Raw genomic sequence first — 57,671 nt, forward strand, 5'->3', positions numbered from 1 at the left:
TAATCGGTCGAGGGCTTATCCAAATATGCAAGTGATAATTCGCATGTTTCGTTTCGAATCTAGTTTTCAGAGAACAACAACTCTGAAATGTAAGCACAGCTATGCGTTTGGTGGCGATGGCGGAGGGGTTCCACACGTACCCATCCCGAACACGACCGTTAAGCCCTCTAGCGCCGATGGTACTTGGACCGCAGGGTCCTGGGAGAGTAGGACGCCGCCAAGCAATAGGAAGACACACTTGAATGATTTCGAGTGTGTCTTTTTTTTATTTTAATGTAATTAATAGTCCCGATTTGACTTGTTATATACATAAAATACTGGCGTTCCAATCCTTAAAGCTGTGATACAATAGGTGAGGTCTATATAGAAAACGGAAACACGCATAAGTACGAGGAGGAAAAGTGAACACGATGAAATCAGCCCCGTTTATTGCCGTGGAAGGTCCGATTGGAGCGGGGAAAACAACGCTGGCAACGATGCTTTCCCATGAATTGAATCTTCCGTTAGTTAAAGAAATCGTAGAAGAGAATCCATTTCTGGCTTCCTTTTATCAGGATATCGACGAGTGGAGTTTCCAATTGGAAATGTTTTTTCTGTGTAATCGGTTTAAACAACTGGAAGACACGGGCGCTCATTATGTAGAGCAGAATACCCCAGTCATTTCAGACTATCATATCTATAAAAATATGATTTTTGCCGATCGTACCTTAAAGGGAACGAAACGGGATAAGTATCGTCAAATCTATCATCTGTTAACAGATGATCTGCCAAAGCCCAATCTGGTGCTCTATATTGAAGCTGAACTCGATACGTTGATGTACCGCATTAACAAGCGTGGACGCTCATTTGAGCAGGACATGGACCCGGCATATATGGAACAACTGATCGCCGATTACAAAACAGGCATGGACTATCTGGCAAATAGCTCAAATCCACCAGTAATCATTAAGGTCAATGCAGAGCAACTCGACTTTGTGGAACATCCTGAGCACTTCAGGCAGATTGTTAATCAGGTAAAGGAGTATATCATATGAATAACTATGGCATTCCATCGAATGCATTAATTACGGTAGCAGGTACGGTTGGGGTGGGCAAATCCACGTTAACGGCTGCACTTGCGCAGCGTTTGAATTTCAAGACCTCTTTGGAGCAAGTCGATCACAATCCTTATTTGGAGAAGTTCTATCATGACTTCGAGCGTTGGAGCTTCCATCTGCAGATTTATTTCCTGGCAGAGCGCTTCAAGGAACAGAAGAAGATTTTTGAACTAGGTGGGGGATTCGTTCAGGATCGTTCCATCTATGAAGATACGGGCATTTTTGCACAAATGCATGCAGATCAAGGAACCATGTCTGCTACAGATTTCGAGACATACAGCAGTTTGTTTGAAGCGATGGTAATGACACCGTATTTCCCACATCCAGATGTGCTGATTTATCTGGAAGGCAGTCTGCCTTCGATTTTAAACCGAATTACGGAACGTGGACGCGAGATGGAAATCCAAACGGATCGTTCATACTGGGAGCACATGCATGAGCGCTATTCCGTGTGGATTGATCAGTTTACGGCTTGCCCTGTGCTACGTCTGAACATTGATGAGTATGATGTGCATGATCCGGCATCGGTGGATGCCATTTTGGCACAGATTGCAGCTGTCATTCAGCCTTCCAAGGAAGTACAAAGGTAAGATAGATAGAGCTTTTCAATGTAGTTTTCTCGGTTACATTGGTTATATCTATGATACAGATATGGACAACATCCCTTCTACGGCAATTATGCTGTTGGAGGGGTGTTTTTTATGTGCCAAGGGAATGATTATGAGATGTTTGTGGATAAAACTAAAATGATATATTCGAGCGAATAAGGAAATAGATGCTTAATATATCTTTTCTATTATATAAATACATGGTCACCAAAAGTAGAAAAATGTTGAATAATAGGTCTTTTTGTGGTTTCATAGGAAAGGTGAATTCTGGAAAAGAAGCATATGCATGACTCAGGAGGGAAAGACAACGTGGAAGAGAAACAAGGAGTTAAAATCGGTATGCCGATCATTGGTGGTTTAATTGCAGCCATTCTGGGAGGCATCGTATGGGCAGCTATTGCTGCAATGACCGAGTATGAGGTGGGACTAATTGCGATTTTGATTGGAGCTCTCACGGGCTACGCAGTTGTGTTGTTCTCCAATAAACAAATTGCGACGGTACATAAGATTATTGCCGTACTGTTTGCGCTTGTTGGCATTTTGTTGGGGAAATATCTGACGGTCGTATATTTTACTTCCGAACTGTTTGGTGATGTAAGTGTGATGGAACTTGTGTTTGATAGCGAGATGATCAGTGCGTTTGTGGAAACCTTTCAGGAGTACTTCAGTCAACCGATTGATTTGTTATTCATCGTGCTTGCGATTGTGTCTGCATGGCAGATTCCTGGCCGGATGGCGAGAACCAGTCTAGCTACGGATGCATCTTCATCGGATCACGCACCAAGAGCTTAATGAGATAGACGGTGGACGCTGGTAGCAAAATGAAGAACGTTTGACAGAAGAAACTTAATATCATCTTCCTAAGCATCTGGTGAAACGGTTATATCGAAGGACTAGGAGCAGAAGAAAAATGTAGTAAAGAGCAATCTACGTTAATTCATAAAGTACTCAGAGTGAGCAGCAGTTAGGCATGTTCACATTGCGGCTGAGTTACTTGGATATACAAAAGGGACGATACGCCTTAGGGCGTACGTCCCTTTTGTATATCCACTGGGTAGTGAGTGGGATACGACTCATAACTTTTGCAACAACTCGGATCGATTTAAATTACTTACCACATAACCCTAGTATATATCCAACATGTTCATAAGGTTAATTACAAGAAAGATGTGGTCACCCCAGGAGGTAGGTTCAAATATCCCAAGGGTCATTTACTGCGAATAAAGCTGATGACGAGAATATTTTACCTTTTCAGGACAGGGGGTAACTTCCAGACTATCGTTTACAGTGCACATCTGACAGCAATGAGAGTTGAATAATACTGAATGTGATCGAAGACAGGGCTATATTATTTGTTTTGGTCAGCAAATACAGCCATAGCATCTCTCATAAATACTGCCAAACCATCGCCAAACTGATCAATATTACGCGTGAAGCGTTCATCGTCCACGTACATCTGACCAAGTCCTCTGAAGGCTTCAGGCGAGTAGTTTCCCATTTGGTTTAGCCAAGTGTACCACTCTTTGATGCCAGACTGTGCCTCGGCAGAAGCTGGTTCTGTGTGACGAAGTGAAGCCAGATGTTTGTAGATCTTGTTCATTTGATCTGATAGAGCCTTCTGATCTGTGGTTGATTTACTGTGCAGCTTCTGATTTGCGTGATCGACGGCATGGTCTCCCCAACGTTCCCGCGCTTCTTGTTCATACGGATTCTCGCTAAAGTCAAATCCTTCGAATTGTTCTTTGGCTGTCATTTTAATTTCTCCTTTCACGTGTAAAACCGTTCTATCAATGGTAGCAATCATCTGGTCCAAGCGTCGGCGCTTCTCCAGCAGTATAAGTCGATGCATATTAAGTGCTTCTTCTGGATTGAAGGAGGGGTTGTTTATAATGTTTTTGATCTCCTTCAGAGAGAAGTCGAGTTCCTTGAAAAACAAAATCTGCTGTAACCGTTCCAGGTCGGCATCTGAATATAATCGATACCCGGCAGAAGTCACTTCGTCGGGGGTTAATAGTCCGATCTCATCATAGTGATGCAGTGTGCGCACACTGATCGAGGCAAGTTCGGCAACTTCTTTTACCTTCATGGCCATGTGTGAAACCTCCTTACAACATCGATTGTACAGTGTCACGTTACGTGAGAGTCAACCGTTGAAAATGAAAAAACAAGATGCAAGCATGGAGGCTGCATCTTGATCATGGATTGGTGAATAGATGTGACTGAATTATTGTATCATCCAGTCACTGGAGGGGAGCGGATGCGCTTCTAAGTCGAAGACATAGACTGCCGCACCGCAGGGGGAGGCTCCTCTGTTATGGAGAGGAGAGCGAGCGGTTATGGGCCGCACCATGTATTCGGTGCAGCCCATGGGGCTGGCAGTGCAGGGATAGCAGGGCTACGCCTGCATCCCGCGCACTGCCGCAGCGAACTGTGCAGCCGCTGCGCGCACATCGGCCGCGCCCGCGATGGCGGAGATGACGGCTACGCCGTCGGCTCCAGCCGCCATCACGGCGGCCGTGGTATCGGGCGTAACGCCGCCGATACCTACAATCGGAACTGCGATGCCTGCGGCGCGCAGTTCCGCCACCCCTGCGGGGCCCAGCACAGCGTGGGCGTCCGCTTTGGAGCGCGTCGGGTACATGGGCCCGACGCCAAGGTAGTCGGCGCCCGCCTGCACGGCACGGCGCGCCTCATCCACAGAGTGGGCGGATACGCCAAGCATCCGCCCATCTCCAATACGGGCGCGTACCAGCGCCGCGTCCGCATCTTCCTGGCCGACATGCACGCCGTCGGCCTCCACCGCTACAGCCAGCTCCACATCATCGTTCACGATGAACGGGACTCCGTGCTGGCTGCACACCTCGCGAAGCCGCATCGCAAGCGTGATGCTAGCTTCGCCGACCAAGGCGCCAGTTCCCTTTTCACGGAACTGGAACAGCGTGATGCCGCCAGCAATGGCCTGGCGCAGCACTTCCACAGGGTCTTGCGTTGTATTGACGCTGCCCATCACCAAATACACCTTCATCGCGCGTTGTACCGCTTCTGCATCCCAAGGGCGCATCACTGCTCACCCCGCTGTCTGCGCTGATATGCAAAATGATTTGTCGGCCCATGTCCGGCCCCAATCCCCAGCTCATCTTCGATGGCTGCCTGAATGAATGCTCGCGCGGTCGTAACGGCAGCCAGAACAGGTGAACCCTTGGCTAACTCTGCGGTAATGGCCGCAGAGTACGTGCATCCTGTTCCGTGTGTATGACGTGTTACTACACGAACATTCTCCAGATAATGAAAAGACTGCCCATCGTAGAGCACATCAACGATCATGCCACTTCCTTCATCATGACCACCTTTGACCAAAGCATACGTTGAGCCCATCTCTACAATCCTTCTCGCGGCTTCTTCCCGCTGACTTAGATTCGTGATGGACATTCCGGTAAGCAGTTCGGCTTCCGGAATATTAGGTGTTGTGATCAAGGAATGGGGCAGCAGCTCCGTAACCAGCGCTTGGACAGCTTCCTGCTGGAGCAGGGGAGCGCCGCCTTTGGCGACCATCACAGGGTCGATGACCAGATTAGACCAACGGTAATGCTGCCATTTCTCAGCCACTAGACGAATAATTTCGGCACTATATAACATGCCGGTCTTCGTTGCGGTTGGTTGAAAGTCTTCACCCGTCGAGTCCAATTGCTGGGCAATGCCATCGTAAGGGATGGGAAAAACGCCCTGCACACCTGTGGTATTTTGGGCAGCAATAGCAGTGATAACAGTCATGCCGTATGCGCCAAGCTCCTGGAATGTTTTCAAATCAGCCTGAATTCCTGCACCTCCCCCGTTATCAGAACCTGCAATGGTTAGCGCTTGAGCAATGCTCATATTGCACCTCCACGGATCTGACGGATTTGTGCGCGTTCTGCCAAGAGGTCTGGTGTTACTTGTGCCAGTTGATTCAACAATTCAATCTGGAAGCTGCCCGGCCCCTGATGAGCTGTCCGCTCTGCCGCCAGTTCAGCCGCTACACCATAAAACGCGAGCGCTTCAACAACACTGCCTAGAAGATCGGCTCCGGATTCCGCTATGGCTGTAAAAGCACCAATCACCGAACTGAGCAGACAGCCAGCACCTGTGACCTGAGTGAGCAGGGCATGACCATTACTCGTAAGGAATGTGGATTGTCCATCAGTAATGATATCTTCTTTTCCGGTAATGACCACAACACAGCCAAGTTTATGAGCTGCCCGCTCCGCAATTCCAATCCGGTCACCTTCACCTGATCCTGCGTCCACACCTTTAATACTCCAGCTCTCACCGATGACATTGGCGACTTCCGCCACATTGCCGCGCAGCACCGTGAGGCGAAGCTCACGAACGAGCATCTGCACGGTTTCTGTACGATAGGTGGTCGCACCAGCTCCAACCGGATCAAGCACCACAGGCACGTGATACGCATTAGCCGATTGGCCTGCCAGACGGATCGCCTGAACGACTTTGTCATCGAGTGTACCGATGTTGAGTACCACGGCTCCTGACATCTTGGCGACATCAGCGACCTCTTCATGAGCATAGGCCATAAAAGGGGACGCACCTAGTGCAAGCAGACCATTGGCTGTGAAGGGAGCCACGACAAGGTTGGTGATATTTTGTACCAGCGGATTTTGCGTACGAACACGTTCCAGATAAGACATATAATTTCCTCCTTGTTATGAAGTAACCCCATCGGCGGAAGTCCGATATCTGGAGTCACTCAGCAGAATAATAGAATATGAGTCTCCTTGTTGAGTTGGGGCGCAGAGTCTAACAACAGCCAGATGCATTAATGCGAGAAAAGCAGAAACGTAAAATCCAAATTAATTTCATAACTCACTAAAAAGGGTTTTTTTGTAACAGGATATAGACAAATTGAATCATTCTGATCGATATCTAGCCTTGATTGAAATAGCTAAAAGGTAGATTCATATAAAATGTAAATTCGCAGATAGACAACCGTACAGCTACGAAACAGTACAAAACGAAACGATACAAAATACAGAAAGTGAACCCGGGTCTTTCTCCAAACTCAGGCAAGAGATAGTGTGATGGATGTTAGCGTCTAACCAGTGTCTTGAAGTCCAGGCTGGTCGATACCCAACTGATTGGGGCACGACTGGTCAGACGGTGTTTCTAAAGAACCCAGGACATCTTATTTGGCTGTCAAATCCTACTTTTGAAATCTAAGGAACGTCAGACACGTTATTTCCCAGAATCTCCTGACCAAAACGCTGCAAACAGCTATTTATTCTGATATAACATGTTTCAGGTTCTTTAGATTTCTGCAACCGCTACAAATCCCTGAATAGGACGCCTCAGATTCGTTAGCGCTCGCTGCATGCTCTACTCCAAGCACATTAAGGAGCTAGCTCCCGGAAGGTTTGAAGATATGCGCTAATGTTCATACCAAATTCATACCAACAAGCCACCAAAACGCATATCAAGCTGCTCTGATGCACATCAAATCACTTTGGCTTGTTAAAAATTCTGATTCTCAGATGCTTGCTTCAGGGCAATTCCATTTCGCAAAACTTCCTGCATCCGATCCTAACGTTTCTTGCTAACTTTGCTTTTGATGACATTGCTTTCATTCCCTTGCGTTCAGTCACTTTTCCTTTATTCACGTTGCTCTCCTTTATTTACTCTCCTTGCAGATTAATAAAAGCATCCTCGGCTTTCACCGATTCAGGAATCAGATCCTGTTCAACGAGCCAAGCACGTACATTCTCCCATGATTCCATTTCCTGCCGACCAAACGGTTGGCCTTCTTCATTCATAAGTGGCAGTAGAATAGTAAGGCTTTTGGTTTCGACATCCGGGTCAAGCGGAGACGTTTGATTCTCATGAGCGAGCAGAATATTCAAGGCTTCTTCTGGATGCTCAGTCACATATTTTTGTCCTTCCTGGACCGCTTTGACGAACCGGGTAAGCTGTTCTTTTTTTGCTTGAATGCCAGCTTCACTCGCAGTCAGGACCAGTTCATAATAATCAGGTACGCCATAATCGACGGGGTTAATTGATTTCATGGAGTGTCCTTCTTTCTCCAAAATCAATTGTTCATGGTTAATAAAACCACCCATAATCGCATCCGCCTGTCCGGAAGCCAGTGAAGGAATCAGATCGAATCCAACGTCGACCAGATTCATGTTATCTGGGTTGCCACCATCGTGGCTGATCATCGTACGAACCATCGCTTCATACAGCGGAATTGAAGAATACCCGACAGTTTTTCCGTCAAGATCTTTGGGTGAACTCACGTTGCCATTGGCTTCGGTCAATAGATGAACAAGCGGGTGCCGAACAACAGCAGCAATAGATCGTACAGGAATGGTCTCGCCACGCGCGAGCAAGATTTGGGGCTGGTAGCTTAAGGCCAGATCAATTTTACCGGCAGCAACAAGTTTGAGTGAATCATTGGTATCCGCAGGCATCTGAATTTCGACATCCAGACCTTGGTCTGCGAAGTACCCTTTTTCCTGAGCCACATAGATGAAGGAGTGTACTGCATTCGGGTACCAGTCGAGCATGATGGACAGTTTATCTTTGGCGTCTGATGCTGGTTCGGTTGCAGACTTGTCTGTTTGTTGTGCATTGGTTGCAGAGTCTGTTGTTGGCGTGTTACTGCTGGTATTCGTGGTGCTGCATCCACTGACTATCAGCAAAAGGCTAATGAGCATGATGGGAAGCAGGGAGTGTATGCCTTTATTATTCATAATGGAAGTTCCTCATTTCATTGTTTAAGGTTTGTAGGAGAAGAACAGCAGGATGTTAACGGACAACGTGATGATTGAAACATAACTGATGATATGTGAAAAAAGTGTTTGGAAATCATACTTCCTATCATTAAATCGGATTCACTCTCCAAGATTATCCGTTCTTTCTTTTGCCTCCATGACGGCGTGTGTTAAACCGTTTCTCCAGCCAGGCAATCAATATAAACAAAACGATCCCAAGCAGGGATAACAGCACAATAGCGGCAAACATCGCGTCCGTGTTCATGTTGCTGGACATACGGCGGCTGAAGTATCCGAGACCTTTGCTGCCACCGAGCCATTCGCCAATCGTTGCACCAACCACGCAGTACACCACAGACATCTTTAGCCCCGAGAAAAAAGAGGGAAGGGCAAGTGGAACCTGGAGTTTGCAAAAAATATCCCACTTGCTGGCGCCCATGGTGAGCAGCAGTTCACGCTGTTCTGGATCGCCTTGGCGAAGTCCATCGTAGGTGCTGACCACAATGGGGAAGAAGGCGATCAGGAACACCACGGCGACTTTGCTCCACAAGGTATAACCAAACCACAGGATGAATACAGGGGACAGGGCAATCAGTGGTATGGTTTGACTGATCACGATGAAGGGATACAAGGCCTTTTCAATCGATCGGTTCATATGCATTCCTGTCGCTAGCGTAATTCCAGTCACTATGGACAAGCCAAAACCAACAATAACCTCCATCAAGGTAGCAGGCAGATGTGTAGCCAGCAGGAGGTAGCGATGCTCATACAGGGAGCTGGCAATCGCCGTTGGGGCTGGAATGATGAAGGAGGGCACCCATCCCATACGCACAATCCACTCCCAGAAGACAAGCAACAAGAGCAGGAGCCAAAGAAACAGACCATAACGGGCAAGCCAACGCCTTACGCTATCCTTCATGCAGTCTCCCAAGTTACCTTCTCGCATGCAATTGTTCCTCCAGTCGTCGTCTCATCTGAACGAGCGCCGGTTCATAGATCATGTCCGAATGTCTTGGACGTGGCAAAGGTACCGTCAAATCCTGTAGCTGTTGGCCTTGGCGCCCCGGAGTTAACAGGATAATCCGATCACTGAGCAGCAGCGCCTCTTCAATGTCATGCGTAATGAACAACACGGTTTTGCCAAAGCCCTCCCACAGTTCCAACAACCAGCGATGCATCTCCCGTTTGGTTAAGGCATCGAGTGCGCCGAATGGTTCATCCAGCAGCATGAGTTGGCCACCTGTCAGCAAAGTACGAAGCAGCGCGACACGCTGGCGCATGCCACCCGATAGCTCGTCTGGGTAAGCATGCGCGTAGCCGGATAGGCCAAATCTGTCGAGCCCAGCCAGAATGTCCGCGCGAATTCTCCCCTTATCCTGCCGCTCTGGAGCAAGTTCAGCGGGGAGCATGCAATTCTCCATGACGGTTCGCCAGGATAACAGGAGGTCCTTTTGTGGCATATAGGCCACCTGCCCCAGTCGCTTTCCTTCAGGGACCCAAGGAATTTCTATGGTTCCATGGGTTGGCTCAAGCAGGCCTGCCAGCAGCTTGAAAAGGGTGCTTTTACCGGAGCCGCTGGAGCCGATAAGCGAGACGAATTCGCCGTTGGCTACACGCATCGACACATTGGAGAGCACGGGGGAATCCCTTTTTTCCGGGAAAGCGTAGCTCATGTTGTGAATGGTTATGTTATTATCCATCTCGTTTTGTCCCCCCTTGTTATTCCAAATTCAACTTCAAACTACGGGATCTTTAATTACACCTTCTGATCTGCCCGCAGAACGCGAAAAAGACCCACCCATTTCCGGAGAAATGAGTGGGTCTGTAAGTTCAATTCACATTAAATTTCATCATCAACATGAAAAAATCCGCTTACTGAAAGGCCGCTCCACTTCCCTCCGCTGGTATGATCCAGATCAGGTTCAAAGGGTCCGAATCATTCGATTCGTCTCAGCCGTAAGGCTCCCCTAGTGCAATGTTCAAGATATGCAGTTGTGTGTTCAGCATATATCACATGCAAGTGGAATGTAAAGGGGGCGCTCGGAAAGAATGTGAGTACTGATCTTGGCTTTCCGCGGATTCATAATACGCTTCGTTTATTTAATCAGATAGATACGGTACAATATCTATTAAATTTCTATATGCTGCTTTCGGGATGTATTAAATGGAAAGGGGAGTGTATATGAAAACGATTGGCCTTATTGGTGGAATGAGCTGGGAGTCATCGTTAGAGTATTATCGAATTATTAATGAAGAAGTGAAAAATAAATTGGGAGGATTGCATTCAGCCAAATGCATCTTATATAGCGTGGATTTTGAAGAAATCGAGCGTTATCAGGCTGAAGGTAATTGGGAAAGTGCTGGTGAATTATTAGGGAATGCTGCTCAGTCTCTGGAAAAGGCAGGAGCAGAAATGATTGTAATTTGTACAAATACGATGCATAAAGTGATTAAACATATTGAAGAAAAAGTGCGTTTACCCATTGTACATATTGCTGATTCAACAGCAAATCAAATTCATAAGTCCAAAATAAGTACGGTTGGTTTACTTGGCACTAAATATACGATGGAACAAGACTTTTATAAAAAACGAATTGAATTGAATGGTATTAAGGTTTTGATACCGAATGAAGAGGATAGAAAAGTTATCAATAAAATAATATATGAGGAATTATGTTTAGGGAAAATTGAGCCCTTATCAAGGGATTATTATAAAAAGGTGATCCAAAGGCTAGTTGATGATGGAGCTGAGGGGATCATATTAGGTTGCACCGAAATTGGATTATTAGTAAAAGTAGAGGATTCAGAAGTTCCATTATTTGATACAACACGTATTCATGCGATTGAATCTGTTCATTTGGCACTAGCCAAATCATTTTGACACAACCAGATAAACCAGTTCTCTGATTTACCTTGGCTCATGAACCCGATATAATAGGGATGGCCCGTATAGGCCGGATCACAAAATGCAGGTGGGATTGTTCTCCCTCCTAGGCAGAATGGGGACCCGAGTTGAAAACGTTCAAAAAAGTATATATTGAGATCACGAGTATCTGCAATCTGGCTTGCAGCTTCTGTCCACAGACGCAGCGTGCCAAAGGATTCATTGACCCTGAAGTCTTCAACAATATACTGGAACAAGTTAAACCACACACCAATCATATTTATCTACATGTCAAAGGTGAACCCTTGTTGCATCCCAAAATAGATCTGTTGCTCGATTCCGCACATGAGAAGGGACTCAAGGTGAACATTACAACGAATGGTACACTATTGCCCAAGACTCAGCATAAATTGCTTGGCAAACCGGCGCTGCGGCAGATGAATTTCTCCCTGCACAGCTTCGATGGGCATGAAGGTTCGACCGACCGTGACGGATACCTGAGCAACATTCTGTCTTTTGTTCACGAAGCGGTGAAGCACAATGTCATCATCTCATTCCGGTTGTGGAATCTGACGCAGGATAACTTCACAAATGCTCAGATGAATCGAAATCGGGAGACCCTTGAAGTATTGGAACGTGAGTTCAATCTGGACTTCCGAATTGAGGAAAAAGTAGTTCCAGGCAGCGGGGTCAAAATTGCCCCGAATGTATACCTGAATCAGGACCATGAGTTCCAGTGGCCGAGTCTGGATGCACCTGAAGATGACGGCAAAGGCTTCTGCCATGCATTGCGTGGTCAGGCAGCTGTGCTTGTAGATGGAACGGTGGTTCCATGCTGTCTTGATGGTGAGGGTGTCATTAACCTTGGTAATGTGCACGAGAAGTCATTCTCGGAGATTATTGAGGGTGAGCGAGCGAACAATCTGGTATATGGCTTCTCCAGGCGCGAAGCTGTGGAAGAGTTGTGTCGAAAGTGCGGTTATCGTCAGAGATTCGGAGCCTGATATCTTATATCAGCAAGCCGGAAGCCATTCAAGATCACACATTTGGAGACAAATGTAGTGGTCTTTCTTTGTTATCGGGGATTCAAGTGAGGGTGCATACGTTACAAATGAGCATACCAGAGGTTGATATGAGCATATTGCTTGAGAGACCTGGCATGCAAAAAACGAGGATATGACAGGGATTGTGCGATGTCATAATATATCTGATCTAATGATTATTCTAGTTACCTTCCTTATTTGGTAGGATTAGGTTGTGGGTCGGACAGAGGTGCACCTCTGACGATCTTCCAGGACAAGCTCAGGCTTGTACACTATCAAATAACGAGAGAATAAGGGAGGAATAAAGTTATGAAAAAAATGTTGACGTTGTTGCTGTCCGCTGGTTTGGTTGCTTCTATATTTGGTGCCGTTCCGGCTGCGGCTGCACCTACCGTTGTAAATTCAACCATTGTGGTTCCAAAGGGCACGACCTATGACGGCCAAGGTAAAACATTTGTAGCCAATCCTTCCACACTGGGCGACGGATCTCAAGCAGAAAATCAGAAGCCAGTCTTTCGTCTGGAGGCAGGGGCCACGCTCAAAAACGTAAACATTGGATCACCAGCTGCTGATGGTGTTCATTGTTATGGCAACTGTAATATATCGAATGTGGTCTGGCAGGACGTGGGCGAGGATGCACTGACATTGAAGTCTGCCGGAACGGTTAACATTACCGGTGGGGCAGCTTATAAGGCTTATGATAAAGTGTTCCAGATGAATGCAGCTGGAACAATTAACATCAAAAATTTCCGTGCAGATGATATTGGCAAACTGGTTCGCCAAAATGGTGGAACTTCCTTCGCAGTTAACATGACGCTGGATAACTCCAACATTTCTAATGTAAAAGATTCGATTATGCGTACAGACAGCAGCACATCACAAGGGAAAATTACGAATACCCGTTATTCCAAAGTACCAACGTTGTTCAAGGGGTTTGCTTCAGGGAAAACGAGCCAGTCAGGGAACACGCAATATTAAGAACAAGGATACCTTGGAATACGCATTGAAGGCTTGTAACGGATAAGGTAGCTATTTCACATCGTGAAGTATGTCCAAAAGGCATCCAGGGGGATGCCTTTTCCTATGCCAACATTGATTTTTGTAGAGACCATTGCCACAAATACCCATCTGATGTACATTAGAAGCAATGAAATAAGTGAACCGGGAGCTCAATGAAGTTGGGCTGAGAGAGTGGCCTTGTGCCGCTGACCGTACATCTGATCTGGGTAATGCCAGCGTAGAGAACATGGATTTGCGATATGTAAGGGTGAATTGTGAGAATGAACGTGGATGAACAACAGAACTCTTTGAACTGTGGTGGTGTATCTGCCATGACGGAGTGGCGCTGGTTGATATTCCGTATTTTTGACATCCACCCAATACATCATTGTGAGGATTGTACACTGTACGTAAGGCCTGCCCGGAACCGGGGAGGCTTTTTCGTTTATTTTTAGAGGTTGTTCAACCAGTCTTTTTGAACACACACTTTTACAACCCCCACAGGGAACAAAGGAAGGACGTAGAGAACATGGCAATAACAGCAGGCAACAAGCGATTGAAACTAACGGATATTCTGGTAACCATCGTGATCGCAGTAGTGTTTGGGGTGATCTACAAGATATGGGGACCTACATATGACTTGATGAAACCCTTTGGTGTTCATGCGGAGCAGATGATCTACGGCATGTGGTTTATGGCGGGCACGTTTGCTTTTGTTATCATTCGTAAACCTGGCGTGGCTATTCTAGCCGAGGTTGCGGCTTCAACGGTAAGTGCTTTTCTGGGCAGTGAATGGGGCATGTCCACACTTGTATACGGTCTGTTGCAAGGATTGGGAGCCGAGATATTCTTCGCCGCATTTTTGTATCGTAAAACCAACCTGTTTGTCACCTGTCTTGCAGCCATAGGAGCCGCAGCGGCTTCGCTTTTGCTGGATTATCAGTACGGGTATATTGATTCACTCTCGGCCTGGAATTATACGTTATTTATCGGATTCCGCTTCATCGGAAGCATCTTGATTGCAGGAGTGTTTGCTTATTATCTCGCCAAAGCATTGGAACTGACCGGTGTAACACGCTCACTCAGACCAGTATCCAAACAAGATTATGAGGCGCTGGATTAGATGAGCGTAGAGGGGAATTCGCAAGCGGTAAGTGTGACAAATCTAAGATGCAAGTTCCCGGGAGAGAAAGCCTTGGTATTTCAAGGCTTGTCTCTTTCTGTGCGTCAAGGGGAGAAAGTGCTGTTGCTTGGCCCAAGCGGCTCCGGTAAATCGACGTTATTGCAAATTCTGAGCGGTTTAATTCCACGTTCAGTTGAAATTCCGATGAAATGTGATGATATTCAGGTTCCCGCCAGAGCAGGAGTAGTCTTTCAGGATCCGGATACCCAGTTCTGCATGTCCTTTACGGATGAAGAGATCGCATTTGTTCTGGAAAACCGAAATATTCCGCGTGAAAAGATGCCAGGGCTGATTGAATATTATCTGAAACAAGTGGGGTTATCCTTTGAACAGAATCGTGTATTGATCCAGTCCATGTCTCAGGGGATGAAGCAGCGTCTCGCGATTGCTTCAATGCTTGCCATGGACCCGGAGGTATTGTTTTTGGATGAACCCACTGCACTGCTGGATGATGAGGGTACTTCCCAAGTGTGGGATACCGTTAAACGGATCGCCAGTGACAAAACGATCATCATCGTTGAACACAAAATAAACGAGATTGTGGATATGGTCGACCGCATCATTGTCTTATCACCTGAAGGAAAGATTGTGGCGGATGGGCCAGCACAGCAGGTATTCACGGATGAACGGAGCAAGTTGAGGGATTATGGAATCTGGTATCCAGGCGTGTGGGAAGAGCATGAGCAGGAGAGGGCAACAAAAGAAGAAAAGGGAAGTGCTTCTGGAGAGCTTCAATTGTGTGTGGACCAAGGCATCTCAAGTTTGGAAGCACAGCAATCGTCTGGTTTATCCGATACACCGGGTATATCCCCCATATCTCACGTCTCATCCATATTACCTGTATCACCCGCCTATCAGCCTGCACTGGACTTGCAGCAGTTCACCGGATGGCGTGGGAAAACACCCTTCATTCAGGTGGAACAGGCCAAGGTATGGCACGGGGATTGGATTGGTATTGTCGGAGCCAATGGAGCTGGCAAGAGTTCATTGTTGTTATCTCTGATGAATATTCTGAAAACAACAGGTCATTATGAGGTGCACGGTCAGCCTTCTGGCAAAACGGAACAGCTTGCAGATCAGATTGCGTTTGTCTTTCAGAACCCGGAGTTTCAATTTGTGACGAACACCGTCGCGGAAGAAGTGGAATTCTCATTGCTGGGGGGCAGGCTTACAACGGCAGAAAGACATGCCAGGACTCATCATATGCTGAATCAATTTGGACTAATCGACCTGTCCGAGCGCCATCCTTACCAATTATCGATGGGGCAGAAACGACGTTTAAGCGTTGCCTCTGCACTGGTGAGAGAGCAGCGAATACTGCTGTTGGATGAACCTACTTTTGGACAGGATGCCCGCAATACGTTTGCCATGTTAGCACAGCTGGAGCAATTGCGGAGAGAGGGAACAGCCATTGTTATGGTTACCCATGATCGTGAAATTGTAAAAAGATATTGCACCCGAATCTGGACGGTGAATGAGGGGAGGTTATCTGATGCAACTGTCGTTTCCTCACCGTGAAACCTGGCTTCATAACGTCAATCCGGGATTAAAGATGATCATTCTGACGATGATGTTTGTCATCGTTATCCTCATTCACAATCTGAATGTAATGGCCAATGTTGCGGTGGCGATGATGTTATTACTGTGCTGGACAGGTCATCCGTGGTACAGATTGATACTGTATGCATCACCATTTATTCTGGTTTTTATCTCCACGTCTACAGGCATGATGTTGTTTGGCAAGGGCGAGACCACATGGTATAAGTGGGGACTGATCCACATAACCGAAGAGAGCTTCTATCGCGGTCTACACTTGGGTTTTCGATCGCTGACTATGGCTGCGGCTGGGTTACTCTTTGGTCTTACGACCAAGCCTGTGAGACTGTTTTATTCCCTGATGCAGCAGTGGTGGCTTCCGGCGAAATACGCCTATAGCTTTCTGGCCGCGATGCGCATGATCCCGATTTTGCTGGATGAATTCCAGACGCTCCGTTACGCTATTCGTATTCGTGGAACACAGCAACGTGGCTCTCGCTGGAACGTGTATGGTACACTCAAGCGTTACGCTATTCCGCTGCTGGCACAGAGCATTCGCCGTGCACAGCGAATGGCGGTAGCGATGGAAGCGAAAGGATTTACGGATGGAGCGAGCCGAACGTATTACATTCAGATTGGCTATTCGCGGGCTGATCTGTGGTTTGTATTTTATTATATGCTCACCTTAACAGCTGCTTATTACATCGGGGTTACCTTTCCTTATCATGCTACGATGGTGGATGTAAGGTAATATTGGGAGATAGATAGAAATATATTGAGGTAAACGGTAACTTTTTCCTTTTTACTGCGTCTCTATTGGAAATAACTTCTAATGGATGGGGATGAACGAGAGTGAAGACGGGTCCTGACTGTCAGAGAACGGGGTACAAATGGATTACCATGACTGGATTATCAGCTGTGCTGTTGACGGGCTGGATGCTGCTGGATTCCAAGATGGTTGTGCTTGGAGGACAAGCTTTGGCTACAACGCCACAAGCCTTGGGTGCAAGTTCTCAAGTCTTATCAACACAGTTGGCCTACAAACAAGGAGAACCCGTTACGCTCATGAATGACATACCTTTGTTCAAAAACAGAAGGGACGGCAGTGTGGCTGCTGACCAGCTGGGGATTGAATATTATACAACAAAAAACGAAAAGTATACGTTAGCCTCGGTTCGAGGCGAGTGGGTGCAGCTTAAGTCAACCGATCATGGAGACTTTTGGCTGCCAAGTTGGTATGCCCTGAAGGAGAGCAGAAGCATGACGGAAACAGCTCCCCAAAACTTCACGCTCCGATCAGGCAGTAAGCTGTATCTGGCTCCGGATAGTTCTACAACTTGGTCTAGTGAGAAAGCGCTAACAGATAAGGCTGTTATTGTTGCAAAGTGGAAAGGCTGGTATGGGGTCTCCATTGCCCCACGAGTCTGGAATAAAGAATCCTTCACGTATCGGCCAGGACTCTTCTGGATCAAGGCACAGGCTCTAGAGCAGAGGAAGAATGTGGCGGATGGTTGGTTCCAACAGAATACATCGCTACCGACTTCGTTTATTCGTCATTTGACGGATATTAAGCTGAACAAGGCAACCACCTCCAAACAAGTGGCTGGGTGGTTAGGCGAGCCGGATTGGAAAGAGAGTTCAAGCAATCTAAATTTCACGGGTTATTCAATGAGTATTGGACAGACCTGGAGATATGAGCGGGAAGATGCGCAATTTATGGTCACATTCAACAAGAATGGCAGACTGGTCAGAACACGCTGGAATTTAGCACAGGATAATCGAAATGCTGTTGTTTCCGATTGGAACATCAGTCGGGCGGATGAATATGGGTTCACAACAAAAATCTATGGCACAACACTGCCAACGACAATCCCTTGGAAACCGGTCTGGACTAACCAGGGGGATATTAACTACACTTTTTTACAAGCAGCCACGGATGATGTACTCCTGATGAAGGGGGATGACGGTGGATTTAGCGGGGGCTACTACGAAGGTTCCATATATGCCCTTGACCGTCATACGGGCCAGAAATTATGGAGGATTAATGGGGGTTTTGGAAGACAGCAGGCTGAGGTGGATACAGCACGCCAATACGTTACAATCTACAATGATTATGACCCTGACAAGAAAAAATACGTGGATCGTATTCGTCATCTGAACTTGAAGAGCGGGAAGGTCACATGGACGTACACCCCTAAGCAAAATTTTAGACTAAATGGCATCACCGCTGCGAAAAACGTTGTGGTCGTGGATAGCCCGGTTGTTGAGAGCTCAAGCAACAGTTGGTTGACGGTACTGGATAGTGCAAACGGAAAAACATTGTGGACGCGAAAACTCGCGAAAGGTTATGAATTATTGAACAAGAGTGCAGATGACCCTTATGTGTTGTATTGGGAAAAGAATAAGCTGATTGCAGCCGATCCGCAATCAGGGCGAACCGTATGGAGCTTGAAGGCCAAGCGATCTACTATAGAACAACTTGGGAATGATCCATATTTTGATGGAATCGAACGTCTGGATCCCTTTGCAACCAGGAATGCTGAAAGATGGCTATCGTTAGATAATCAGTGGCTGCTGCTTGATCTGAACACGGGGAAAAAGCTTGCACAATTTCCTGCTCGGGTAGGCCAGAGATTGGAGGAGCTGAATGATGGCATGTTGTTGATCCGTGAGAACAAAAACGGCGATCATTACGGAGAATATGAAGATTTTACAACTACCCTGTACGATGCCAAGACAGGCAAAACACGGTGGACGCTCAGGGGCAAGATTGAACGAGGACTGGTGGAAGATGATCAGTTATATGTAATTAAAAATGGGTACTCCGCGGCTTTGAATTATGATACGGGGGAGACGCGTTGGAATGCCAAAGATACGATTGCCACTCTTAGGTATCCCACGAATCAGGGGAGCTATCTGGTCATTGATGATCAGTTGCTGCTGCCCATGGATGAGAATTGGTTGGTATTGAATAAAAACAATGGAGCCTTGTTAGGTCGTGTACATGACGTGGCGATGGGAAACCCGGAGCATCGCGACCGGGATGCGAAGAACGGAACGATCAACCGGATCGGCAATGAAGTGTATGTGGGTTCGTCCAACGGACGTTTTCGCGTGTATGAAGCCAGCCGCCTTCAGGAGGCAATCTCACCTTAAAAGCTTGTCTCATCAGGGATGTTGATTTATTATAAATGAACAGGATTGCTCGCGCTCCGGTTATCGGCTGTGCGGGCTTTCTTCATGTGTTCTTGAAGAACCATGCATGATCAATCACGGGAGGACTCTCCATGATCTCATTATATGGTGTAAGCAAACGTTATAACGAGCGCGGTTCCCGTGCAGATCAGGGATTCGAAGCGTTAAGCTCGGTGTCGCTCGAAGTGGGACAAGGCGAAATTCACGGCATCATAGGTTCGAGTGGCGCAGGCAAATCCACGCTTCTGCGGATGCTCAATGGTCTGGAAAAGCCGGATGAGGGTGAGGTTGTTGTGAATGGGCAGCACCTGACCCAGATGAATGAGCGCACTTTGCGTCTGGCACGAAGGTCCATTGGCATGATCTTTCAGCACTTCAATCTGGTCAGTAATCGGACGGTGAGTGGCAATGTCTGTATGCCGCTGGAACTGGCCGGGATGTCCCGTACACAGCGAGTCGAGCGTGGACTTGAGGTGCTTAGGTTTGTTGGACTGGAAGACAAGGCAGATCAATATCCTGCTCAGCTTAGCGGAGGACAGAAGCAACGTGTGGCGATTGCACGCGCACTCGCCAGTCGTCCGGATGTGCTTCTCTGTGATGAACCTACCTCTTCGCTTGATCCACAGACTACGAATGGCATACTGGATGTGCTACGTCATATCAATGAAACGCTGGGCGTGACCATTGTCATCGTGACGCATGAGATGGAAGTGGCTCGCAGACTATGTCACAGGGTATCCGTCATGAAGGATGGGCGACTCGTACGAACATTGACTGAAGCGGAAGTGAGCAGTATTCCCGCTCCGCAGCCGGATCTGCTGACCTCCTTGCTTGCGGGTGATGAATATGGGATGGCAGGTTCGTCTTTGTTCCGTCAGACAGAACAGGGGGACAAGTCATGAGGTTACCTGAATCTGTACTGAAGTATCAGCATGAGATATGGCAAGCGATCGGAGAGACTTTTGTCATGGTAGGTATTTCCATTGCAGCAGCTGTTCTGATCGGGTTACCTCTGGGTACACTTCTGTACTTATTCCAGAGAGGACAACGGTATCAGAATCAAACGTTGTCTTTTGTACTCGGCAGTATCGTCAACATCATTCGTTCGTTTCCGTTCTTACTGCTGGTTGTCTTCATGATTCCATTCACACGAATCGTCGTTGGAACGTCCATCGGTACACTGGCGGCAACCGTTCCACTCTCGGTCATTGCGATTGCCTACTATGCCAGGCTTGTGGAACAAGCGTTGTTGGATGTACCGAAGGGCGTGGTTGAAGCTGCATCATCCATGGGGGCATCGACGATGCAGCTCGTGGTGAAATTCCTGTATGTGGAGGCGCGATCTGGCCTTGTACTGGGACTCACCACAGCTACGATTAGCTTTATCTCCTACTCGACGGTGATGGGTATTGTAGGTGGCGGCGGGGTTGGTGATTTCGCCATTCGCTACGGTTATCAGCGCTTCGAAACGGAGATTATGGTATTTACGATCATCATTATGATTATCCTGGTACAGATGATCCAATTCACAGGTAGCAGACTGTCCCACTGGCTGGATCGCAGATCCTGAACGGTCGGACCGTGCATTATTACGAATAACCAATACAGATTATACGATGAGGGGTAGACATGAAATGAAAGTAAAGATGATGCTTATGTTGCTTGCAGTAATGCTGGTTGTAGCTGCTTGTGGCAAAAAAGAAGAAACACCTGCGGCTGAAGGAACAAAGGAAGACACACAAGCTGCACAAGAAGTTACGTTGAAAGTAGCTACGTTGATTCCACCGATGACAGATGTGCTGGATATTGTTAAACCGCTTTTGAAGGAAGATGGCGTCAACTTGGAAGTTGTTGTGTTATCAGATAACGTTCAACCAAATACGGCACTCGCGAATAAGGAAGTGGATGCAAATTTCTTCCAACATGTGCCTTACATGACCCAGTATAATGAAGCGAACAATGCCAATCTGGTGGCTGTACAGCCTATCTATAATGCCATCTATGGCGGCTACTCCAAAAAGTACAAAACGATTGAGGAATTGCCAGAAGGTGCAACGATTGCAATTGCAAACGATCCTTCCAACATTGGTCGCTCTCTTGTGATGCTGGAGCAGAACGGATTGATTAAGCTGAAAGAGGGCGTAGGTTTTAACGCCACACAGGCAGACATCACCGAGAATACAAAGAACTTCAAGTTTGAGGAAGTGGACTTGTTGATGCTGGCTCGTATGATGGATGATGCTGATCTGGTAGCCATGACACCGGCATATGCCAGTCCGCTCGGTCTTACACCGAAAAAGGATGCATTGTTAACCGAGAAGGATGATTCCCATTTTGCGATCACCATGGTTGCTCGTGAGGATAATAAGGACTCCGAAGCGATCCAGAAGCTGGCTAAACGTATGGCGGGTCCAGAGGTCAAAGCCTTCTTCGAAGAGAAATATGCAGATATTGCGATCCCGGCATTTGAATAGAGAATACGTTGGTCCAATGTAAATAACCTTTAGATCTGAGCGATAACGCTTGGATCTTTTTTTTGTCATCTGCATGCTTATTAATAAGTATTTAGAAAGTTAACAATTTGGTCATATCCCCGGAACACTTTATTTAATAGTTTTTTCGTATAATTTGTTTGAAAATAGTTCTTTTGGATTATAAATGAAGAGATTTATTCGAGTTTTTTAGTGTAAAGAGTGTTTTTCACAAGAAGTGAGACCTAGTTTTTTGAAAAGATGGTTTACAATCTATGAGAGCTTTACAAGAGCTAAATAAGTTGTATGAATCATTCAGCGATTGGCAGGTTGTTCTGCATCGGAGTGGCAAGTGTAAATAATCACTAGTTCAACTTATAAGTAGATCAAGTAAAACTAAAATTAATCTGGAAGAGGTAGAGAAATTTGTCCCAAAAAAATAGCAAACCGACCTGGTTCAACAAGATGCATAAGAACTTTAAGACCAAGCTGGTGGTGTCCTTTATTGCTTTCCTGGCCATTCCTTCGTTAAGTATTGGAGTTTTATCGTATAACAGTGCAAAAGATGAAGTGGAGAAGCAAATTTTACATAGTGCGATGGAAAATGTGAACCTTGCCAGTGCAACGATAGATCTTTCAGTCAATACCAAGCGGAATCACATTGAATATTATGCGAATACACTTGCAGAGCAATTACGTCAAGATGATGCCGAGGTTCGGGTTGTGAACGAATTGAAGGGGTATGCTGCGCAGAACACAGATATCATCACCATAGGTGTAGGCACAGAGGCAGGTGTGTATCTGATGTCCTCTGATGCAGAGATGCCCAAGGATTACGATCCCCGAGTAAGACCATGGTATACCGAAGCAATGGGAAATCCAGAGCAGGTCATTGTTACAGACCCTTATATTTCTGCCGAGACAAAAGAGATCACCATTACGATTGCCAAGGCACTGGAAGACCAATCTGGTGTGGTCCAATTAGATCTCAATCTGGCGGACATTAGTCAATTGGTTAGCGGAATTAAAGTAGGAGAAAAGGGGCATCTGATTCTGCTGGATGCCAGCGAAAAGTATATCTATCATCCGACGATGCAACCTGGAACAGATGCAACAGAAGACTTTTGGACTCAAGTGTATACGAATGAATCCGGTAACTTCAACTATACCTTTGATCAGGTTGATAAGGTCATGTATTACGCCACGAATGCATCCACGGGATGGAAGGTCGCAGGCACCATGTTTTCTTCTGAAGTAGAGGATGCCGCTGCGCCTATTCTGAATCGAACGCTTATGGTCATCGTTTCTTTTCTTGTCATCGGAATTTTGATCATCTGGCTGGTGATGCGATCAATTGTTAAACCGATTCGTCAGTTGAAGGTTCAGGCGATTCAGGTGAGCGAAGGGGATCTAACCCAGACCATTACAAGCACAAGTAATGATGAAATAGGTGAACTGAGTGAGGCTTTTGGCAAAATGCAGAGCAATCTGCGTGTGTTGATTCAAAATGTGGAGAACAGCGCCAGTCAGGTAGTCATCTCATCGGATGAAATGACTCAGAGTGCGGAATCAACCAGTGCAGCCAGTGAGCAGGTAGCGCGAGCCATTCAGGAAATTGCGAATGGTGCGGAGAAGCAGACCCAGGGTATTGAACATAACCATCAGGCCATGAATGAAATTACGATTGGTATTACAAGAATCGCCGAACGTTCCATACATGTCGCTGATTTGGCGAAACATACAACCGTACAAGCAGAAGAAGGCGGCAACACCGTCAAGCAGACGGTGAGTCAGATGCAATCGATTCAAGAGACGGTAGAACAGACAAACCAATTGATTCAGGCGTTATATGAACGATCACACCAAATTTCAGCGATCACGGAGTTAATCGGAAATATAGCCAAACAGACAAACCTGCTCGCGCTGAACGCATCCATTGAAGCTGCTCGTGCAGGTACACATGGCAATGGATTCGCTGTTGTAGCAGCAGAGGTTCGCAAGTTGGCAGAGCAATCCGGGCAGTCCGTCAATGAAATCACCGTGCTGACTACGGCGGTACAGGAAGATATGGCTGCTTCCGTTCGCATGATGGAGAAGGTGACTTCAGAGGTTGGAGAGGGCATGGACATCTCTACAGAAGCGATTCGGAAGTTTGAACGTATTCTGGAGAGCATGAGGGAAACGACACCTCAGATTGAAGAGATTGCTGCCACGTCGCAAGAGATCACAGCAGGTGTACAGGAAGTATCTGCTGTATCCAATGAGTTGGCAGGCATTGCGTCTGGCAACGCCGCAACTTCCGAAGAAGTGGCCGCTTCCTCAGAGGAGCAACTGGCAGCGATGGAGCAGATTTCTTCATCGGCTCGTGGCTTGTCTTCCCTGGCTGAAGAGCTGCAGCGCCTGATTAGACAGTTTAAGTATTAAACGGGATCGTAGAAGAGAGTATCACACAGGGACAGCATCACATCATGTTTCATTAGAGGGAGTGGACAACCATGCAACTGGAACTCAAAGCCTTCTTACTGCTAACGGATGCGGTCATGATTACAGATGAGGAGGGTGTGATTCTGGATGTGAATTCCGTTTATGTAACCAAAACAGGATTCTCACGGGAGAGCACCATAGGTCAGCCTGCCCGATTGCTAATGGATACCCACTGGAGAGGAAATCAGACCTGGTCCGGCATAGCCAAACTGATGAAGGCCGATCAGGAAGTATGGGAAGCCCAAGTTACGATTACATCGGTTCATTTGGATGATTCTCTTTTTTATATCAGCATATTTAATGATGAATTTTCATGAAAAAAAATTGTTGTTTGGTGATAAGGGTATGTTAGCTGAAAGTAGTAATTATTTTCAAAAAAATGGTCAATATCTTCAATTGAATAAGGGAGTCCGGCATACTATGATTTGTGTACTGGGGAACTGCGACCATGAATCTGACAACATTCATTGAATGCATGAAATCCTGAAGTCGTAATGTGGACGGTGACCATTTGCTACGCGATCTTGTATTAAATTTCACGCTAATTTTGATCTTTGTTTTCCTAATTCATCACTATCTGAACCATACAAATGCTACCCGTTCAACATCCATCACGACTCGGATCATTATTGGTATTACGCTGAGCATGCTGGGCACGGCGCTCTATTATTTCTCTATTGTGCTTGAGGATGGTACATTGTTGAATTTCCGGGCCAGTGTGTATCTGCTTGCTGCTTATTTTGGTGGGAGTGGATCTGCTTTCGTTACTTTTGCATTCATGTGGATTTTTCGGATTAATATGGGGCGTAATCCCTTGTTGGAGAACTGGCAGTATGCGTTGACAGAGTTGTTATTTGTTGTAGCCATATGTCTGATCTTTAAGTATATCAGGGGATTTATGCAGAAGTGGTTGTCCGGAGCGTTGCTGCTGATTACTGTGTATGAACTTTCTGTACTAAAGACCTATTCTCCTTCTCTGCTAATGATGGGGCAGATTCTCTTTTTTCAATGTATCTGCCTGCTGTCCGTTATATTATTCCTGTATTATCTGAACCAAAATCATCGATATAGGAGATTGGTCATTCAGAGGGATCAGGAAATGCTGGAGATGCTTCGTATGCAGCCGGGTTTTACTTTTAAAATCCGAAAACAGAACGGAAAATTCGAGTATCTTGTGCTTGAGGGAGAGATGCTCTCTCGTCTGGGCTTGGATATGAGTAATCTGAAGCAAGATTACAAACTGGGTGCATTGAATATTTTACCTCAGGAGAAGGTAGAGTTTCTGCGAAAGCAGTTTAACCGGGCCTGGGAAGGGGAATCTTTTTTTTACGAGATTGAGCATGAAGGTTACTATTCGCTGGTGAAAATTCGTCCTCTGCTAGAAGAGGGTGTGGTGAAATATGTCGTGGGCTATGGATTGGATATCACGGAACACAGAGCAGTTAAACGTAGGATTCAAGAAAGCGAAGAGCGATATCGAACACTTGAGCGAGTGTCGGCAGACTGGTTTGTCGGTTTGGATAACAACAGATGTATAGTGTCGGTTAATCAGAAATTTCTGGATGTGCTCGGTCTCGGCAGGCAGGAAGTGATTGGGCGTCAGATTGAAGAATTGTTGTTCATTGAGCAGCTGGAGAACTGGTTGTTCGTTTTCCAAAAAGCCTTACATCACAATATAGCACAGGATACGGAACTGAGTTTCATTATTGGAGAAGGTCATGAGCAGCATGTTCGGGTTCACCTATACCCTGTTAGAGTATTAAACTCGAGTGAGAAAATTAAGGCAGTCATTCATGACATTTCGGATCACTATAGACGTGTTAAGGCTGACAAAGCAAGCCAGGCGAAGAGTGAGTTTCTCGCATTCATGAGCCATGAGATTCGTACCCCACTGAGCGGCATTATCAACTTTTCTTTGTTGCTTCAACGAACAGATCTATCTCCACAACAAAAGGATTATTTGAGTAAAATCAATGCGTCCTCCCAAACCTTGCTTGCCCTCGTAAATGATATTCTTGATTTTTCAAAAATAGAGGCAGGCAAGCTGATGTTGGAGAAGGTCTCTTTTTCACCAGAGGAAGTGATCAAACGTGTGGCAGATCAGATCGGTGTGGCTATTGGGCACAAAGATATCGAAGTGATCTTTACAACCGATCCCGATCTGCCATTAACGGTAATTGGTGATCCGTTCCGACTTGAACAGGTGATATTGAATCTGCTCAGTAATGCGATTAAATTTACAGAGCATGGATATGTAACGCTTCAGGCAGAGGTACTTTCATTGGAGGCGGAGCGAGTTCATGTCCGTTTTGAGGTAGAGGACACGGGAATCGGAATGTCACCCGAACAATTGGAACGACTTTTTGTCCCGTTTACTCAAGCGGAACCCTCGACGTATCGAACATATGGTGGCTCTGGTCTTGGGCTGGTCATCTGTTACCTTCTGGTCACCTCTTTGGGAGGAAGCTTGCGGGTGGATAGTGTGCTGGGAGAGTACAGTCTGTTTTCATTCGACTTGATATTTGAACTTGCAGATTCGGAAGAAGAAGAGAGTTTTTCCCTGCAGACACACCCTCTCCTATATGGTGCGAATGATGTGGTTATCATTGAAGATGATGAACGGATGGGCGCAAATCTGAAGCAGCTGCTCTATTCATTCGGTATGAATCCGAAGCTGTATACTTCCTTGAACCATATGATGGAGAGTGATTGGTATACTCCTGAAGCCGAAGGGACAAGTTCGATGTTGATCATGTTGGATATGGATATAGAAGACACAGTTAACAGTTCGTTATGGGACAGTTTCATGAAGCGAATGAATCGAACCAAATTTCAAATGGTGGGTTATACCCATGCTTTTAGTGAAAATGCCCTGTGGAGTGAGGAGAGATCCTTTCGCCCGGATCTCATGATGATCAAACCGATTACACGTCTGGGATTATTCGAAGTATTACTTGCACTTCAGGGTGAAGGGCCATTGGAGAAAAAGCGGATGATAGAATACGATGAATCTTATTTGCTTAAATCCAAAGGGCACATTCTGATCGCTGAAGATCATGAAATCAATCAACTGGTCATTCGGGCCATGCTGGAACATACCGGATTCAAGGTGACGCTGGCAGATAGTGGCACAGAGGTTTTGAAGAAATTGGATGAACAAACATGGGAACTGATTCTGATGGATCTCTATATGCCAGATATGAACGGAATTGATGCAGCAAGGCACATTCGCAAGATGAGGAAATATGATCGTACCCCTATTATTGCGCTTACAGCGAGTAGTTTAAAAAGTCACCATGAATTATATCTTGAAGCAGGCATGAATGCCATACTGACTAAACCCATACATGAACAACAGCTCGCAGACATTTTGGAAATATGGATTGATCTAAAAGGCATAAGAGATATCAATGGAATTGATGCAGATAAGGCGATCAGACAGATGGACGGCAAGCCACATATTCTGCAATATGCGCTCACGAAATTTAGGACGGAGTATGACTCGTTTCAGAATAAACTGGCGATTCAACATCAGCAACAGCAGATTGCTGATGTCATTCGTAGTGTTCATTCTCTTCGAGGCGTAGCTGCGAATCTACATGCGGTGGACCTGATGTGTGTGGTTCTCCAATTGGAATCGCTCCTGTCCCGTCCGTTAATCAAAGATGAGGAACTGCGTTCGGAATTGGAGAAGGTACAACAGGAAATTGATAAAATTACCGAGTCCCTACCTTGGTGATCGGAATGAAGCTGTGTTGTTTTAAGGTGTGAATTTATATCCTACCCCCCAGATGGTTTGAATGTATTGGGGGTTTTTTGGATTGTCCTCAATTTTTTTGCGAAGCTTGGTAATGTGCACATCGATGGTGCGATCATTAATGTAGGCATCAATACCACGAATGGCTTCAATCAGGGCATACCGACTGTAGACCTTGCCAGGATTGAGGATAAACAGCTTCATGATCTCAAATTCGGAAAATGTCATCTCCACGCGCTGGTTATTCAACAGAACGGTTCTTCGGGCCAGATCGAGAGATATTCCGGTTTCCTGTTCAGTGACAACAGAGCTGTTCAATATGGAGTAGCGGCGCAATACGGCCTCAATACGTGCCTTCAGCTCCTGCATGCTGAAAGGCTTACATACATAGTCATCAGCCCCATCTGTTAATGATCGAATCCGCTCAGAAACCTCGGTTAACGAAGAGATGACAATGATGGGGATTGCTGTATGCTGGCGCATGAGAGAACTAGGATTCTTATTACCCGAATCAGGGAGCATCAAGTCAAGAAGCAGGATATCAGGCCGCGCTTGAAGCTGTAGAAGACCATCTCTTGCGTTATCGACACGGATAACATCATACCCTTCACCTTGCAAATACAAGGATAATGTATCGCCTAACATGTTGTCGTCCTCTATGATAAGCACTTTCGTCATGATATTCCTTTCTGAACCCCCTTCTTGTAGAAGGACTAAGATCCATGGATTACTTCATATACCTGATATTTAAAACATGCAACATGAGGATGTCAAGGCTCTAACATGACGCCGAGAAGGAGAGAGACTCCGATTTAATGCTTGCCAAGATGTGGATCAGCTTCACGCTCGATCAGACGCATCAGTTTGCGCTCGGTAGCGCTCTCTGGCGCAGGGGTATAGACACTGCAACGCAGATCGGAACTACCCTGAACCTGCAATGAAGTCAGATCAAACAACATTTTGCCTGCTTTGGAATGCCTGAATTCGATTAAAACGTCCGGGGCACTGCTGACGCTGCTTTGTTTCCAAAGGGTATGAAAATCGGGATGTCTGTTCATCATGTCATCCAGAAATAAATTATACCATTCATCATCAACGTACTGGCCATAGTAAGCACGAAAAATCGCCAGAAATCCGCTAACAAAATCCTCCCAGTTCACCGCGAGCCTGCGAAATTCTTTTCGATCAAATAAAAGACTGATCATATTCCGCTGTTCGGGGGCAATCTGTTCAAAATCCATAAAAACATGCCGGGCTGCATCATTCCAGCCGACAATGTAACAACGCCGATCCGAGATCACGGTAGGGCAGTGATGAAGTTCTTGCAGAATTTTCTGCAAGGAAGGGTGAAGTTGAACCGGTTCTTCTTCCAGCATGGGCAGCTCTGAGTGATGCTCCATGGCGAGCGAAAACAGATACTTTCGTTCATCTGCAGTAAGCCTTAGTGCTGAAGCAATGTTATCCAACACGGAATGGGATACCTGAATATCCCGACCTTGTTCAAGCCAGGTATACCATGTTGTACTCACTCCTGCCAGTTGGGAAACCTCTTCTCTCCTCAGCCCAGGCGTTCTTCTCCGACTTCCAGTGGGTAAACCGACCGATTCGGGAGAAATTTTGGAACGCTGTGTTTTCAGAAAAGTGGACAATGCCTGTAACCTGACATCGTAGTTCAATCCATCACCTTCAATCCTCGTTATCATGGTAGTCATTATACTATTATAATTGACAACTTGTAATAGGATATTCAAAAGTGCACTATTAGTGGCAGAGCGTAAGGGCAAGGTAGACAACAGCGCTGAAGGAGGATGGATATGGAACGAGTCGTAATTACAGGTATGGGAGTCATCTCTCCTTTGGGAAATGATGTACATACATTCTGGAATGGATTAATTGAGGGTAGATCAGGTGTGTCACCTATAGAACATTTTGACACAGTTTCGTATAAAACCAGAATCGCTGGCGTGGTCCGTGATTTTGATGGTGAAGAGCGTTTTGGACGCAAGGAAGAAAGGCGTATGGATCGATTCGTTCAATTTGCTGTTGCTGCTGCGGATCAGGCTGTATCACAATCGGGTCTTGTGATGGATGAACTGGACCGTGAACGGGTAGGTGTATATATTGGTTCAGGCATAGGCGGCATCCAGACATTGATGGAACAAGGCAAGGTCCTGTCAGATCGGGGACCTGCGCGAGTCAGCCCAACACTGGTACCCATGATGATCTCCAATATGGCTGCGGCTATGGTCAGTATGAGGTTTGGTTGCTGGGGACCGACATTATCGCCAGTAACAGCTTGTTCCATTGGCAATACAGCCATTGGAGAGGCTTTCCGGTTAATTCGTCATGGCGGAGCCGATGTCATTATTGCTGGGGGGACAGAAGCGGCTGTAACGGAAGTGTCACTGGCAAGCTTCGGTAATGCGACAGCGTTGTCTACACGAAATGAAGCGTTCCAAGCAGCCAGCCGTCCATTTGATGCAGGGAGAGACGGTTTTGTCATGGCGGAGGGTGCTGGAATTCTGGTTGTGGAATCACTGTCTCATGCTCTAGCAAGAGGGGCGAATATTCTTGCCGAAGTGATTGGATATGGTGCCAGTTCGGATGCGTATCATATGGTAGCTACCCATCCGGAAGGACGGGGTGCATATCTGGCGATGAAAGCATCACTGAAAGAGGCTCAGATTGGACCTGAGGACATTGATGTGATTAACGCTCATGCCACCAGTACGGAGGCAGGTGATCTGTCTGAGACAAGAGCGATTAAGCAACTTTTCGGGACAGGTGCCTATGATATTCCGGTCACAGCGAATAAGTCCATGACAGGACATATGCTTGGTGCAGCAGGCGGTGCGGAGGCGATATCACTTATTCAAAGTCTGCGGCATGGCATCATTCCGCCAACTATCAATCAAGAGCAGAGAGATCCCGAATGTGATCTGGATTATGTACCAAACGAGGCAAGAAGAGCAGAGTTGCGGATTGGGATGTCTAATTCCTTTGGTTTTGGCGGTCATAATGCGGTTATTGTTCTTCAAAAATATTCATCTTAAGTAGAAAGGCAGCCGTAACCAAAGGAACAGCGCTGCCTGATGGGGCAACGCTGTTTCTTTGGTTACTTATGGATCACTCGTAAACACTGTATCTTGGTTAACGGCCGAGTGGTTGTACGCCTCAGGAAGAGAGGGATGTCGAATCGGCCATGCCTTTGTTACCTCGACTCAGCCAGCTTACACGCCAGCGGGATTGCATGAAGAGAACCAGGAACAGGGAAGCTGCTGCAATCAGGCTAAGAATGACAAAACCTGGCGTGTAGGATTGATAGCTACTGTACAGTTGGCCCAGAATCAGCGGCAGTGCATACCCGCCCAATCCGCCAGCGGCACCTACAATACCTGTCATCAGGCCAATCTCATTGCCGAAGCGTTGGGGAACCAGTTGGAACACCGAACCATTTCCGGCTCCCAGACACATCATACCGAGGAACAACATGACTACCACAACAGGAAGTGGTGGCATGAAGGATACTCCGATTAACATGACACAAGCCCCTGTGTACAGGAATGTTAGCATGCGGGTTCCACCAATTTTGTCCGCCAGGTAACCCCCAACAGGCCGGAAAAAACTGCCTGCGATTACACAGAAGGTGGTAATGTCTGCGGCACGAACAGGAGAGAGCCCATACTGGGTGTTGAAGAAGATGGTGAGATAGTTACATAATCCAACGAAGCCACCAAAGGTCACACAATAGAAGGCACAGAATACCCAAGCATCTTTTTGTTTAAGCAGACTCCCGTATTGGGACAATTTCTTGGGTTCAGGCCGGTTCGGGCTATTTTTGGCAAAGATAGAAAAGAGGATGAATACAATAGCGATCGGTATAATAGCAAGTCCGAACACAACTTCCCAGCTGCCAAAATGCGTAGCCAAGCGATTGGCAAACAACGTTGCGAGTACGGTTCCGCTGTTACCCGCCCCGGCAATACCCATCGCCAGACCCTGATGCTCTTTGCCATACCATTGGCCTGCCAGAGGTAGCGCAGCAGCAAAGGAGGCGCCTGCGACACCGAGCAAGAGTGCCACCACGTACAGTTGGCTTAAAGAGTCGACCCATAACCAGCCGAGTAATAAAGGAACTAAGGTGACGAGCATCCCGATCTGTGCGGTCAGTTTCGGACCAATATAATCAGACATGAACCCAAGCACAAGGCGCAGGATGGAGCCGCCGAGAATAGGCAATGCGACCAGATTGGCCTTTTCCAGCGGAGTCATCGGATAATCCAATGCAATGACAACTGCGAGTGGACCCAGCATTCCCCATATCATAAAACTGATGTCAAAATACATAAACGCCCCGAAAAGGGTGGGCTTATGCCCGCTTTTCCAAAAACTTTTGCTCTCCATCATCCATCATCGCTCCTCATCCAATTGAGATCTTCGTGATTTGTCTATGTGCTTGTTAAGGCAGAAAAAGGCCGCAATTCGTCCAGATCTGAACGATTTGCGGCCCCGTTGCCGACAGGCGGTACACGTCATTGTGTTTCCGCATCTGAGTTGATCACAGCACTGTGATTTTGATTCAAATTATAATCAAGAGAAAATATATATGTCAACAAAAATTACATGTAATTTTAGATAATTCGTTTTTTAATCGTTATTCGCATTTTTGTGTTAATTTAGTTGACATTAGATTCAGATTCCCTTAATCTGAATCTAATATGAATCTACACAAAGGCGTGTGGATTCCGGAGGCAACGGTGCCCTTTTCCGAATCATGGAGAAGGGATTTTTCTGTTTATTTTCAGGTGAGATAGATAGGGGGCAGCCCATGAGTAGAAGCAAACTGGTGATTATCGGGAATGGCATGGCTGGAATGAAGTGTGTCGAAGAGATTATCGCACTGGAGCCTGATACGTATGAGATTGTAATCTACGGTAATGAACCCCGTCCCAACTACAATCGGATCATGTTATCGAAAGTATTGCAGGGTGAGCATTCGTTACAGGATATCATTATCAATGATTGGAGCTGGTATGCCGAGCATCAAATCCGGCTATGCGCAGGTGAAACGGTGCACCGCATTGATACCCGTAGAAAATATATAGAGACTGAATCCGGATTAAAAGAAACCTATGATGTCCTGATTCTGGCGACAGGGTCTTCACCTTTTATCCCACCGATTCCGGGGATTGATAAAGAGAGGGTCATGTCCTTCCGAACGATTGATGATTGTACGCGCATGTCTGATTATTCCAAAACATATCGCAAGGCCGCAGTCATTGGTGGTGGATTGCTTGGGCTGGAGGCTGCACGCGGGTTGCTGCATCTGGGCATGGAAGCTGTGGTGGTCCATAACGCGCATTACATTATGAACCGGCAGTTGGATGAGAAGGCTGCCGCGATGCTTCAACAGGAACTTGAAGGGCAGGGTATGTCCTTTCTTTTGAACAAAAATACACAGAAAATTACCGGACGATCACAGGCGCAGGGGCTGCTCTTCACAGATGGTTCCAAGCTTGAAGCTCAGGTTGTCATTGTCGCTGTAGGGATTCGGCCAAATGTGGATCTGGCCAGACGAAGTGGAATCGCTACGAATCGGGCAATCATGGTAGATGACTATATGCGCACCAGTGTACCGGATATATATGCAGTTGGGGAATGTGCCGAACATCGGGGAATCAGTTATGGTCTGGTGGCTCCTATATACGAACAGGGGAAGGTGCTCGCACGTACGCTCTGTGGACAGGAAACGCCTGAATACAAGGGTTCAATTCCTTACTCACAACTGAAGGTATCGGGAGTTGATGTTTTCTCGGCGGGTGAGATTAGCGGGGAAGGCATGCAGACTGCAATTCAACATCTGGATGGTATTCGAGGCACATACAAAAAAATACTGATGCAGGCTGGCAAAGTGCGCGGCGCCATTTTATTTGGAGATACAGCGGAAGGAACGGCTTTGCTTGGACTGGTGCAACGAGGTGCGGATGTAGCGGAATTGGCTCCGCGTGAAGGGGCCCCGGACCCGGCTGAGATGGCTGCTGCGGCATTACCAGCTCAGGAGACCGTATGTGCCTGTAACAATGTGACCAAGGCTGCCATTATGAAGGCGATTCAGGAACAGGGCCTCGAGACGGCAGATCAGGTGAAGGAGCAGACGAAGGCTTCTGGTTCATGCGGTGGCTGTCGCCCGATGGTGGCTGCACTGTTGAAACATACGCATAACCTGAAAAATAACGGGGGTACTGGAGTGGAAGCCACACCAGATAAACCTGCTCCAATGCCTGTGTGCAGTTGTACGGCGCTTGGGCATGCAGAACTGAAGGAAATACTGGCTGACATCGATGTTCTGGAGACAGGGCTACCAGACATATTTTTAATCTTGCAGAAGCTGGGTTGGGGTTCGGAACATGGTTGCTCGGTATGTCGCCCTGTAATTCATTATTACTTACAGGTATCCGGTGGAACGATGGTTGTTCGAGAGATCGAAGCTCACTCAGAGGTTCAGGTGCGCTGGGATGATCAGATCCCGCTTTCATCCTATGCAAGAGATGCCAGGGGGTTGGCTGCACAGCTTCGTACGAGTTGGATCGGTGCTGCGATGCCGTCGCCGGTGAATATGGGCGTCGCACCAGGGCACGGTTCGTTGGTGAGCGCACTGGTGCAAGATATTGGCTTGCTGGCTTCACCAGCTGGTTGGGAGATCTATGCAGGCGGTCATGCAGAGCATCCGGTCAAACAAGGTGGCTTGCTCGGGGTGGCTGAGACAGAGGTGCAAGCGGCCACACTCGCATCAGCCTGCCTTCAATGGTATCGCCAAACCGCTTGGTATGATGAGCCGTTATGGGCATGGACGGAACGATTGGGATTCATGTCGATTCGGGAAACGCTGCTGGATGACCAACTACAGAAGGAACTTGTTGCGATTCATCATCATGAGCGGGATGTGGCTTCAGCATCCCCTATGAAGCGATTTCTTGAATCTCCCGCGGTGCAGGGCACCGTCTGAAACGGATCAGTATTACAGCTGAAAGGTAGGGATGGGAAAATGGAATTATCGATAACTTCGGAAATGGCGGTATCCAAGCTGTATGTAAAGGAGACCCAGTGTCCATATTGTAGTGTGCAGTGCAAGATGACTGTTGAAGAACTGGCTGCACCTGTTGCAGGACAGCGTCGTGGTGAGTATACGGTTCAGGGTGTTCCGAATGAAACCTCTCAGGGCAGGTTGTGTGTGAAGGGTATGAATGCGCATCAACATGCGCTCAGTGGTCAACGATTAATGCATCCGCTCATTCGTCGCAATGGTGAGCTTGAATCCTGTTCCTGGGAAGAGGCCATTCAAACCATCGCAGAGCGGTTTCAGGACTTGAAAGATTCTTACGGAGCAGATACGGTCGGAGTCTACGGAGGCGGATCTTTGACCAATGAGACAGCCTATCTGCTCGGTAAGTTCGCCAGAGTTGCATTGGGGACGAAATACATCGACTATAATGGACGGTTCTGCATGTCAGCTGCGGCTTCAGCTGGAAGTAAAGTGTTCGGGATGGATCGTGGATTGACGTTCCGTCTGTCCGATATTCCCAAGGCAGGTTGTATAGTACTCGCAGGTACCAATATTGCGGAATGCCAACCTACCCTGTTGCCCTACTTCAATCAGGCCAAGGAAAACGGGGCCTTCATTATCGTTATTGATCCACGCAAGACGGCAACCGCTGCCATTGCCGACCTTCATTTACAGGTGAAGCCTGGCATGGATGCACTGCTGGCAGATAGCATGTTGAAGGTGATTACGGATGCCGGCTTGGTGAAGCCTCATTTTATAGAAGAACGAACGCATGGTTACGAGCAATTGATACAAGGGTTGGCTGATCTGCAACTCGAACAGGCGGCACAAGCATGCGGGGTTGATCTGGCGTTGATTCGTCAGGCGGCGATGGCATACGGTGAGGCAGAGACAGGCATGATCATGACAGCACGTGGTGTGGAGCAGCAGACGGATGGGCATATGGCCGTCAGGCACTTTCTGAACCTGGTGCTCGCGACTGGCAAAATTGGCCGAGAAGGATGCGGATATGGTGCCATCACAGGTCAGGGGAACGGGCAAGGCGGACGTGAGCATGGGCAGAAGGCTGACCAACTACCAGGCTATCGATCCATTGAAAATGAAGCCGATCGTGCCTATGTGGCATCCGTCTGGGGTGTGGAACCTGCAAGTTTGCCAGGCAAAGGGGTATCCGCCTACGAGATGATGGAGAAGGTCCATGATCAGGAGATTCGGGCGTTGCTTGTAATGGGCTCCAACCCGGTCGTATCCAACCCCAATGTGCGTTTGGTGGAGGAAGGTCTGCGCAAGCTGGACTTTCTGATCGTGGCAGATATGTTCCTGTCGGAGACAGCACGCATGGCTGATCTGGTTCTCCCGGTTACATCTTATATGGAGAATGAAGGTACACTGACCAATCTGGAGGGGCGTGTTCTGCTCCGTGAACAGGGGCGGCCTGCGCCGGGAGAAACGCTCGATGATTGGGATATATTATGCCGGATTGCCGCGCAATTGGGTAAAGCTTCTTATTTTGAATATGACACTGCTGAGGATATCTTTAATGAGCTTCGGGTGGCGAGTCGTGGCGGGGTGGCTGATTACTATGGCATTACCTATGAGCGTTTGCGTAACGAGAAAGGGGTATACTGGCCGTGTTCTGCCCTGGAGGATCAGGGAGAAGGACTGCTGTTCGGTGAACGATTCGCTCACCCGGACGGCAAAGCGGCGTTCACATTTGAATCCAGCCCGGGCTGGAATGATATATCTTCGGAGTTCCCCTTGATTCTCACCAATGGGCGTGTGTTACCTCATTATCTTACAGGGGTGCAGACACATCGAAGTCCGGCACTGGCAGCTCGTGAATTGGAGAACTTTGTTGAACTTCACCCGGCTACCGCTGCCCGTTATCGTATTCACGATGGAGAGTGGGTAGAGATTCAATCGACGTACGGAAGCTTCACGGTTCGTTCGCGCATCAAGGATTCAATTCGGCAGGATACCTTGTTCGTGCCGATGCATTGGGGCGGCATTCAGAATGTGAATCGGGCCACCAGACCAGAGCTAGATCCGTTCTGCCGGATGCCTGGGTTCAAGACAGCAGCTGTAACCATTCGATCGTTGCGTCTGGCGAGATGATTCATAAAATTACAGATTACCGGTGTCATAAGCTGTTCTAATAGTAGCTTAGCGGCTGCGCAGTCATATTTATATGAGACTGTGCGGTTTTTTTTGCGTATATGTACGCAAGTAGGCCATAGTTCCGTGGTTCCACGTAAACATGAGGATTGGCTCATGAATATGGATTGAATTTTAGTTATGATGTTCATCAGGGGTACATATGTACGTATTTTTGGTTTTATTTTGAGATAGATCGTCATTTCGAGTTTAGGTTATTACGCATCGTGGTATAGATATCGGGGCTTATGGAAGTTTCTTCAAATAGGGCAGGACAGAGGGGGCATGACAGTGAACGTATGGATAACGGTAAAAAGTCTGGGTAAGCGCAAGCCGGTACTTGCCAAGCAAGCTGCCGAACTTCCGGAAACAACTCATACGTTAAGGCAGCTCATTGAGAACATGGTGGCTCTGCAATTAAAAGCGCTTCAGGACAAGAAACAACAGACTGAATTGCTCTCCTACCTGATGCCGGATGATATTGAGGCGCAGGGAGCGGCGGGAAAAGTCGGGTTTGGCGCAGTATACAATGAGGGTGTTCCTGATCTGAATGTTGCGATGGAGACAGCTATAACCGCCTATGAGGATGGGTTGTACAAAGTGTTTCTCAACGATGAAGAATTGCAGGAACTGGATGAGTCACTTGTTGTAAAAGACGGAGATAACGTGGTATTTATTCGTTTTACAATGCTTGCCGGACGTCTGTGGTAGAGAGTGATGAAGGAGGAGAACAGGATGAATCAGGAAGAGCAAGTACAGGTGTATATGGATGGATTGCAGGAAAGAGCCAAGTCGTTAACAGGGGTACAGCTTGAGCTGGCAGGTTATGTTGTGGAGATCGCCGGGTCTACGTATTTGCGTGGAGACGAAAAGATGTTTCTGAATACTGACAAGTTGCTTGAAAGGTTGGCTGCAGAAACGCAGAAACCATTATTCGAGCCACTATTGGATGTGCTACAGCATCTGGCGAGCGAGTCATTGGTTGCACGATTCCGTTATATCGCAGAGCGTGCGACTCGTTTCCCATACAGTAACAACTATGAACGTCGGCCTTTCCGCACATCCGATCCGGAGCAGCATGTAGAACAAGTCATCCGTAAACTGATGGGATTGTTCCGTATGGAAATGAAAAATTTCTCCCTGGAAGAATATGTGTCACTTCGTGAGTACAAGCTGGATTATCTCCATGAGATCCGTTGGGTTCTGGCGGATTGTATCGCTTATGAACTGGATCATCAGGGCGGAGATATGAAGCAGGCGCTGCATGATATTATCTATGGTGACAATCAGACGGCGTTGTTAACCCATGAAATGATCAAAGGCATATTCATGAGCGATCAGGCGGATGCCTATCAGATGGTGGGTGAGCTGCTCGTTGCAGCAAGGTTGCAGGAAGGGCTGCGCCAAAGCATTGTGGAGCGGATGGATGAAGGGACACTGGAAGCCTATATTTACATATTAAAAATCATTATCGACAACAACCTGATTCGTTTCAGTTCCGTGGTAAGAGCGCTTGCCGTATGGACGGGGATCGGCATAGAAGCAGCCAACCAGCGTGTTGCCTCACAGTTGATTGAACAGGCCTATCAGGCGCTTGTGCAACCAGAAATACGCGAGGCCTGGCAACAGGAAGCTAACGCCAACAAACTCTTTATCAGTCTGTGGGCGACAGCGGTCATTGAAGAGAATGAATTGAAGAGCAAGATCATCGAGATTATGGATCAAGGTCAGTTATATCAGAAGATTGTTGCCCAATATGTACTGGCTAACAGCCAGAACCGAGAGCTTCGTTTGGACATTGCACGTCGTTATCTGGAGGCGCAGGATACCGAGTTGATGCACTGGATTGTGAGCAATTATGATGCGATGTATATGTACAACTGGAGTTTCGAGAATGGAGAGAATCAGCGTAGTGTCTACGTGTGGCCATTACCTGCTCTGGGAGATAAGGCCTTGCGGCGTAAGGACTTTGATCAGTTCAAACAGATGCTGGCTGCCATTCCAAAAGGCGGGTCAGGTGGACCATCGGGTGTACTTGAGTATGTTCACTACCAGATTGATACGGATGATGTAGTCAAGAAAATGTTATATTTGGCTGCATATGATATGGACCCGGAATGGATCGGGGAGGTCATCGCAATCAAGGACCGATTGAGCCCGGAACTGCGCGGAGAGCTGTTGTCCCAGTTTGTTCAGCATCCCGATAATGAGGTACAAAGACAGTTTGTGTTTGAGAGTTTGTCTGATAAAAGCATCAGTAATCGGGAGAGTGCACTCGCCAAAGCGAAGCTGCTCACGTTGACGGTTGATGAGATGAAACAGATGGAGGCGTTGATGAAGCTCAAAACAGGCTCACTTCGTCAGAAGGTCATCCATGTATTGTTACTACAACCCGTGGACCAATTGGCGGTCTCGCTGAAGCGACTTTTGGAGGCCAAGAGTGAACTGCAGCGCTTGGGTGCGCTCGAATTATTGACCGAGATTGCGGCAGATCCAGAGCGGATAGATCAGCGGGAGCAATTGCAGCCATTGGCGCAGCTGATTGAGACACCCACTGCCAAGGAGCAGAAACTGCTGGATAAGCTGACCGATCAGGGGAGTCGTTACACAGCCTCTAATGGATTTGGTTTATTTGATCCGAAGCGACGTGAGCCATTGCTGGATGAGAAGCGTGATCTCAAGGGCCATAATCCGAAGGATATCTTTACACTCTCTCTGGATAAGACCAGACCATTTCTGGAGGGACTTAGTGAATTAGTGCATGAACACAGGGATTATGAGTACCAGGTGGAATACTACGCTGGCTACAAAGACACATTGTTAATCGGAGCGAGTCTTCGCTCCAAGGTTCCGTATGGAGAGCGGAATGAAATGAAGCAAATGGAACAGTTTCCGCTTCATGACGTATGGGAGAACTATATTCAACATGCCGGGTTTAGCAGTGTGGAACTGATGCAGTTGTATATGGGTATACAGCTCGGGGATTTCAATGGCAAATTGAGCGACCATTACAGTTACTTCCATGATCAGTATGGCTATGAAGAACTGCAAAAGATTCCGTTACTGGAAGGCTGGCGCAAGACGTTTGCTGAACAGACCTATCCTCTGGATGACATCGAAAAGCTGCAGCAGATGCTGGATTCGTTGACGTATAAAGATCAGGTAGTGGCACTGATATCGGCGGCATTTTTGGATAGCGATCCGATCGACACGTTTGAGATAGCTGAGAAAACCTGGGCCTCCATCATCGCGAGTATGCCTGCTGATCGACTCGAGAAAGAGTCAGGCATGCTTCATATTCTGACTGGACCTTGGAATTATGTAGTTCGTGGCAAAATCCATGACGACAACAGCTTCAAACGTTTCTTCCAGACAGCTTACCAGTTCACCAGTCTTGTAGAGAGTAGTCAACCGCTGTCTTTACTGTCACTTGAAGATTTCCTGCGTGCGTACCAGTTGAACCTGATTGATGAACAGGAGATATATCGACAGGTGCTGGTCGGTGGGAATCGTCTGATGTTTATTCGGAACTTAACATCCACTCGTACAGAAGGGATCGCAAGTGATCCGAAGCTGATTCACTTACGGGATACGGTCGTTAATCGGATTCTGGAGATTGAGCTGACCCGGGGAGAACTCTCTACAGAAGTAAGTACACTTGCCATGAAACTGGAACGAATTGAAGGCATGGAACACTGGGTACATCTGGTCTCGGCGATGGATCAGGATACATTTGTCCGTGGATATATCTATAGCTATGGAGACAACACAACACGTAAAGAGACGTTTAGCTATCTAATTCAGAATTGTCATCCACGGGATGGAGAAGATGAGAAGCGTCTTGGAGAATTGCTCCAGAAGTATCCGGTGAATGAGAAAAAATTGCTGGAGGCAGCCATGTACGCCCCGCAGTGGATGGAGATTGTTGCGAAACATTTGGGATGGGAAGGTCTTCGCAGTGCAGCCTGGTACTTCCATGCTCATATTAATGAACGATTTACTGCGGAGAAAGAAACCATCGTGGCCCACTATTCTCCAATCTCACCACAGGACTTTAATGAAGGTGCGTTTGATATCGCCTGGTTCGAGGAGGCTTATGCTGCTGTCGGGGAGGAACGGTTCAATCTGTTATACGATTGTGCCAAGTACATTTCCGGTGGATCTAACCACCGCAGATCCCAATTGTTCGCAGATGCTGCACTGGGCAAGCTTCGACTGGACGATATGCGTGATTCCGTGTCAGACAAGCGAAACAAAGATCATTTGTTAACCTACAGTTTGATTCCATTCGCTGTAAATCGCGAACAGGATCTGCGTGAGCGATACGACTTCATTCAGAAGTTTCTGATGCAGAGCAAACAATTCGGTGCACAACGTCGTGCCAGTGAAGGTGTGGCATCACAGATTGCACTGGGCAATCTTGCTCGTAATGCAGGTTATGCCGATGTTACGCGGCTGATGTGGGACATGGAAGCACGTAAGTTGGATGAGATGAAATCCTTCTTTGAACCTCATGCATTGGATGCTGACACGACAGCGCAATTGGTCATCGATGAGGAAGGCCAACCCGAGATGGTTATCGTTAGCAAAGGCAAGACACTCAAATCTGTACCAGCTCGGTTCAAAAAAGATGGATATATCGCTGAACTGAAAGAGCTCAAATCGGATCTGGTGGATCAGTATCGCCGGGCACGGCAGGAGCTGGAACGTTCGATGACTGCTGGAACGTCCTTTACACGTGAGGAAATCGCCAGTCTGATGCAAAATCCGGTTATACATCCGCTGGTAAGAACACTTGTATTCCAGTCAGGTGACAAGACGGGACGATTCGATGTAGCATCCAATGGTTTGGTTGCTCCAGGGCCGGAGGGTACGAACCATGCACTAGCGGAACAGGATCAACTGTTTATTGCTCATCCGCTTCATCTGTATCAGAGCGGAAGCTGGAGTGAATTCCAGCGGGATCTGTTCACCCGTCAGGAGCGTCAGCCGTTCAAGCAGGTATTCCGAGAGCTATATCTTCCTAACGAGGACGAATTGGCTAATGGTACGGTGTCTCGTCGATACGCTGGGTATCAGATTCAACCGAAAAAAGCAGTAGCTCTGCTTAAAGGGCGCCAATGGACTGTCAGTTATGAGGAAGGACTGCAGAAGGTAAGTTACGAGCACAATCTGATTGCGAATCTTTATGCCATGGCAGATTGGTTCTCACCAGCAGATACCGAGGCGCCTACCTTGGAGACGGTGCAGTTCTACGATCGTAAGAGCTACAAACCTGTAGCGCTGCAAGATGTACCGCTGACGTTCTTCTCGGAAGTTATGCGTGATATCGACCTGGTGGTCAGCGTTGCACATGTGGGAGGCGTAGATCCGGAAGCCAGCCTGACAACAATCGAGATGCGTCACGTCATTGTGAACGAGTCGTTGCGTCTGCTGAAGATCGACAATGTACGTTTGGATGGGAATTACGCAAGAATTGATGGTGAATTGGGTGAGTATGCTGTTCATCTGGGGAGTGGTAATGTGTTCAAACAAGCCACAGGTGCACTTCATATCGTACCGGTGCACAGTCAGCATCGGGGTCGAATCTTCCTGCCATTCCTCGATGAAGATCCGAGAACAGCTGAGATTCTGTCCAAGGTGATGTTGCTCGCCGAAGATAAAAAGATCAAGGACCCGCAGATCCTTGCGCAGTTACAGAATTAGAAGTGAACGAACTAGAAGTGAACCGCCCCGTGGGGCGGTTTTTTTATTTGTTACTCCGATTTCAATGTAACTTCAAATCTCAATATAACAAGTGTAGAACAAGAATCATGGATGGAAAGTGGACAATATGGAGCAATTCCAACATAAAGGCAGCTGAAGAACCTGTTAAAAGGGACCTCAGTTGCTTTTATATTTTTGGATATTTCATTGGACCGGATTGGTTCCGTTTTCAAATAGACTTAGGACCCAGAGTGTATCGACATATTCCTTAATCTGATAATTAATTGCATTAATTGGTTGATCGGGAGTGGGTCGAACCGACTGTTTTTAAAAGTAAAGAATTTGTTCGAAAGTAGTTACGGAAATGTAAATAATTCGTTTTCTTGTTATGTTATCTGAATTGTTAATATGGTGATTCCAAAGAACTAGGCTTGTTCTAATCGGTCATTTACCAAATTTAAGGGGATGTAATTCATGTTCATGTCGGCTATCGTTAGGAAGCGAAATCTGCTGACTTGCTTGCAGGCTGCAGTTTCAGAAGCCATGTGCAGGACGACCTGAATGCTTGAAAGACTGGGATCTAGCCAGTTTGCATTCCCTTGTATACATGTATTCAATATGTGCACAAGAAAAATGATCAAGAGAGAAGGAGAACTTACAACATGAACAGAAGACTCAATCTGATTTTCCTCAAACGATGGTTTATGTTATTAATCATCGTGGCGGTTGCGGCTATGCCGCTACACGCCTTCGCCGCGGAGGCGGAATCGGGGGCCAATCGGCCTTGGATGAACACATCTCTATCAGCGGAGGAACGTACCGATCTGCTGCTCAAGGAGATGACGCTGGAGGAGAAAGTTGGATTCGTAACCGGTAAAGTAAATAACTATTATGGTTTCTATAATGATGGACTGGAGCGCCTCGGTATTCCAGCATTACAGATGGCAGATGGACCCGCAGGAGTACGTGTGGCTAACCCGGATGTACAGGACAAAAAGTCCACGGCATTGCCTGCACCCATCGCGCTTGCCGCTTCCTGGGATACTAATCTTGCCAAGAAATATGGCGATCTCATCGGTCAGGAAGCACATGATACCACACATAATGTAGTTCTCGGCCCTGGGCTGGATATTGCACGTACACCATGGGGTTCCCGGAACTTTGAATCTCTCGGGGAAGATCCGCTACTGGCTTCGGGCATGGGTGCAGCGTATGTGAACGGGATTCAAAGCAATCCGGTTATCGCGACAGCTAAACACTACATCCTGAACAACCAGGAGACGGAACGTTTCACGACCAATGCAACAGCCAGCGAACGTGCGATTCAGGAAGTCTATGCACGTCCGTTCCAGGCGATGGTTGAAAAAGCGGATCTCGGTTCGGCAATGTGTTCATTTAACCAAGTGAACGGTACATACGCTTGTGAGAACAAGGAGATGCTGACCAATGTCCTTCGGGATCAGTTTGGCTTCGAAGGGTTTGTCATGAGTGACTACGGTGCAAACTTCAGCACAGCCAAATCCGCCAATGCGGGTCTGGATCTGGAGACACCTGGAGAGCCGTATGGCAAATGGGGAGACAAATTGCTGGAAGCCGTGAACAAAGGTGAAGTCAGCGAGCAAACCATTGATGAGAAGGTTAGACGCATTTTGCTTCAAATGTTCGATAAAGGACTGTTCGATAACCCTGTAACGAATACACAAATCAATGCCAAGAAAGACGGCAAACAGGCACGTGAAATTGCAGAAGAGAGCATGGTTCTTTTGCAAAACAACGATAATGTGCTGCCGCTGTCCAAGAAAAACGTGAAATCCATCGCTGTCATCGGTCCGGATGCAGATAACGCATCTGCTGCTGGTGGAGGTAGCAGTCTGGTTAATCCGACGTATACTGTAAGTCCGCTTCAAGGAATTCGTAACCGTGCCGGTAACGGTGTGGATGTAAAATATGCTGCCGGAACGGATCCTATCTCCGCAGGAGATGCATTTAATGGACCATCCGCCGTACCTTCCACTCTTTTATCACCAGCGGATGCTCAGGAAAGCGAAAGAGACTATGGTACAGATCGTGCGGAATATGGTCTGCGTGCTGAATACTGGACGAATAAAGATATGGAGGGTAACCCTTCTCTGGTTCGTACAGATAATCAGGTCAACATGAATCTTGGATTCTACAACTATGAAGGTTTTAACGCACAATCTTCCAAGCTTCCAGTGACACCAACCAAATTCAATGCCAAAATGTCCGCTCGTTGGACAGGGGCAATCACAGCACCCCAAACGGGTGAATATAAGCTGTCTCTGACCAGTCTCGGTTCTGCGAAGCTGTATGTGGATGATAAGCTGCTCGTAGACAATCAAGGTGAAACATTGAGTACAACGAAGAAAGAAATCACATTCAAAGAAGGCGAGTCCCACAATATTCGAATTGAGTATCGTACGGATTTCCCGGTACAGACCAATCATGATATGGGCGCACAGGTTCGTTTTGGCTGGGAAGCTCCAGAAGACGCTGTGGATATCAAAATGCAAAAAGCAGTTGAGCTGGCGAAAAAATCCGATGTTGCCGTCGTGGTAACTCGTACGTATGACAGTGAAGGTTACGTCGACCGTTCCGACCTGGAGCTGCCGAATAACCAGGAGCAGCTGATCCGCAAGGTAGCAGCAGCCAATCCAAAAACGATTGTGGTGCAAATGAGTGGTCGCGCTGTTGAAATGGATTCCTGGCAAAAAGAAGTGCCATCCATCGTTCAGGCTTGGTATGCAGGTCAGGAACAAGGTAATGCAGTGGCACGTGTGCTGTTTGGTGATGTGAATCCATCCGGTAAGTTGCCGGTGACGTTCCCATCAGATGATTCCCAGACCCCGGTATCCACTGCGGAACAATTCCCGGGTGTTAACGGGGTGGGCAACTATTCCGAGGGTATCTTTGTAGGGTATAAAGGATATGACAAAGAAGGCATGACACCGGCGTTTGCCTTTGGACACGGACTGTCGTATACCGAATTTAATTATCGTAATCTGCATGTGAAAAACACTGGCAAAGGTGATAAGGAAACCGTAGAAGTATCCCTGAATCTGCGTAACACCGGTAAAGTTTCCGGTGCAGAAGTTGTACAGGTCTATGTTGGCAATCTGCCAACTAAAGTTGAAACGCCAGAGAAGCAGCTTGCTGGTTGGGCGAAGGTAGATCTGAAGGCAGGCAAGCAGCAGCGGGTCAACATTCAACTGGATCGCAGCGCATTGTCCTACTGGGATGAAACATCCCATGAATGGGTAATGCCTAAGGGTAAAGTCCAAGTGTATGTTGGCAGTGCATCGGATGATATCCGTCTAACAGGCAGTGTGAATATCGGAAGCAAGTCCGGTAAATAAAGTTCAATCAGGGAGATTGGAAGGTGTTCTCCCAGTGAAGTTAATTGTGTCAAATGCAGTTTGTTCTAATTCATATAGATTAGGAAATTGAGTCGTGGCCTAGTGGCCGCGGCTTTTTCCACAATGGAAGGAGAGTGAAGCGTGATGAACATAGGCTGGCGAGAGCATCCCAAACGATGGATGATCCTGTTAATCGCTGTTTGTTGTATCGTTGGAGGAATTTCGCTTATCCTCAACCGAAATGAACAATCCATTCCTCCACCGGTTGTGGACAAGCAGAGAGCGGCCGAAGTCTGGCTAACCACGGGAGATCAGCAAAATCTGCTTACACCACAGAAGCCCATTCCAATTACAGATCACCATGATGCAGACACAAGTTCTTCAGTTTCTTCAACGCAGGAGCCAGACATTTCTTCGTCGGCGTTCACCATACAGATTGACCCGGACAAGACGTATCAGACTATGGATGGATTTGGCGCAGCGATGACGGGTTCATCGGCACATCTGATCAACGTGCTTCCAGAGGAACAACAAGAGCAACTGCTGAAGGACCTGTTCTCGACGGAAGGGCTGAACTTGGATATGGTGCGTCATACGATTGGTGCCTCCGATTATTCGGTAGATGAATCAGGTGTGGCTTCAAGTTATACCTATGATGATATCGAATCCGGCACGGATTATGAGATGGAACACTTTTCGATCGATAAGGATCAGGAAGTTGTGAATATGTTGGAGCGTGCAGTTGGGTTGAAACCGGATCTTAAAGTGCTGGGCACACCGTGGACGGCCCCGGCCTGGATGAAGTACGGGGAAGAGAAGACCACTAACGGCTGGTATCTGGATTATAACAACCCCAAGGTATATGAAGCGTATGCGAGATATTTTGTGAAATATATCGAAGCTTATCAGGCGAAGGGCATTCCCATCTACGGGATCACGTTGCAAAATGAACCGGAGTTCACCTCGGATAAATATCCGAGTATGAGTATGGGCGCCGAAGAACAAGCGATGTTCATACGGGATTATCTCGGCCTGGCGCTACAGGATGCAGAACTGGACACACGAATCATCGCGTATGATCATAACTGGGATCAGGCGGTCGAATATACCGGTAAGGTGCTTGGTGATGAGCAGGCCACTGCATATATCGATGGATCTGCTTTTCACTGTTATGCAGGTGATCCATCTACCATGTCGGAAGTGCATGAGCGCTTCCCAGACAAAAATATCTATTTTACCGAATGTAGTGGTGGGGAGTGGAGTCCTGATTTTGGCGAGAATCTGATCTGGCAAATGTCCAATCTCATCATTGGTGCACCTCGCAACTGGGCGAAAAATGTGCTGCTCTGGAACATTGCACTTGATCCGCAAGGTGGACCCACGAACGGTGGCTGTGAGAACTGTCGTGGGGTTGTGACGATTGACCCGGAGCGTGATGAAATCACCAGAAATGTCGAGTATTATGCGTTAGGCCACATCAGCCGTTATGTGCGTCCGGGGGCTGTGAGAGTTGAATCCACGCAAGAACAAGGCAAGATCGAGAACGTAACCTTCCGCAATCCGGATGGAACGATGGTGCTGGTTGCAGCTAATACGGGTGAGGTAGAAGTTTCCTTTGATGTAGTCATGGGCGGAGATTCGTTTCAATATACACTGCCTTCCCAGTCGGCAGCAACCTTCCGTTGGAAACCAAAAACGGGGGTAGAACGTTGACTCAAGATTGGAAATTATGGGTACAGATTGAATGATGGACATGGTAAAATAAACGTAGAGTTATTTCAAATATGATGTCTTAAACAAGTCCGATCCAAGGATCGGGCTTTTACATAACCTTTTACTTTTAATAGAAAAGGAGAATACGTTGGACATGTTAGTCGTTGCATATCGGGAACAGGATCATGACAAGTTGGTTGGAATCTGGGAGAGTGCTGTGCGGGCAACCCATACGTTTTTGGAAGAGCATCACATTCAGTTCTACAAAAAAGTGGTGAGTGATGTGTTGCAACAAAAACAAGTTGAGATTTGGGAAGTGCTCAATACGAAGCAACAACCCGTGGGTTTTATTGGTGTGGATGATAACTTTATCGAGATGTTGTTTGTAGATCCAAGCCAACACGGACAGGGTCTGGGACGTCTGCTAATAAACCATACCTTCGAAATCAAAGGCCGTCACCTCAAGGTGGATGTTAATGAGCAGAATACTGGGGCAGCCCGATTCTATGAAAAGATGGGATTTGTACAGATGGGGCGGTCTGAATTGGATAGTTCCGGTAATCCGTTTCCGCTGTTACATCTGGAGATCAAACAGGAAGAGGCCGAGAGATTGCCGTAATGGATAGACCATGAGTTATAGATGACCAGGATGAGGAGTGTGCAGGATGACACAGATCAAGGTGACACCGGAACAACTGGAGACGGTCAGTGGGCAGTTCGCTCAGGCACATCAGCAATTATCGGGCTTCATGTCCACATTGGACGGCAAGATGAGTGTCATGCGCAGCAACTGGGATGGCATGGAGCGTGAGCGTTTTTATAACGATTATTCAACGGCTCAAGGCACGATGAAATCTGTTCTGGAACTGGTTCTGTCCATTCAGTCGGAGCTTAAGAAAATTGCCGAGCGTTTCCGCACGACAGATGAGGAGGCGGTGAGCCAGGCAATCATGACGGCGCTGACCGCAGCGCGGGCCTTATCAACCATGGGCAAAAATAAAGGCGATGATCTGGACAAAACACCAGGTCCACCAAAGAACATGGATGAATGGGATGAGAAGGATGCCGAGAAATACCAGAACTATGAGGAAATGCTGAAGAAAGCCAAAGAGATGGGTGACGAAGAACTGGCGCAGCAGATTCAGGCCAGCATGAACATCATTCGGCTTCAGTATGAAGATGTAATCTATCAGACTGACCCCAACACGGGCAAGACGTTAAAAATAACCGAGGATTCCATCGTCGGTACGTACCAGGTAAAAAGCGACAAGGGCGAAACGACCACCATCAGTCTGGATAAACAGGGCAATGTGGTGGACTATACCAAAGATACGGAAAAGTATAAGTATTCGGAGCAAACGCACACCACCAGTCAAGGCGAGCATCTCTTTGGCAAAGCAGCACAAACGGCTACAGCCTACGGCATTGGTCTGCTGCTCACAAGCAAGACGGGCTCTGCCTTCACGGAACATGCGACAGGACTAGGTTCATCCTTCGTTGCGGACAAATTCCTGTTCTCCGTGCCGGAGGAAGGCGAGACACGTACGATGATCTACCGTACCAATAAGGATACGGGCAAAATGGAGAATATGATCGTGGTCACGCGTGGCGACAACGATATTGAATATACTCCGTGGCGGGATTACTTCTAAGCCACGGATGGGGTTGGCAAGCGGGCAACACAGGGCAACCTGGTTGCGGCCCGCTTGCCGACCCACCGCATGGAGCCATGTGGTTGTGTGACACATGGCTATGTGTGTGGAGGGCAGGCGGCTTATCCATGAGCCTGCCTATAGAGAAACACCCCGGCAACCTTCTCCCTGAGATGGGAAGGATGCCGGGGTGTTTTGGATTCTTCTTACCGATTAGCCACGGTCAACGGACCGGACTGTAAGGAGATCTTTTTTTGCCAAAGATTAATGTGTCTCTTCATCCAGAAACGGTTTGTTCACCGCATAATACATAAAGCCCATCAGCAGCACACCGCCCACCAGATTACCCAAGGTCACGGGAACCAGGTTGTGAAGCACACCTTCAAATGAGATCGTCCCCGGGTGGTTCAGCACAAGTGCAATCGCGAACGTACACATATTGGCGATGCTGTGCTCATATCCCGAGATGAAGAAGCAGAACACAAAGAGCATCATGGCAAACATTTTGGCTCCATTCTCCTTCATGAACATTGGGACAAAAAACGCCATACATACAAGCCAGTTACACAGGATTCCCCGGAAAAAGAGCTGCATGGTTGGAACTTCCATCTTATGCTCCACCACGCTTAACAGAAAACCGTTCACCTGAGACGAGTCGAACAATCCGGTCAGGTAGATTAACAGGGCAAACACAGCTGCGCCCATCAGGTTACCGCTATAACTCGCAATCCACAGCTTGATCACTTCGAACCAGCGCAGTTTTTTGCGCAGCGCCGCATACGTGTAATAAAACGTATTGCCCGTGAACAGGTCACCCCCGCCATAGGCGATCAGAATGATGGCCGCGCCAAACGTAATTGCCGCCATCGGATAGGTAAACGGGGACTGCTCCATATAAAAGAAGTTACCTGTCTTAAACGCCACGATGACGCCGAATCCGATAAACATACTGGCCAGCATGGAGCGTGCGAGGTACCTGATTAAACTTTGTTTGTAAATCTTGTGTTTCTTCAGAGCCAGTTGTTCCACGTTGCGTAAAGCTTCCGTTTCCATAATTATCCTCCAATATTTAAGTTGAATGATTGCATTAACTTACAAATCTCACCAAGTTCCTTTTATTATAACGATTTTTGAGATAGTAACACGCTTTTTCAGAAAAAGAATATCTTTAACCAATTTAATCTTATTTTGGATGTGAACTTATAATATGTGTTCATATTGTTTGCATTTTTTGAATAGTTATTTGCATATTTTTTTCGTTCCAAAATCCCGAAATTTATATAAAACAATCTGTGCCCATGTTAAGTGAAATGTGTATGGGTTACATCGATATAATCTTCTTTTATCTGGTTTTTTTACTAGTTGTTTTGTTCAGAATTTGTTCAGAGCATCTTGATAAAATTTGTGCGGAAAACGAAGTTTTATTGGGAGGAACAAATATGAATCAGGATTGGAAAAAAGTGTTGCTGACTTCACTGGTAGTAGGCATGCTGTGGGGAACTCAATTTGTCAACGCAGCAGAGCAAACCGGAGAAGCAACAGTCTCCGTATCATCGGTTTTTACAGATCAGAACGATATACGATCGTCCTCTCTTCAAGCGGTAAAGGAAGCAGTAGAGAAAGGGTTGATCTCGGGTTATCCAGATGGATCATTTCACCCGGACAAGCCTTTGACTCGGAGAGAAATGGCTGTGTTGTTGGCCAAAGCATCACAATTAGAGACTGATAAGACTTCCAACACTGGGCTTAACCATTCAGATTGGGCCACTCCTTATATTGAAGCAATCCGTCAAGAGGGATGGATGACCAGTGATGCAACAGGTGATTTCCGTGCTAACGATCCGATTCGTCGTGAAGAGCTTGCTTCCATTTTGGTAAGAGTTACAGGAACACAAGGAGCAAAGGGAGGCCAACAGCAGACGCTTGCAGATGAATCTACGATAAGTGGTTGGGCTAAAGAACAGGTACATACGGCGTTGAAACTGGGTTTATTGGATTCCAATGAGGGGAAATTCGAATCCAAGGCTTTGGTGGAGCGGCAAGATATAGCAAAAGTTCTCGTTGATGTTTTCCAGACGGGTGAGCGGACATCCTCTTTGACTGCACTGGACGGAGATATTGCTTATGTGGATGGACGTCCATTTGTGATTAGTCAGGCATTGCAAAGAATTTTGAATGACGAGAACAAAGAAGCATTGCAGAACGCAGTAATTACTTATGATGCACGTACACGTAACCTGTCTGCCTTATCAGAAATCCAGATCACCCAAGCAGGCACGCTACAAAATTACGTGAAATTGAATATGGTCGGTACCTCCTATCAAGGTGTGGTCACAGTCTCTTCAAATCATGTTGCTCTCAAGGTTGATACCTTGTCCAAGGTTGTATTAAAGCCAGGCGTAAGTGCGATAACGATTGATGGAGATATCGATGCGGTAACCGTAGATACGACTGACAAAGTCACTGTTCTAGGAAGTGGAACGTGGAAGGAAGTTGTGCTAAAAGACGTGAAATCCATTATTCAATTACCGGCAAGTGTAAAAACAAATACAGTTATTCTTCCAAAAGGCGGCGTAACCTCACAGATCATTCGTAGTGCACCGCCACTAACCGCACCATCCAGCAATACCGTGGCAAGCAACTCCAATACTGGCTCAGGATCATTGACACCAACTCCTACACCGACTCCAGAACCTGAGCCGCCGGTTATTGTACCTCCGTCTCCTCAGAATAAACCGCCTGTTGTTCAGTCTAACATCTCTGACATGATGGTGGTTTTCGGACAAGGCATGCAAGAGGTTGATCTTGGAGCTGTATTTACTGATCCAGATGAGGATGAGCTAAACTATGAAATTACCGAAATCGATCATAACATCGCTACTGCGAATATTCAGCATTCAAAATTAAAAATTGTGGACGTTGCTTTAGGGCAAACCACGGTTACGGTGAAAGCTGCAGATGGAAAAGGAGGAAGTGTATCGGCCACATTCATTTATTTGGTAAAACCGGCCTTTGTTCCACCACCATTCCCGCCTTTACCGCCTATCATCATCCCACAACCACCAATCAACCATGCTCCTGAAGTGGTAAAAACACTGCCAACTGTTGTGGTTGAATTGGGTACCGTGAGTAAGACAGTTGATTTGGCTGATGTGTTCGCTGATATGGATGGCGACATTCTATCGTATTCAGCGCAATCTTCTGATCCCGCTGTGGTAGAAGTGAGTGTACAAGGAGATATATTGACTTTAGATCTCAAGAATGTTAATGGTTCTGCCACCGTTAGCGTCAAGGCTACTGATCCCGCTGGTAAAGACGCTGAGACCACATTCACGGTTAAGGTGGAGGACCCGGATGCAGGGAAGGGCCTGTTTATTTCCGAGGTGGTCTGGGGAGAAGGCACTACTCAGGCTATCGAACTGTATAATCCAACGTCCAAACCAATTGAACTCAGTCACTTTGAGATTAAACGTAGTGATATAGACGATCCGATTACGTTTGCTTCTGGAACTATCATTGCACCTTATAAAACAATGGTCATTGCCGATGACTCCACAGATTTCCCGATCAATGAGGACGAAATCTATTATATGTCTTTTAATTTTGATATTGATCAACCCCAAGACATTACTTTGATACTCTATCAGATTAACGATGGGGAACCTATGGATACAGCCATCTTGAAGCCTGCGCAATCTTTAACAAGGACGTCAGGCAATGTTCATGGTGATGCAAATTATGACGGGGCACGATGGATCCAACAAGGAGAGAACTATTACAACGGTCTGGGTAACTACACATCCTCACCTTTGATTCCTTAATTTTGAATATCCCATATGAAGGAGAACATCTATGTCCAAAATAAGAAGGACTGTGCAGCTCGCTTTGATTGCGTTGCTTCTTTCCAACACTGTACCTGTATCTGCACAACATGATAAGTCGGAGGCGCAGACTATGTCTGTGTCTGACATATCCTCAGATGATAATAACAATAGCAAATTAAACGATGTTATGAATAGGGCCGTAACCATGGGGTTCATCAAAGGTGATCCGGATGGGAATGTTCGTGCAGCTGACCCAATCACCCGTCAGGAACTGGCAGTTGTTCTTGCTCAAGCTCTGGGTCTCACACTGGACAAGTCAGTCTCAGCATCTTTTACGGATGTGAAATCTACTAGTTGGTCAGCACCTTCGATTCATGCGGTCAAGAAGGCGGGGATTTTACAAGGAGATGCAACAGGGCGTTTCCGTCCACAGGCCCAGATTACTGGACAGGAACTGGTGACAGTTCTGGTAAGAGCCACGGCTTTGGCTAAACAAGAAGTTCAGGGAGATTCTCTTCCCTCAGATTGGAAAGAAGCGAGTACATGGGCTGCTCCATATATTCGAACTGCTGAGAAGGCTGAACTTCTAAGCGAATATCAGGGACCTAATAAAGTTAAACAAGGGCTTGTTCGGGGCGAAGCCATAGGCATGTTGTTGTCGACCCTATTCCCGGAAAACCGCTTGTCTGTCATTCAGTCAATCGAAGGAAAGCAGATTCAGATCAACGGTGTTGTCTATCAGATTTCTGAACAAGTGGGAGGCCTTTTGAATAATCGCAATAAGGCTGTACTGGTTCAGGCTGGAATACGGTTTAAGAGTCAAAATCATACACTCACCGAGATCAACGGGTTGGAAATTAGAACGGGGGGTCAGGATGCAGCCCCAGGAAAAGCTGAATTTAGCGGAAATCTGCTATTGGATGGTGGAGACGCCATAATTCATGGGGATCTAACGACGAAGGCAGACTTTGTTTCAGTGGAAGGACTTACAGTCGAGGGCAAGCTGACGATTGCCCCCGAGGTCAAACATGATTTTTATGCCAAAAATATCAGTGTGAAACAGTCTGTCTTCGTTTATGGCGGTGATAGTAATACGGTTGTATTTGACAATTCCACTCTCAATAATGTGGATGTAGATAAAAGCGATGTACATGTGGCACTAACAGGGGATACCCGCACTCAAGAAGTCAACATTAGATCAGACAGTATGCTTGATATCGGGAAAACAGCTAATCTCCCGTTATTAAATATTCTCGAAGGTACAAGCAAAGTGGAGCTACAAGGAGCCGTTGATACGGTTCATATGAATACATCCAAGTCCCTGCAACTCAACGGTAACATCACTTTACAGCAACTCAATGTCGATGGGACAGGCGCTGTCAACATTAATGCATCAGGCTCCATTCAACAGCTTCAAGTGAAAAACCCTTCCGCGCAGGTTAATGTGGCGGGCAATGTGAAAGTTTCGGAGATTTCTTTGGCTGCTGGAGTCTCGTCCTCAGTTGTAAGTGGAAATACAGGAACGTCATCTCCAAATCCGGTATCTCCTTCGTTAGGGGGAGCAAGTGGGGGGAGTGGAGGCGGAACATCTCCTGTTGTTGCCAATCGTGCTCCTGAACTACTCAAATCATTCGAAAGTCGCAAGTTTACGCGGAATGGACAAGGAGCAACGTTAAACCTAAACAACTATGTGACTGATCCGGATGGTGACTCGGTAACTTATACGATCAGTTCATCCAAACCTGCCGTTGCAAAGGTTATCCTGAATGGATCGCAATTGGATGTTGTTCCCTTGGAGGATGGCACGGCTACCATAACAGTAACTTCCAATGACGGTCGTGGTAAAAGGCTGAGATCCACATTCGAAGTCTACGTGAATAGACCTCCTCTTGCATCACCAATTCCTGATCAGGAATTGATAGCTGAGTCAGGTAGCAAGGATGTGGATCTCATGGTCTATGTTATGGATGATGTAAAGTATGAATCGGAGTTGCTATACAGTGTAACAAACAGTGCCCCGGAAATCGTGGACACTGAAATCGTGAAATCGAACTATGCTGAATCTGTATTGAGGTTAACGCCTAAAAAGGCAGGGGAAGTTGTTCTTAAAATTAAGGTGGATGATGGACAAATTGCAGATGATGGCAGTACGGGAATTACTGAACTCGACATGAAAGTTGTTGTTCTGCCACCACTCAATCGCGCGCCTGTGGGGGAAGCTCCATCGAAAATAGAGGTATACCTGGGGGATGACATCCCTCTAGTAAAGTTGAACGAGATATATACTGATCCAGACGGTGACCCTTTGACGTATACAGCGACTTCATCCAATCCAGACGGGGTAACAGTAGAGGAGAATGAGGGTGAACTGAAGTTAACATCACTTCAAAATGGGACGTATACGATATCATACACAGTGAATGACGGTAACGGAGGAATTACTACAGACTTCTTTGAAATCGATATTCTACTCGTTCCAAATCATAATCCGGTAGGAAATTCACCAGGATGGATTGAAGCATACCTGGGTTTCCTCACCGATCCTATCCCCTCGGTTGACTTAAATGATTATTATAAAGATCCGGATGGTGACCCGCTCACATTCAGTGCATACTCCTCTAATCCTCACTTAATTGTCAAGGAGGAAGCGGGTGTACTGAACTTTACCGCTATAGAATTTGGAGAATACATCATTTATTATTCAGTTGAGGATGGAAAAGGTGGTCTCATTTCAACTGCATTTCAGATAAGGGTTAATCCTAAGCCTAATGCTTCTCCAGTGCTTACTCAGCATCTACCTGCTCAAACGGTGTTTGTAGGTAAGGAAGATGCGGTCATTAATCTCTCGGATTATTTTGATGATCCTGATGGAGATGCATTAGAGTTTAATACACCACTTGATTTCAATAATCTCCTGATCGCAGCGGTGGATATTCAAGAAAACAAGCTGATTATTCATCCAAGACAGGTTGGCAAATTTCAAGCTAACATCAAAGCAAAAGATATGTATGGAAAAGAAGCGTCAGCCTATATTGACATTGAAGTTCTTGAATCTGGGAATATCAGTTCAATTCCGGATCAAACGGTAACGTGGCCTTGGTCTGCTCTGAATCTTGATTTGACGTCGTACCTGATGAATTTTGATACAGCCACGTTAACGGTGGATGCTTCCTCAGCAGATACCAATATTGCGACAGTCTCTGCCAATGGTTCACTGATAGCTGTTGCTCCAGTTGCTGAAGGAAATACGACAGTGACGTTAACGGTATATGACCAGAAAGGGCGTAGTGAACAAGCGTCCTTTGGCGTGACTATACAAGGAGAGCCTACTGGCCCTAACTTGGCCCCTGAGGTAGTAAGTAGCATTTACGAACAAGTATTGACACCTAATGTAACGAATGAGCGCACGTATGATCTGAGTCAACTATTCAGTGACCCCGATGGAGATGCGTTGCAATTCACGATAAGCAACAGCTCAAATGAAGCGGTGAATGCAAGCATTAATGGTAACCAGATTATACTAAAACCGGGAACAGGGAATGTAGTTGCTCCTTTAACGATAACAGCAAAGGATGGAAAAGGTGGACAGGTAGATTACACCTTCAACGTTCGCACTTCTTCTTTGGTTAACGGTGGAGTTATGCAGATCAACACGAAGTATGGTGTAATAGATCCTCTAACCCTTACAGCTTCCAATTGGTTCCCTGGGCAGGCGAGTTTTAAAGTATATAGCGGTACGCCGGATTCGACGTTTACAGGACCGGATACGATTAATACTTCCCAGATCCCTTTGAGTGTATCTCCGTTATTATTCTGGATTATAGGGGATGACGGTAGGGCCGTGGTCATTCAGGTAAACTCGAAAAATCAGGGCACCTCAGAGTTGTTCTTCTCTCAGTATGCAGATGCAGGGGACGGACGCAGTGTAGTTCAACTTTATTACACAGGTGACGGTGATCCGTCGCATAAAGCAACCGGATATCAGTTGGAAGTTCATCAGTGGATGAAAAAGACATCCACAATGAAAGTGACAACAAAAAACATATCTGATGTTACTGCAGGGTTACCTTATTTAAACATCAATTATACGTTCTACGACTTTTTCGATATAACGTCAGCTTGGTACTACAATGATGAATTGGAATTGTATAATCCGAATGAGTATAATGT

The 57,671-nt window shown here is 46.8% G+C and carries 39 protein-coding genes, 1 rRNA gene and 1 riboswitch (1 of these 41 running past the window's edge); of the genes, 29 read left to right on the top strand and 11 right to left on the bottom strand.

The window, feature by feature from the left end; all coding sequences use genetic code 11:
* The first annotated feature begins 106 nt into the window (after window positions 1–106).
* The 4 genes from rrf (at window position 107) to IFU39_RS10985 (ending at window position 2,497) form a co-directional block, all read left to right on the top strand.
* Window positions 107–223: ribosomal RNA gene (gene rrf / locus IFU39_RS10970) — 5S ribosomal RNA — on the top strand.
* Between the two features lie 187 nt (window positions 224–410).
* A complete protein-coding gene (locus IFU39_RS10975) occupies window positions 411–1,034 on the top strand; it encodes a deoxynucleoside kinase (RefSeq protein ID WP_017690540.1) in 624 nt (207 codons plus the stop codon).
* Window positions 1,031–1,687, top strand: coding sequence for a deoxynucleoside kinase (locus tag IFU39_RS10980; RefSeq protein ID WP_192132572.1), 657 nt, complete (start codon window positions 1,031–1,033; stop codon window positions 1,685–1,687). The genes IFU39_RS10975 and IFU39_RS10980 overlap by 4 nt, the downstream gene beginning before the upstream one ends.
* Before the next feature lie 327 nt (window positions 1,688–2,014).
* Window positions 2,015–2,497, top strand: a complete 483-nt coding sequence (locus IFU39_RS10985; RefSeq protein ID WP_223199847.1) for a hypothetical protein — start codon at window positions 2,015–2,017, stop codon at window positions 2,495–2,497.
* 556 nt (window positions 2,498–3,053) lie between these two features.
* Here the strand turns inward: IFU39_RS10985 and IFU39_RS10990 are convergent.
* From IFU39_RS10990 to IFU39_RS11020, 7 genes are all read right to left on the bottom strand, one after another.
* Window positions 3,054–3,797 carry a MerR family transcriptional regulator gene (locus tag IFU39_RS10990; RefSeq protein WP_192132574.1) on the bottom strand — a complete coding sequence of 248 codons (744 nt, stop codon included), beginning with the start codon at window positions 3,795–3,797 and terminating at the stop codon, window positions 3,054–3,056.
* 303 nt (window positions 3,798–4,100) lie between these two features.
* Entirely contained in the window at window positions 4,101–4,766 is a 666-nt protein-coding gene (gene thiE / locus IFU39_RS10995; RefSeq protein WP_192132576.1) for a thiamine phosphate synthase, read from the bottom strand.
* Window positions 4,766–5,578: a bifunctional hydroxymethylpyrimidine kinase/phosphomethylpyrimidine kinase gene (gene thiD / locus IFU39_RS11000; protein WP_192132578.1), complete on the bottom strand. Its 813-nt coding sequence runs from the start codon at window positions 5,576–5,578 to the stop codon at window positions 4,766–4,768. The genes thiE and thiD overlap by 1 nt, the downstream gene beginning before the upstream one ends.
* Entirely contained in the window at window positions 5,575–6,387 is an 813-nt protein-coding gene (thiM, locus tag IFU39_RS11005) for a hydroxyethylthiazole kinase (RefSeq protein WP_192132580.1), read from the bottom strand. Before thiM ends, thiD begins: the two co-directional genes overlap by 4 nt.
* 981 nt (window positions 6,388–7,368) lie before the next feature.
* Window positions 7,369–8,442, bottom strand: coding sequence for an ABC transporter substrate-binding protein (locus tag IFU39_RS11010; RefSeq protein WP_192132582.1), 1,074 nt, complete (start codon window positions 8,440–8,442; stop codon window positions 7,369–7,371).
* A gap of 154 nt (window positions 8,443–8,596) precedes the next feature.
* The gene (locus tag IFU39_RS11015) at window positions 8,597–9,409 is read right to left on the bottom strand and encodes an ABC transporter permease (protein ID WP_411735834.1); all 813 of its coding nucleotides are present in this window, start codon (window positions 9,407–9,409) and stop codon (window positions 8,597–8,599) included.
* Complete coding sequence (locus IFU39_RS11020; RefSeq protein WP_192132584.1) at window positions 9,396–10,163, bottom strand: ABC transporter ATP-binding protein; 768 nt, start codon at window positions 10,161–10,163, stop codon at window positions 9,396–9,398. The genes IFU39_RS11015 and IFU39_RS11020 overlap by 14 nt, the downstream gene beginning before the upstream one ends.
* A 176-nt stretch (window positions 10,164–10,339) precedes the next feature.
* Window positions 10,340–10,442, bottom strand: a riboswitch (TPP riboswitch).
* A 203-nt stretch (window positions 10,443–10,645) separates the two neighbouring features.
* Between IFU39_RS11020 and IFU39_RS11025 the strand changes: the two genes are divergently transcribed.
* The 13 genes from IFU39_RS11025 (at window position 10,646) to IFU39_RS11085 (ending at window position 27,997) form a co-directional block, all read left to right on the top strand.
* Entirely contained in the window at window positions 10,646–11,344 is a 699-nt protein-coding gene (locus tag IFU39_RS11025; RefSeq protein WP_192132586.1) for an aspartate/glutamate racemase family protein, read from the top strand.
* 131 nt (window positions 11,345–11,475) lie between these two features.
* Window positions 11,476–12,351, top strand: coding sequence for a radical SAM/SPASM domain-containing protein (locus IFU39_RS11030; protein ID WP_105601077.1), 876 nt, complete (start codon window positions 11,476–11,478; stop codon window positions 12,349–12,351).
* A gap of 348 nt (window positions 12,352–12,699) precedes the next feature.
* Entirely contained in the window at window positions 12,700–13,368 is a 669-nt protein-coding gene (locus tag IFU39_RS11035; protein ID WP_036606151.1) for a pectate lyase, read from the top strand.
* A gap of 550 nt (window positions 13,369–13,918) precedes the next feature.
* Window positions 13,919–14,512 (top strand): ECF transporter S component, encoded by a 594-nt coding sequence (locus tag IFU39_RS11040; RefSeq protein WP_145146145.1) that lies wholly within the window; start codon window positions 13,919–13,921, stop codon window positions 14,510–14,512.
* Window positions 14,513–16,090, top strand: coding sequence for an ABC transporter ATP-binding protein (locus IFU39_RS11045; RefSeq protein ID WP_192132588.1), 1,578 nt, complete (start codon window positions 14,513–14,515; stop codon window positions 16,088–16,090).
* Complete coding sequence (locus IFU39_RS11050) at window positions 16,065–16,859, top strand: energy-coupling factor transporter transmembrane component T family protein (protein ID WP_192132590.1); 795 nt, start codon at window positions 16,065–16,067, stop codon at window positions 16,857–16,859. The genes IFU39_RS11045 and IFU39_RS11050 overlap by 26 nt, the downstream gene beginning before the upstream one ends.
* A gap of 101 nt (window positions 16,860–16,960) precedes the next feature.
* Window positions 16,961–19,264, top strand: coding sequence for an outer membrane protein assembly factor BamB family protein (locus tag IFU39_RS33405; RefSeq protein WP_192132592.1), 2,304 nt, complete (start codon window positions 16,961–16,963; stop codon window positions 19,262–19,264).
* A gap of 131 nt (window positions 19,265–19,395) precedes the next feature.
* Window positions 19,396–20,205 carry a methionine ABC transporter ATP-binding protein gene (locus IFU39_RS11060; RefSeq protein WP_192132595.1) on the top strand — a complete coding sequence of 270 codons (810 nt, stop codon included), beginning with the start codon at window positions 19,396–19,398 and terminating at the stop codon, window positions 20,203–20,205.
* Window positions 20,202–20,873 (top strand): methionine ABC transporter permease, encoded by a 672-nt coding sequence (locus tag IFU39_RS11065; RefSeq protein ID WP_192132597.1) that lies wholly within the window; start codon window positions 20,202–20,204, stop codon window positions 20,871–20,873. Before IFU39_RS11060 ends, IFU39_RS11065 begins: the two co-directional genes overlap by 4 nt.
* 46 nt (window positions 20,874–20,919) lie before the next feature.
* Window positions 20,920–21,777, top strand: a complete 858-nt coding sequence (locus tag IFU39_RS11070) for a MetQ/NlpA family ABC transporter substrate-binding protein (RefSeq protein WP_091016079.1) — start codon at window positions 20,920–20,922, stop codon at window positions 21,775–21,777.
* 462 nt (window positions 21,778–22,239) lie between these two features.
* A complete protein-coding gene (locus tag IFU39_RS11075; RefSeq protein ID WP_192133193.1) occupies window positions 22,240–24,198 on the top strand; it encodes a methyl-accepting chemotaxis protein in 1,959 nt (652 codons plus the stop codon).
* 71 nt (window positions 24,199–24,269) lie between these two features.
* Window positions 24,270–24,575, top strand: a complete 306-nt coding sequence (locus IFU39_RS11080) for a PAS domain-containing protein (RefSeq protein ID WP_192132599.1) — start codon at window positions 24,270–24,272, stop codon at window positions 24,573–24,575.
* A gap of 179 nt (window positions 24,576–24,754) precedes the next feature.
* Complete coding sequence (locus IFU39_RS11085) at window positions 24,755–27,997, top strand: response regulator (protein WP_192132601.1); 3,243 nt, start codon at window positions 24,755–24,757, stop codon at window positions 27,995–27,997.
* 21 nt (window positions 27,998–28,018) lie between these two features.
* Here IFU39_RS11085 and IFU39_RS11090 read toward each other — a convergent pair whose 3' ends face one another.
* Together IFU39_RS11090 and IFU39_RS11095 are read right to left on the bottom strand one after the other, a co-directional pair.
* Window positions 28,019–28,693 carry a response regulator transcription factor gene (locus IFU39_RS11090; protein ID WP_105601062.1) on the bottom strand — a complete coding sequence of 225 codons (675 nt, stop codon included), beginning with the start codon at window positions 28,691–28,693 and terminating at the stop codon, window positions 28,019–28,021.
* A gap of 134 nt (window positions 28,694–28,827) precedes the next feature.
* Window positions 28,828–29,691 (bottom strand): helix-turn-helix transcriptional regulator, encoded by an 864-nt coding sequence (locus IFU39_RS11095; RefSeq protein WP_150366300.1) that lies wholly within the window; start codon window positions 29,689–29,691, stop codon window positions 28,828–28,830.
* A 138-nt stretch (window positions 29,692–29,829) separates the two neighbouring features.
* Between IFU39_RS11095 and fabF the strand changes: the two genes are divergently transcribed.
* Window positions 29,830–31,068: a beta-ketoacyl-ACP synthase II gene (gene fabF / locus IFU39_RS11100; RefSeq protein ID WP_192132603.1), complete on the top strand. Its 1,239-nt coding sequence runs from the start codon at window positions 29,830–29,832 to the stop codon at window positions 31,066–31,068.
* A 121-nt stretch (window positions 31,069–31,189) separates the two neighbouring features.
* Here fabF and IFU39_RS11105 read toward each other — a convergent pair whose 3' ends face one another.
* A complete protein-coding gene (locus IFU39_RS11105) occupies window positions 31,190–32,419 on the bottom strand; it encodes a nitrate/nitrite transporter (protein ID WP_192133195.1) in 1,230 nt (409 codons plus the stop codon).
* A 424-nt stretch (window positions 32,420–32,843) separates the two neighbouring features.
* Between IFU39_RS11105 and nirB the strand changes: the two genes are divergently transcribed.
* From nirB to IFU39_RS32650, 9 genes are all read left to right on the top strand, one after another.
* A complete protein-coding gene (gene nirB / locus IFU39_RS11110) occupies window positions 32,844–35,021 on the top strand; it encodes a nitrite reductase large subunit NirB (protein ID WP_192132605.1) in 2,178 nt (725 codons plus the stop codon).
* Between the two features lie 39 nt (window positions 35,022–35,060).
* On the top strand, window positions 35,061–37,193 hold the full coding sequence (gene nasC / locus IFU39_RS11115; RefSeq protein WP_192132607.1) for an assimilatory nitrate reductase catalytic subunit NasC: 2,133 nt from the start codon (window positions 35,061–35,063) through the stop codon (window positions 37,191–37,193).
* Between the two features lie 324 nt (window positions 37,194–37,517).
* Complete coding sequence (locus IFU39_RS11120) at window positions 37,518–37,943, top strand: hypothetical protein (protein WP_197997766.1); 426 nt, start codon at window positions 37,518–37,520, stop codon at window positions 37,941–37,943.
* 24 nt (window positions 37,944–37,967) lie between these two features.
* Entirely contained in the window at window positions 37,968–42,938 is a 4,971-nt protein-coding gene (locus IFU39_RS11125) for a DUF4132 domain-containing protein (RefSeq protein ID WP_192132609.1), read from the top strand.
* 662 nt (window positions 42,939–43,600) lie between these two features.
* Window positions 43,601–46,312 carry a beta-glucosidase gene (locus tag IFU39_RS11130; RefSeq protein ID WP_192132611.1) on the top strand — a complete coding sequence of 904 codons (2,712 nt, stop codon included), beginning with the start codon at window positions 43,601–43,603 and terminating at the stop codon, window positions 46,310–46,312.
* Window positions 46,313–46,456: 144 nt separating this feature from the next.
* Complete coding sequence (locus IFU39_RS11135; RefSeq protein WP_223199963.1) at window positions 46,457–48,025, top strand: glycoside hydrolase family 30 protein; 1,569 nt, start codon at window positions 46,457–46,459, stop codon at window positions 48,023–48,025.
* 154 nt (window positions 48,026–48,179) lie between these two features.
* Complete coding sequence (locus IFU39_RS11140) at window positions 48,180–48,644, top strand: acetyltransferase (protein ID WP_374954421.1); 465 nt, start codon at window positions 48,180–48,182, stop codon at window positions 48,642–48,644.
* A gap of 46 nt (window positions 48,645–48,690) precedes the next feature.
* On the top strand, window positions 48,691–49,677 hold the full coding sequence (locus IFU39_RS11145) for a WXG100 family type VII secretion target (protein WP_192132613.1): 987 nt from the start codon (window positions 48,691–48,693) through the stop codon (window positions 49,675–49,677).
* Entirely contained in the window at window positions 49,659–49,919 is a 261-nt protein-coding gene (locus IFU39_RS32650; RefSeq protein ID WP_206759554.1) for a hypothetical protein, read from the top strand. Before IFU39_RS11145 ends, IFU39_RS32650 begins: the two co-directional genes overlap by 19 nt.
* Before the next feature lie 22 nt (window positions 49,920–49,941).
* On the opposite strand, the gene IFU39_RS11150 is transcribed toward IFU39_RS32650, so the two are convergent.
* Window positions 49,942–50,730 (bottom strand): formate/nitrite transporter family protein, encoded by a 789-nt coding sequence (locus IFU39_RS11150; protein WP_017690511.1) that lies wholly within the window; start codon window positions 50,728–50,730, stop codon window positions 49,942–49,944.
* Between the two features lie 386 nt (window positions 50,731–51,116).
* Here IFU39_RS11150 and IFU39_RS11155 point away from each other — a divergent pair, with 386 nt between their 5' ends.
* Window positions 51,117–53,498, top strand: a complete 2,382-nt coding sequence (locus IFU39_RS11155; protein WP_192132615.1) for an S-layer homology domain-containing protein — start codon at window positions 51,117–51,119, stop codon at window positions 53,496–53,498.
* A 31-nt stretch (window positions 53,499–53,529) separates the two neighbouring features.
* Window positions 53,530–57,671 carry the 5' portion of an S-layer homology domain-containing protein gene (locus tag IFU39_RS11160; protein WP_192132617.1) on the top strand. The gene runs 202 nt beyond the window's last position, so 4,142 of the gene's 4,344 nt are visible here — the first part of the coding sequence; it begins with the start codon at window positions 53,530–53,532; the stop codon falls past the right edge of the window.

Origin of the sequence: Paenibacillus sp. CFBP 13594, from assembly GCF_014842675.1 — a bacterium.
Lineage (GTDB): Bacteria > Bacillota > Bacilli > Paenibacillales > Paenibacillaceae > Paenibacillus > Paenibacillus amylolyticus_B.

What these genes read in the sequence shown, in the direction of transcription:
- nasC (WP_192132607.1), top strand. Translation starts at nt 35,061, where the DNA reads ATGGAATTATCGATAACTTCGGAAATGGCGGTATCCAAGCTGTATGTA.
- IFU39_RS11015 (WP_411735834.1), bottom strand. Translation starts at nt 9,409, where the DNA reads ATGCGAGAAGGTAACTTGGGAGACTGCATGAAGGATAGCGTAAGGCGT.
- IFU39_RS11130 (WP_192132611.1), top strand. Translation starts at nt 43,601, where the DNA reads ATGAACAGAAGACTCAATCTGATTTTCCTCAAACGATGGTTTATGTTA.
- IFU39_RS10990 (WP_192132574.1), bottom strand. Translation starts at nt 3,797, where the DNA reads ATGGCCATGAAGGTAAAAGAAGTTGCCGAACTTGCCTCGATCAGTGTG.
- IFU39_RS11070 (WP_091016079.1), top strand. Translation starts at nt 20,920, where the DNA reads ATGAGGGGTAGACATGAAATGAAAGTAAAGATGATGCTTATGTTGCTT.
- IFU39_RS10975 (WP_017690540.1), top strand. Translation starts at nt 411, where the DNA reads ATGAAATCAGCCCCGTTTATTGCCGTGGAAGGTCCGATTGGAGCGGGG.
- IFU39_RS11135 (WP_223199963.1), top strand. Translation starts at nt 46,457, where the DNA reads ATGAACATAGGCTGGCGAGAGCATCCCAAACGATGGATGATCCTGTTA.
- IFU39_RS11075 (WP_192133193.1), top strand. Translation starts at nt 22,240, where the DNA reads ATGCATAAGAACTTTAAGACCAAGCTGGTGGTGTCCTTTATTGCTTTC.
- IFU39_RS11090 (WP_105601062.1), bottom strand. Translation starts at nt 28,693, where the DNA reads ATGACGAAAGTGCTTATCATAGAGGACGACAACATGTTAGGCGATACA.
- IFU39_RS11025 (WP_192132586.1), top strand. Translation starts at nt 10,646, where the DNA reads ATGAAAACGATTGGCCTTATTGGTGGAATGAGCTGGGAGTCATCGTTA.
- IFU39_RS11125 (WP_192132609.1), top strand. Translation starts at nt 37,968, where the DNA reads ATGAATCAGGAAGAGCAAGTACAGGTGTATATGGATGGATTGCAGGAA.
- IFU39_RS11145 (WP_192132613.1), top strand. Translation starts at nt 48,691, where the DNA reads ATGACACAGATCAAGGTGACACCGGAACAACTGGAGACGGTCAGTGGG.
- IFU39_RS11010 (WP_192132582.1), bottom strand. Translation starts at nt 8,442, where the DNA reads ATGAATAATAAAGGCATACACTCCCTGCTTCCCATCATGCTCATTAGC.
- thiD (WP_192132578.1), bottom strand. Translation starts at nt 5,578, where the DNA reads ATGAGCATTGCTCAAGCGCTAACCATTGCAGGTTCTGATAACGGGGGA.
- IFU39_RS11140 (WP_374954421.1), top strand. Translation starts at nt 48,180, where the DNA reads ATGTTAGTCGTTGCATATCGGGAACAGGATCATGACAAGTTGGTTGGA.
- nirB (WP_192132605.1), top strand. Translation starts at nt 32,844, where the DNA reads ATGAGTAGAAGCAAACTGGTGATTATCGGGAATGGCATGGCTGGAATG.
- IFU39_RS10980 (WP_192132572.1), top strand. Translation starts at nt 1,031, where the DNA reads ATGAATAACTATGGCATTCCATCGAATGCATTAATTACGGTAGCAGGT.
- IFU39_RS11045 (WP_192132588.1), top strand. Translation starts at nt 14,513, where the DNA reads ATGAGCGTAGAGGGGAATTCGCAAGCGGTAAGTGTGACAAATCTAAGA.
- fabF (WP_192132603.1), top strand. Translation starts at nt 29,830, where the DNA reads ATGGAACGAGTCGTAATTACAGGTATGGGAGTCATCTCTCCTTTGGGA.
- thiE (WP_192132576.1), bottom strand. Translation starts at nt 4,766, where the DNA reads ATGCGCCCTTGGGATGCAGAAGCGGTACAACGCGCGATGAAGGTGTAT.
- IFU39_RS11150 (WP_017690511.1), bottom strand. Translation starts at nt 50,730, where the DNA reads ATGGAAACGGAAGCTTTACGCAACGTGGAACAACTGGCTCTGAAGAAA.
- IFU39_RS11080 (WP_192132599.1), top strand. Translation starts at nt 24,270, where the DNA reads ATGCAACTGGAACTCAAAGCCTTCTTACTGCTAACGGATGCGGTCATG.
- thiM (WP_192132580.1), bottom strand. Translation starts at nt 6,387, where the DNA reads ATGTCTTATCTGGAACGTGTTCGTACGCAAAATCCGCTGGTACAAAAT.
- IFU39_RS11155 (WP_192132615.1), top strand. Translation starts at nt 51,117, where the DNA reads ATGAATCAGGATTGGAAAAAAGTGTTGCTGACTTCACTGGTAGTAGGC.
- IFU39_RS11040 (WP_145146145.1), top strand. Translation starts at nt 13,919, where the DNA reads ATGGCAATAACAGCAGGCAACAAGCGATTGAAACTAACGGATATTCTG.
- IFU39_RS11035 (WP_036606151.1), top strand. Translation starts at nt 12,700, where the DNA reads ATGAAAAAAATGTTGACGTTGTTGCTGTCCGCTGGTTTGGTTGCTTCT.
- IFU39_RS11105 (WP_192133195.1), bottom strand. Translation starts at nt 32,419, where the DNA reads ATGGAGAGCAAAAGTTTTTGGAAAAGCGGGCATAAGCCCACCCTTTTC.
- IFU39_RS11060 (WP_192132595.1), top strand. Translation starts at nt 19,396, where the DNA reads ATGATCTCATTATATGGTGTAAGCAAACGTTATAACGAGCGCGGTTCC.
- IFU39_RS11065 (WP_192132597.1), top strand. Translation starts at nt 20,202, where the DNA reads ATGAGGTTACCTGAATCTGTACTGAAGTATCAGCATGAGATATGGCAA.
- IFU39_RS11050 (WP_192132590.1), top strand. Translation starts at nt 16,065, where the DNA reads ATGCAACTGTCGTTTCCTCACCGTGAAACCTGGCTTCATAACGTCAAT.
- IFU39_RS11020 (WP_192132584.1), bottom strand. Translation starts at nt 10,163, where the DNA reads ATGGATAATAACATAACCATTCACAACATGAGCTACGCTTTCCCGGAA.
- IFU39_RS11120 (WP_197997766.1), top strand. Translation starts at nt 37,518, where the DNA reads ATGACAGTGAACGTATGGATAACGGTAAAAAGTCTGGGTAAGCGCAAG.